Origin of the sequence: Ktedonobacter sp. SOSP1-85 (assembly GCF_016587415.1) — a bacterium.
Taxonomy (GTDB): Bacteria; Chloroflexota; Ktedonobacteria; order Ktedonobacterales; family Ktedonobacteraceae; genus Ktedonobacter.
In genome coordinates this window covers 1945586-2003256 of the sequence record NZ_BNJI01000001.1, presented here as the reverse complement: position 1 = coordinate 2003256, position 57671 = coordinate 1945586, and the positions used below count along the sequence as shown (strand labels likewise).

Sequence of the window (57671 nt, the reverse complement as noted above, 5' to 3'; positions counted from 1 at the left end):
CTCTTCGCGGAGCGCATCTGTCTGGTCAAGCAAGATGTGTTGTTTCTGTTGTCTGACCTTGAGCGCGTCCACTATATGGCGGGTCACAATGCGCTGAAACCAGAGCGGGAAAGCCAGAGGGTCGCGTAACTGATGACGATGCTCAAATGCACGGAGAAATGCCTCCTGTGCACAGTCCTGGGCATCATCAAATGCCAGACCGCTAAGAACTGCTAGGCGCACACATCGGGGATAGTGCAGGTTGAAAAGTGTGTGAGTTGCCTGTTCATCGCCTTGTTGCCATGCGAGAATCAGAGCTGATTCACTATCAGGCATAGTGTTGTTGAATCCTTTCTCTTGGATGCTGTTAAAAGGACTGGAAGGAGGGAAGAAATGTTACACCAAATGAGAACATTTCTCATAGGTTTTGAGAAAGTGATCAAAGTGGCACCGTGAAGCAATTAAGGAAACTGAGAATCCTCAGTCTCCTTAGGCAGAAGATCACCATCAAGGGCAGCATCCCTCGCCAAATACGCCGAAGGGAGCCAAACTCAGCATATGGACATTCAATTTCCAGGTATTCTAGCATCGTGCTTCCGATCAAGAGACAAGATGAGGCTGCCTTAGGGCTGCCTTCTTGGTGTGACACTATGAGAGGTAGGCCTGAGAATATTCTTTGCGCAAAAAAACTTGCCACACCCGATTCGCTGCTGCGGGTGCGGCAAGTTTTTTGCGTGAGGCAGAATCCAGGCAACAAGCCGCTGCCACAAGCAGTGTAGAGCTCAGAGAGCTTCATTGATGGGTATTGATCGCGTGTGGGGAGGTCCGAACTGACAATCGCCTCTTAGCGAGATTGCCCTCTCGATGCGAAATCGACGAAGAGAGAGGGTGGACCCACTTTCCTTTTCTTTCTGATCGCGCTGTTGTCTCCCATCGTACCACCTCTCCATTGCTAATAAAAAGCATGAAGATCGAGCTGGTTTGATGCGAAGAGTGAGCAGCACAACCATTGCCACCAGAGAAACCGCTCTTGAAGCGGCTCGTTTACACCCGAAAGTTGTCAATTTACAGGGAACTCTCTGCCCGTGCTGACGGGAAAACAGGATAAAGAATCGTAAATAGCCTTTTATCGCGTCGATACGAAAAGTTATTCAAACAACAATCAGGGCAAGTTCTATCCGTTTTTTGTGGTAATCTCAAACGAGACAACAAGGAAAAATGTGTAGAATTCGAGCGATTCGCGAAAGGAGACGGCCATGGGTAAGCAGACGTTTCTTGATACGCTGCACGGTGAACGCACACAATGGGATGCACAGGTGGCGCAGGTCGACGAGGAGCGAATGACGCAATCTGGTTTCGCCGGGAAATGGTCGCTAAAGGATGTCATTGCACATATCGCAGTGTATGAAGAATGGACCGCAAATGAGATCCAGCGCGCACGGCGAGGCGAGCAGCCAGAGTGGGACCCGGAGTTGACGGGGGGAAACGACGATGAGCGAAATGCGAGATTATATGAGCAGCAGCGCGGGCGGACGCTCGCCGACACGCTGGCTTTCTCTTGGCGGGCATACCAGCAACTTGTAGAGGCAATACAGGCGCTCTCCAACGAAGACTTCAATAGCACCGATGGATTGGGCGGACGGCTGCATTCGTTTTGGGTGGGACGACCGCTGTGGGAAGGGCTTGTCGGGAATGCGTATCAGCATTATCGAGAGCACTCACCAGATCTGAAAGCGTGGCTGGATGGTCAGGCAGAGGTTGGTAAATAGCGCTCGGTTGAGAACCTCTATCGAGCTTTCACTTCAGTTTTTGGGCGATTCAATCTGTTTTGTCTGAACCGATCTCGCCTGTTTTTGCAGTCTCACCAAGCACCAAAAAGCAGCACGCTGACCATCCGAATTGACAACCATCGAGTATTATAGATCGCCTCCTGGGCGGTTTCTCTGGTGTACAATGGTTGTGCTGCTCAACCTTTGCGCTTTTTACCAATTGCTCTGGATGAGCTCGACGCAAAAAAAACTTGCCGCACTCGTTCGCCGGTTCGCTGCCGGCGGCATGACAATTGCTCTTTTTTTCGTGATCATGACGCCAATTTGGGAAAGGAAAACGATCGTTTTCCTTTCCCAAATTGGCAATTTTACCCAAAAAGAAGCAATGAAATGGCGAAAATGAGATTTTTATCCCCTCCTTGTCCTTAACGAGGATTTTGGGGGAGAAAATGTTGGGAGCCCGTATTGGTGATATCGATTCCATCTTCCTGCTACACTGAATGTAAGGTGACAACAATGCACTGACAACAATGTAGTGAACTCGGCTTCAGTTCACAGGTGGACCAGAATAAGGGGTGTCTGCTGCTCACCTGTCACATCACGCAAGCAGCAGACACCTCAACACCTGTGAACGAACTGAAGATCTGTGATCTTCGCTCTCGCTGCATGTATTCTGACACCCGCGAAAGGAGGTGACAGAGATGCCTCTCTACATGACACGTTTTGCCTACACGCCCGACGCCTTGGCTGCGCTCGTCAAACATCCACAGAACCGTGAGGACGTTCTCCGCGCGCTGATCGAGAAACTTGGAGGACGGTTGATATCTTTCTACTACTCCTTCGGGACGTACGATGGTTTGTTTATCGCTGAGATGCCCGATGAGACCACGGTCACGGCAGCTATCTTCACCGTGGTCTCCCCAGGCCATATCAAAAGCGTTGAGACAACTGTGCTGCTTACGACCGAGCAGACGATGGAGGCGATGCGCAAAGCGGGCACCCAGACCTACCCAGCACCAGGGTAGGCATCCGACCTTGACCATCCGACCTTGGAATCCCACCATATTTCCCCCTCTAGATTCCGCTAAGGGCAGGCGCATCTGGTAATGATCTCAACGCATATTCCGCTAAGCTTGAGATTCAGGTGCTCCAGCCCTGATCTTTTTGATAGACCGAACAAGGTCGCACGAAAGCTCCTAAGTATCGCAACACGGGCTCCCAACATTTTCTCCCCCCGATTTCCCCTCTAAGTAGGGGTTGCTGACAGTTGCAACACATGTTGATTTTTCGTATACTTCAGGTATCGAGGTCAACGCATCGATGGCCCGGCAGCGAATTGTCTCGCGGGGTCAGAACCCAGGAGGAAGCCAGGAGGACGCAGGTGGTCAAAACGCACACGCTCTCGTTCCCCATCCGCGTGCCCGATGGCATGCAAGCTCAGGCCCTGCGGCTCCTCGATGCCAGCCGCCTCGCCATCAACCAGATCATCACCACGCTCTGGCCCCAACTCGATGCCTTTGCTGGCGAGAGGGCTGGTCCTGCCTGGAAGCAGGTCGAGCGCCACCTGCTCACCCGCTCTGGTCACGGCAGCCGGCAAGAGCGCTGCGAGATGGAGCAGGCGGGCCGCATCCTGCGCGCGCAGGCCAGCCGCAAGCGCGTCTTCGAGGCGATCGTACCCCTGCTCTCCGAGGGCTTGATCATCCCCGCCCAAGGCAAGCGGCCCGCCAGAAAAGATCACCGGCAGATCACCGAGCAGGTCAGCACCCTGCGCGCACAGCTGCAGGATGCCGGGGAGGATGCTGAGGCGTTTGTGGCCATGACCAATCTCATGGCACAGGCCTGCAACTGGTACCTGCACACCGGAGCGTTCCCTCGCACCTATGAAGCCCTTCAACCCGTGCCCGTCCTGTCGGTTGGTCACCTGACCTTTGCCGGAGACGACGGCATGAAGGCCGGTCAGACCTATCGGGCACGCATCGAGCTGGCCCCGGGCTGCGATCTCGAGAGCCGGCAAGAGCGACAACTCGCATCGCTCTCGCTGCGACTGCGCACCCCCGATGACCAGGGGAAATGGAGCTGGGGTGCCTGGAGCCAGGCCATCGCGCTGCCCCCTGCCGTCTGCGCGCTCCTCGCGCAAGGGGCTCTCCCCCAGGCGCCGACCTTGAGAGAGATCCGGGGCGACGATGGCAGCCGTGTGGCCGTGCTCGATCTCACCCTGGAGGTATCGGCCAGGTACGTCTCTCCGCTCGAGCAGGAGACGCGCGTGCTGGGCTGGGACTGGGGGGTGCGCTCGCTGATCACGGTCTCGATCCTGCAACCGCCGGAGGAGGGCGACGAGGAGCGGTACCGGCAGGTGAGCCGTCCACTGTTCCTGGATACGGGCGGCATCGATGGCAGGCAGGCGCGCTTGCGAAGGGAGATTGATCGGCTCAAGGCCTGCCGCGATCGCTACGGGCAGCTCGTCAAGGAGGCCCAGGCCGCCCAGCAGGAGCATGGAGCCCCGCTCCCCGCGCATCTTGCGGGCTGGCAGCAGCGCGTCCGGGAGTACGATGCGCGCATCAGCCAGTGCTGGAAGAGCTACGAGCGGAGAAACCGCGAACTGGCGCACCTGGCCTCCAACCTGTTGATCCTACTGGCGCTGCTCTCCGACTGCCGGCTCATCTGCGGAGAAGACCTCAGGACGCTCAAGACGCAGGGGCGTGGCCGTGGGGTGCGGGGACGCTTCCGCAACTGGCGCAACAATAGCACTGTGCGAGGCGAGCTCTGGCGTGTCCTCAAGTACAAGTGCCACCTGTTGGGCATCCGGGCGCGGCAGGTGGAAGCGCGTGGCACGACCCACACCTGTCCTCGCTGTGGTGAGCCGGCCAAGACGTACGCCTCTGCTGCACCAGAGGACCGGAAGAAGGCCGTGGCGTGGGGGCCGATGCTCTGCTGCTCGAACGCCGAGTGCCTGTGGAACGGGGCGAGGGATTACGCGGCGTCGCTCAACATTGCTCGGCTGGGCATGGCCTTTCTCCTCACCTCTCAGCAAACCCGGCGGTACGAGTCGTACCGCATGACCTCTCCGGAGGTCAACTCCTGCTTGTATAGCGGGCAGGAGGCGACGCTGCTGTTGCCGTCGCAGGGGATCACACCCCGCTCGCCTGAGGGCAAACATGTTTACTATGCCGGATGGTCCTACGCCATCGCACTGCGCACCTCTCAGCCCAGAGGGGTGCTCGCCATCCTTTCGACGTCTCAGCTGAGGAAGGACGTGCTCTCGAGTGCGTGAACATCGCATAGTATCCTGTTTTTGCAACGGTAGAGTTAAGGTTGCTGTCACCAACCGCAAAGTAAGCCTATCTCAACCACTAATAAATCAAAAAGGACACGAGTTGTGTCTCGATAACCATTTTCAGTCCGGGTTCTGCTCGCGCTTTCATTCACAGCGGCCACTTTCAAACACCCTCATGCTCGTGCTACGATAGGGCGATACACTTTAACGTCGATACTACCCACACAGCAAGAGGAAATCATGAGTTCATTTTTCGACCCCACTAATACAAAGAACACGGATGGAGACAACACAACAAATCCCCATGTTCCAGGAGAACAATCAAGGCAACCAGGACACTGGCAGAATTTTGCACAGAAGGTACCTGCACAGTTGCTGGCATTGCTAGCGATTATCTCGGTGCAGATGGGGGCGGCGATGGGCAAAGAACTCTTTTCGGTCATCGGACCGCTGGGAACAACCTTCTTGCGCCTGGGTTTTGCGGCAATTCTGCTTCTCATCCTCTGGCGGCCACAGATACGCGGGCTGACGCGGACGCAATATATCAACGTTCTGTTATTCGGCATCGTGCTGGCAGCGATGAATGGAGCATTTTACTCCGCGATCCGCTACATTCCGTTAGGCATCGCAGTGGCACTGGAATTTGTGGGTCCGCTAGGACTGGCCCTCATGCAATCGCGCAGGGTGAAAGATCTCGTCTGGGCAATACTGGCTGTGGTCGGCATCTTCCTACTCGCGCCGATCGGGCAAGGGGCAGTGAACCTGCTGGGGATGGGGCTGGCAATACTGGCTGGTATCTGCTGGGCAGGCTATATATTGTGCAGCGCAAAAGTTGGGCACTCGTTTACGGGCGGACGAGGACTGGCACTGGCTGTGGCCGTGGCAACGATTGCTATTGCGCCGCTTGGAATAAGTAACGGAGGAGTGGCGCTACTCAGTCCGCAGGTACTCTTGACGGGCGTGGGCATCGCTATCTTCTCCAGCGTCATTCCCTTCTCGCTGGAACTAGAGGCGCTCAGGCGGCTTCCCTCGCGCGTCTTCGGTATCCTCATGAGCGTCGAGCCAGCGGTCGCCACCCTCATTGGCTTCTTCGTGCTGCACGAGGCCATAGGACTACGTGAGATACTAGCTATCGTGCTCATCATCTCGGCTTCGGTCGGCGTCTCGCTCGACGCGACGGCACAGCATCAATAATGATCTGATGGAAATTGGTCAAGCTTTGTGTGTAATCTGGGTCGACCTCTATTTGATCGGAAAATTCTCCATTGCCTGTTCATACAACGACTGAATGTTTCTACTTGGCGAAAACTCGGCAAAATTTGCCGATAAAAATGCTTGACAAGAAACTTGGAGTCTGCTATTATTATCCACGTCGAGAGGACGCGAACGAACAAGCGAAATCGAGACGATGAACGAATACCTGGAGCCGTGGTGTAGTGGCCTAACATGTCTGCCTGTCACGCAGAAGATCGCGGGTTCGAATCCCGTCGGTTCCGTAAGAAGAAGAAGCCTTGACACATTGACAAGATCAACCAGTGTCAAGGCTTCTTCGTTTTCGCTCTGGTCAGAAAAAGGGGAATTCTCTGTTGAAACCCGATTCTCTTGCGACTATACTCCTTTATTCGACTGTAGGGATTGTTGCCACCAAAGTAAATGGGAAAGATTCTCTACACGCCAGTATGGTCGGGGGAAGGAGTGCTCCTTCCCCCGACCATACTGGCGTGTATCTATAAGGGACTTCTTTCTTTTTTACAATTCAGCTAGATCAAGAACGCTTAGCTCCTTTACTTAGAACTAATAAGGATGCTAAATCTCACGCCTATGGAAACAAGTCCCACACTTGCAGGTGGAGAGCTAGAAACGTCGCCATGTGCAACATATCCTTAGCGCAAATCTAAACGACCATCTCAACCATTGATGAGTTTACCCAAAGCTTGACGGCTCACACCAAACTGGCTGGCTACCTTGCGTCTAGAAACCCCTGCGGCAATCAAGTCACGCGCTTGTTGCTGTTGCTCAGGAGTCAACTTCCTCGCTGTGGGCGTCAGCTTTTGTCCCTTCGGAGCCAGTTCCACACTCTCGCGAAGCGCCAACCGCCGTATAGTCTCATGAGTCACACCGAAACGACCAGCCACCTCGCGAAATGGCACATCAGACTGTAACAGGGCCAGCGCCTCTTGCTGTTGCTCAGGAGTCAACTTCATACCATTAGACGGCAGCACTATACCTTCTCTCTGTGCCAACCGACGCACTGATTCATGAGATACACCTAATGCCTTGGCAATTTCTCTCAAAGACCTCCCTTGACGCAACATCATAATAGCCTGCTCTTGCTGAGAAAGTGTCAATGCAGGTGGGCGCGACGGTAGCCCGCTAGGGCCTGCCTCAAGGCGAGGAGGCCAGTAGTCTTCTCGCAGCCACAAACCACCATCACGTTGTTCCCACATTCCCGTATGTTCCAAGCCCAAAGCCAATACAGGTAAAACACTGGGGCGAGGTTTTAATCCAGCGATCGCATGCCGCTCTAAATCATAAATGAGGCCCTCGCCATTCAAGAGTGACCAGACAAGGTCACGCCTCTCTTCTGGCAGAGCTTCATCCCAATAATCGGACACCATAGAAAGCGTTTCACCAGCAGAAAGAGCCATATTCTTGAGCTTCTCCACATCTGTCACCAGTGGGACAGGAAGCTCAAAAAGCTCAGCATGGGTAGCTTGCATCTGATCGTTATGCTCTTCTTGCGTTATGTGACCATCAAGAAACAACATATTCAGCCGTTTTCGCCGCTCCTCCAGCTCTGTCCTACGCCTTTGTATCCGTTGCGTCCCTTCATTGTTTTGATTCCCACCATACTGGCAAATCTCAGTAACCATCTCCCGCCAAGCTTCTGGCAATTCTATTCTCTTGAGTATATCGCCGAACTGCATCACGACCAGACTACTCCGCACTGAACGAAAACCTGCTCTCGCAGCAGTACAGGGTAGCTTTCTCTCATGGCTTGTATCGCGGTAATACGGAAGGATACTTTTCCCGGCATTACCAAATGTGACGCGTAACGGACGTAAGCAGGTAGCGCATACAATAATACGGCTGAACTCATGAGGGCGTTTGCGAGCCGCTTTCGTCGGACGGCGATATTGCATATCCTTGACTTCAACCATTCTTTGCCAGAGTTCATAGGGCCAGGCCGCCGGATGTTTGCCTACCACTAGTTCTCCCGACGGAGTTTCAATAGTCCCAAAGCCAGACCCGGGCTTAAGCTCACGCGGGAACCAGGAACGGCGAATAGCAGCTATAGTATCTTTCGTCAAGAACCGCTCGCCGAAGCGTGCAGAGCGTATCACATATCCATCACGCTCCAGTTCGTCAGCGATTGCTCTATCTGACCATCCCTGCGCGACTAGCTCCCCAATACGAACCAGAGCGGGAAACGTCTCAGGATCAATGCGTACCGGTGTACGAGGTGAGCGATATGTTGAAGGTGCGTCATCTCCGCCTTTGGGATAGATAGGGCGAAGATACCCAAAAGGCACACTGCCATTGTGGTATCCATCACGTGCTCGATCTTCTTTACCAGCAATAGTACGCTTGGACAGTTCCCGTGAGTATGCCTCGTTTATCGACATGTCTACGGCAAATGCCACATTAAAACCATCCTGCTGAACCTTATCAATATCCCATAGGCCATCAGCAGTACACCACCAGATACGGGCTCGCCGCAATCGAGTAAGAGAAGCATACCCGACTTCCATACTACGCGCCCAGCGATTAGAATAAGCGCATACAACAACCTGAAACATTCCTTGTTCGGCTTCATTTAATAACTGGGCGAAGACTGGACGTTCTGTAATGAGGTCATCCAGATAATTATTTGCGCTTCTCTCCGGCTCTTCACGCCAGCCAAGCAGTCGCCAACCCTTTTTATCAAAGAGATCCTTGATAAGCCGCTTTTGCGTAGCAAGACTGCTCTCGGGTTGCAGATCAGAGCTATACCGCACATAGCCTATACCTGTAGCTCCTGGCCCTGGCTCTCCAATTTCGTAATAAACACGACCTCGATGAAATTTTTGACGGGGCATTAGGCCACCTCCTTGCGTAACGCACGCAGTTTCTCTCGATGACGCACCTCTATATGTGCAATGACTTTCAACAAATCCACAACTTCTAAAGGCAAAACCTGCGAACCATCGCTTCCTTTACCCAAAGAAAGCTCTTCTAGCAAACCGTCCTCGCGTCCCATTGTTATCTGTTTCTTCTCCTGTTTCTTTTTTCTCTTTGATTGCTGGCTTTTCTGTTGAGTGACGAGTGGTACGCGAGCGATGGATTCGAGGTGCTCCCAGTTCTGGCGCTGTGCATGCTCCGCTCCATGCTCTAAAAGGTAATAAAGACAAAGCGAATACCTTGCTTGTCTGGAAGGGTGGTATTCCCCGAGAACGACACCGATTGGACGCCTGGCTGTGCCAAAAGCAGGATCTTGGCCCTGGCCTGACTTTTGCCTGCAATGGTGACTTTCATTTGCTCCTGTTGTGCCTGGGTAAACTGGTAAACCCATCTGCTTGTTCCGATTGCTTGTATGCTACTGGTTCCTTGTGTCGTGGTGATGACCTGAATATCACCGCTCAGTGCGTAGCCTGCTCCTAGCTGCCTCGTCGCCTGGGCGGTAATGGCCTGAGCTAACAACGTGTGTAGCGCTTGCGTCTGGTAGACAATGCCCGTACACGTCTCGTCAAGGGTTACACGGACCTTTGTTGCCTCTTCTCCTGGTTGGTGATCGGCATTAACCTTCTGCTGACAGTGCAACGGGGTTGCTAATGTCTCGTTGCTCTGTACCTGCGTTTGCAGGGCCGCTTCTGTGCTCTGGTCAAGGCTGGCTCTCAAGCTTGCAGTTGTCGCTTCAAGGTCGTAGTGGGTCACAGTCTGGTAGTCGCGTGCGTCCTGCCCTCCGCTAAAGGCCCCGTTGACTGCGGAGATATTGACGCGACAACAGGGGCCATAGATCGCACCCGCCTTGAGATTGCCTGCTGGCCCTGCAACCGTCGCGTGAGCGCTGACACTCGCCTGTCCAAAGGTGGGATAGTTTGCCGCGCCTATCGTGATGTCTTGATCAGTTGCGACCTGAGTTCCAGAGGCTGTGGTGACAAGGGTCCCTGCTGGTATGGTCTGCACATAGGTCGCGGCATTGAAAAATGTGATAGAGCCATGCGCGCTCTGGGCATCCTGGTGCGCTTTCCCAGTGGTTGCGACAGTTTGTGCCTGACTCATCGTAACGGTAGGTAAGAGCCTTCCTGGTATCTGGCTGTGAGTTGGGTTAATGCTTCCGATTGTTACTGTCAGGCGGGTTACTATTGTGTGTGTAGCTGGCACAAGCGTCACTGTCGTGGTCGCTGTCCAGAGTGGGAACAGGTACAGCAGACAACCAATAAGAATCGCACAGGCACATACCATAACGCTGGTAGAGACAAGCAGGTGCGCGTGCTCCTTTGCCCATGCTCGCAGCTTTCTCCCTCGTGGTTCTGGTTCCTGGTTAATAGGTAGGACACTTTCGACCGTATTGGCTGGCTTCTCTGGCTCTGCTTCCTCTCTCGGGTAAATGTGGATCTCAATGTCATACATGTGGCGTTCGTGGTCGTACTCCTGGTTGGCTTCTATATGTGGGATGTCGTCCATTGTGCGTGTCTGTTGGTCAAGTTCACGCAAAAGATGGTCTAAGCTGTTCTGCATCTGCTTGTCTTGCATGGATTCCCTCCAACAGGTAGGAAAGGGAAGAGCACACCGTGATGAGACTCTTCCCTGAGACATTAGGCGTTGGATATGCTATCCCATGGTGCTTTGCAGGTGTCGAGAGGCCCGGCGCTAAAGGCTGTATAGAAGAGGACCTCTTTGTTGAGCTGGTCGAGCTGGTCAAAGAAGCGTTCTGGGATGGTTCCGCGCCAACGGATGACAATATAGCCATCTCCCGACGTGTTGACTTTGCCATAGGAGACCAACACGGCTTGGATGGGGCGCTCGGCCTGGAATGCGGTTTGAAAGTTCAGGGCAAGAGTGGCTGTGATGGTCTCTCTACAGGAGACAACGACGTATTCATCCTCTCCGCTAAACGTGATGCCCAGAAGATCGTTGACGCGTTCTGTCAACATACGCATGGTTCGACGTGGTCCCCTGGGGTCGCTTTCCTGAGGGCGCGGTGGCTGTTTCGTTTGAATGGGGTACGCTGGTGTGGCAATCACTGTTTGACCTCTTTCATAGGTGTCGAGCTAAACACGTCGTTCTCGTTCTTGAAGGCGATACTCTGCTCTCCGACCATGACGATCATGTCCGGCTTGCCGTCTCCGTCCAGATCTTTGAATATCACCTGTGCAGGAGCCAAGTCTTGCCCGCTTCCTAACAAGGCCATGCCTGTCTTATAAGCGTGCGCTTTGCTTGGGTCGCCTGCTGGCATTTCAATGACGGTAATCTGCCCATGTAAATTGAGCACAATGAAGTGAGATGGAGTCGCGCTCGTATCGTGGTTGTGGCCGACAACGGCGTCGATCTGATACGTACGGGGGCGTCCATAATGCAGGTCGTCTTGCCACGCCTGCAAACCTTGACTTACCATTCCAATTCCAAGCCATCCTCCAACCATCAACACGCCTGCTAGTCCTACATAGGCAGGCCAACGGGGTAGATGAAACTGTCGAGGCGTACCAACGGGCAAGAGGGGCGGCTGCTGGTGCTGCCTTTGCTGTCTGGGTTGGTTGTGAACATACACATTCACCCGGCGCATTGCCTGCGCGTCCGTATTGGCTGGCTGGTAGGTATTTTGACGTACCACACTAGTATGGGTGCGTGCCTCATACAAGGCGTCTTCGTCGATCTGGTCTTGGGTGTCTATGTTCTCTCTCGGTGCTCTGGTAGCGCGATTTTTGTGTATGGGCGGCTGCTCGGTTTCAAGGTTTGGATGATAGCGAGATGGGGGCATTAGCGTTCCCTCCTCTCGTCGCGTGCTGGCTTCGAGGTGTTGGTTTGTTCCTCTCGCTTGCGCATGGCGTATTTATAAAACTCCTCATTCCATCCGCATACATAGCCATAGCGCCAAAGTGCTGGTCGTAAGGTGTCATACATGGCCCATTGCAGGGCGTTCTCTACATCTTGGGCGACGATCTCGCGCTTAGCGAAAGCCAGGGCGAGAAATTCGCATCTTCCCGATTGCACGCCATTATGAAAAGCTGGATCAGCACAGATAAGGATGGTATCAATGCTTGTGCGTTTCGTCTCGTCTGTCGGCCTAGGTGTAGCCTCTGGGTGAAAACCACACGAGGTACCGACGCGCTGTCGAGAGGTGCTTTGCTGATGCACATGCTCATGGATGCGTGAGGTGATTCCCATTCTGTTCTGCTTCATGCGTTTCCTCCTCTGTCCCCCTCTTGTTGCCTGTAAGCAACAAGAGGGAGCATTCCCAGCTAGATATGTTTCCCTGCGATAAGATCGGTTGCTTCTTGCGGAGTGAGAAGACCGTCGTTGACGTAACGGGCAAACTCTGCAATGTTCTCCTGATCTTCGTGACAGGGACATGTGGGAACAAAACAAAAGGGGTTGGTGATGCTGTGAAGTTGGTTGTCGTTGGAAATGACAGGCAGAACGTTATCGCCGTAAGGAGCAGGTACCTCAGAGTGTGTGTCAGATGAAACAGAGAAGTGCTGTTGAAGGGAAGACGTTTCCAGCAAGCCCTTCACCCAGCCAATGACCCAGCCTGTATTCTCGCAGGTCGAATCGGGATACGCGAGCAGGCGATGCACAAGGTGTTCGTAGAGGCTGTGCTCATTGAGCGGGGTTGGCTCGCTCTGATAGGCCTGGTATCCCGCCTGGACGCCACGAAAGAAGGCAAGGTTGGAAGCGGTGACAGGTGCATCCATGACATGCCCTGCATGTACGCCTGTTGAGGTTCGTTGTGACATATCGCATCTTCTCTTTCTTGACTGCGGAGTCTCGATGCGCTATGCTGAGCACAGAGAACTCCGGGACTTTGCAAGGTTTTTGTGTGTTCTCACTCACTGGCTCCCTGTGGACAAGACAGGGAGTCAGTTTTTGTTATCACCTCTTTTCTTGGCGAAGTGCAGATCGAATGCTACTTGCAAAAAGCTGTAGATTAATGTACAAGCTTGCAGGAAATGTCTTCATAATTCACAATACACGTCTATAGTACATGGAAATTTTGGTATAGTCAAGAGTATTTTGGACTAATTATCTTTATTTGGGATTAAAGGTAGTATTTTGGACAAAATGGACAAATTAGCATAACTCGGCATCTGTTGACAAGGTAATGATATATTAGTATGATCTGGTATACAAGGGAAGAAAGGAGGCGAGCGTGTTAGTGGCAAATGATATTCTTGATGCTGACGAAGTGGGCGAAATGCTAAAAATCCATCCACGAACAGTGAAACGGCTCGCTAGTCAAGGCGAATTGCCAGGCTTTAAAGTCGGTGGTCAATGGAGATTCCGACGCGAAGCTATTGATGAATATATTAGAAGGCAGGAGCAGCAACATAATGATCAGAAGAAATGATAATTAGTTTGCTTTGTTTCGAGCTTATCTAACCTATTTGTTTATTGATGAATGCGAGAATGAAAGACCATATTTACGGCTTGTATGCTCTTTCTCGTTTAGATAAATTCTAAGCCTTTTGGACAGCTGTAGCCTGTAGCGTTGCTGGTGGAGATACTGGCATACTACAGGTCTTTTTATTATAGAGAGGTTCTGTGAGGAACAGAGTCGTTTCTCAAACACTCCTGCCTCATGACTAATTAACCATTGACCAGGTTGAGTGGGATTTCCAGAAGGCACAGACATACATCGATGCTGGTGCACCGTTGATATATAACTTACATAGTTCTCGTTCCTTTCTCAAGGAAAGACAGAAGTCAGATAATTGTATTCTTGCAAGATGTACATAATTTGCGTAACATACGCCATCTTCTTGTCCCTGGATAATTCGTATTTAGTTAGAAATGTACATCGCTGCTTCGATGACTACCCACTTTCGCAGCAGGTAAATATCCTAACAGAAGTGTAAAATGTGAGAGGCGTGAATGCGAGGGAAAATGGTGTTAGTGTGCTGACTGTATGATGACAGTTTGGTGCCAATGTTGTGAAACGTCTTTTTAGCTAAGGGAAAAGGCATCGACAGCGTGAGAATATCCGAGTACACTTGTTGTAGCAATGTGTTTGAGCTGAAGGGCCAGAAGAGGAATGGATACAAACGGGGAGCATCCGCTTCGCGAGTTGCGAGATAGCCTGAATATGTCGATTGATGACCTGGCTGCAGCCTCGGGAGTTTCGGCCAGGACAATTCTACGCGCGGAACAGGGCAAGGCCCTTTATCCAGGATCGCGTAAGCTATTGTGTCAGTATTTCAAGCGATCGCCCGAGGAACTGGGTCTCTTGCCCTCATGGCGCTCTCAAAAGCGCGCCTCCGCCAGTGATCAGGTCCTTCTCTCTGGAGTGGATGATATGAAACGTCGTGAGTTGTTACGTGTCCTTAGCCTTGCTGGAAGCGCTCTTCTGTTCTCTGTAGATTGGGAGCAGGTAGGAAATACACTGGCGCATCCGGCTCGTCTTGATACGAAATCGCTTCAGTATCTCGAAGAAGTAAATCAGCACTACTGGCAAGCCTACCGTGCTGCCTCACAGAAAAGCGCTATTCTCAATGATGTGCTCTCCCATCTGAATGCTCTGGCCCAGGCATTGCGCGATGTACAGGGTGCTTCTCAACGGCAGTATCTGTGCGTTCTGGCGAGCAATCTGGCTCAACTCTGTGGGGAGATCTTCTTTGATGCCAGCCTGTATATGGATGCTGCTCAGTGCTATACCTTTGCGGCCAATGCTGCCAGAGAGGCAAACGCCTACGATCTCTGGGCCTGTGCTCTGGTACGACATGCCTTTCTCCCAATCTATGATCGACACTTCCAAGAGGCCCTTCCCTTGCTCCAGGTCGCGGGGCAGATTGCAAAGCGTGGTGATGGCACACTTGTCACCAAATACTGGGTGGCGATGGTCTCAGCCGAAGCTTATGCGGGGCTAGGGGCGTTGGACGATTGCCGCCAGGCCCTTGACTTGGCCGAGGGCGTACGTGATGTAAAGCGCGGCATGAATGGCACCTGGTTGCGATTTGACGGGGAGCGCATCCTTGAGGAGCGTGGTGCATGTCTTGTGAAGCTTGGGCAGGCTGGTCTGGCAGAGCCAGTGCTCCAAGAGGCCCTCTTGCTCCATCCCGCACCCACCAGGCGCAGGGGAATGGTGTTATCAGATCTGGCACTGGCCGCCGTTACGCATGGAGAGATCGAGCGGGCCTGTGCGCTGGGTAGCGAAGTGATACAGATTGCGCAGCTGGGCTCATCTGGCATGCTCAAGAAGAGCCTGTCTCAGTTGCAGATGCAGCTCTCTCCCTTCGCAACGAATAGCAGTGTGAAGGATTTTAGCACACAAATTCAGCTGTTAGCATAAATTGAGAAAGGAGTTCCCTATGGAGAACGTAAAAGAGCAGCACGGTCGTCGCTTCCGTCAGGCCTGGATTGAGGGGGTACAAAGGCATTATCCAGGCACTCCGAAGCCCGGCTATATTTCTCCCTGGGAGGAGATGGCCGGATGGGAGCAGGAAGCCGCAAGTGCAGTTTATAACAAAGCACGTACACTGATTCTCGCTGGACTCCAACATGAGCCAGCAACGCGCCTGGCACCTGAACAGGGAGGGCGCTTCATCGCAGAGGCCTGGAACGTGCAGATGTATCGCCTTTTGGGCAATCCAAAGCCTGGCTACGTTGCAGACTGGGAGGACTTGCCTGAGTGGCAACGCAGGACTGATAGAGACATTTTTGCCGAAATTGAGGCGGCTGTGTTGGATGATGTTGCGCAGGTATAAATGCGTTTCTATGCTTCACATGGAGCGTTGCTTTTATTCTCACGAAGAAAGACTCTCTTCATTAAGAGCATGAAAAAGCAACCGTTTTTTACATCTCAGAGGCAGAGCAATCGGTATAATGCTAAGTCACTTCCATCATAAAATTGCGCCATGCGGGGACCCCTGGCTTGAGCCATGGGGAGGAGCATGGCGCACTCCTTTCTGAATATACTCATACCCATCAGATCGATGCACACACCGCAGATACTTGGGGTGGATATCGACCTTCCCTAGTCGAAAACTAGGCCGATGGCGAATGGCTATTCGTCCTTCAAACGTTCCTTTGGGGGTGATGGCTTTGACCATGTCACCCGTTTGATACCCAAGAAATTTCTTTTTGCGCTCTTTGTGCTGCTTTGGAAAGCCATATTTGTCAGGCACACACATTTGCCTTCTCCCATGCCCTGTGGCTTTCATCCGCAGTGGGACCACTCCTTTGTGAGAAAGCACACCAGGGGTGCTCTTCCCCACACAAGCGGCATCCAACCAATGTGTTTTTGGCAGGCCTCTCGTGGTGCGGTTGTACTTGGTTAATCCACCACTCCCGCATTCGACAGGCAAACCAACAGCTTTGAGTCGTTCGAGCAAAGCAAAGCGTGTGCTATTGACAGCACTGGCATCCTTGAGCGGTTTCTTGACCTGAGCGAGAAGACGCTTGAGCACATCGGGCTTCTTTTTCAAGAACACCTCGATCTCCTGAGTGCCTTTGGCGGTATTGCATGGCTCACATGCCAACGTCAGGTTGCTTATCCTGTTTGTGCCACCATTGGCACGTGGATGGATATGCTCGACTTGAAGTGGAACATCTTGCTTGCCGCAATAGGCGCACGTTCGTTCCCATTTTTCCAGCAAATATTCTCTCACTTCATAGCCTTGCAGCGTCCCTTGCTGATATTCTACGCCTGTTCTATCGGGATTCTCCATCAATTGCATATCAAACTTGACAAGCTCCTGGCTGATGGCCGCGATGGGAGCATAGCGACACAGGCGAGCTACCCACGTCAGGATGTTGGCAAGTCGACTCTCCAACGATGGTGGCAACCACCCCTTCCTTCTTCTTCGATTCTTGAAGCGTGGTTTCCTATACCGTGTTTTGCGATGACGTCGCAGCCGACGAACACCACGCCTACTCTCCAGGCTGTCTTTGACAGCGTCCCCACGATGGGAGAGTTCCGCAGCAAACACAATGGTGCCGTTGGCATCATTCACCAGGGCAATTCCTGTCGTTTTGCTGCCAGGATCGAGCTTGAGGCGCAACGCTTGCACCTCTGGTTGCTCCACGACCCGTTTGAGCACGATGGTAAACGGGTATCTTCGGTACACGGCTGCTTTGCCCTGTGTGAGCAAGAGCCTTGCCCGTGCTGGATGCACCGGATTTAAGGGCTTGTAATAACTGTCAATGACAAAAACGTTGCTCAAGTTGAGCCTCTACTTTCGTAGGTAATGGTTGCTTCGACAATGATAGAGGGCGGTACTTTTCTCTGAGCACTGCATCACACCCCGTTTTGCTGTTTAACCCAGAGATTCGAGAGCTACAGGCTAGCACGCACCCGTAGGTCGGAACTTGAACACTTCCCTCTATCGTAGCCTGATAACCTCCTGCCTCGCGCAGAAGGCCCATAGCTAAGTCTGGACAGGTCCGAGCTTACCGAAGCAAGCCCCTGCCGCAGAGGCATGGGGTACCTGACTACAAGTATCTCTGCACAGCCTAACAGAAAAGCCTTCCTCCTGCGTCTTGCGAGTAGTGGGGAAGGCTTCATTGCAAGCCGAGAGGTAGTTAGGGATTCTGGGGTTTGGGTTTGAGAACAAAAGCGCCAATCAGGCCGAGGATTAAGAGCACAACGCCGACTCCCAGGGTTGTGAGACCATGAGCCTGTCCGGTCACTTTCAGAACAATGCCGACTATGACAGCAAGAATTCCAACAGCTGCAACTACAATGGAGGCAATTTTCATGAGAAATTATCCTTTCATTCTTTGAAATAGGAAAATAGGAAAATGCATCCATGGAAAATAATACATGTATTTTTAAAAAACGTCTACTTGGCCCTTGAGTATGAATGGGCCATAACATATATGGTGCTCGCCTCACAGAAACGTTTGATCATGCTGAACTGAGCATCAATTTGGCCTGGGATGCCTGGTTTGCCTCTCGCCCCAATGCTGCTTCGCGCTCGATCATCATGTTATTGCCAGAGATAGAAAAGATCGCCTATGCACCTGCAGCGCCAGGTCAAACCCTACGCGCAAAAGAGTTAGCTATTCGTGCCCGCGGTTTATCGGGGAGTGTTTGTTTAGATGCGCTGCAAAATAATACTGCCTTGTACCACTACATGCAGGCCCACCGGTTCGTTGAAGAGATTCACGATGAGGATCATGCCATGACATACCTCTGTTTGATTGGCGAGGTCTTGAGGAGGCAGAAAAATCAGTCGCAAGCGTTGAGCCATATGGAGCGTGCAAAAGAGAAAGCGCCTCGTCTATCGAACACGGCGCGGGGTCATATTCTTCAGTTACTTGCGTACGCCTATGGAGAAACGGGGCAGGAAGCCGCCTTCGAGCGCACCATATCCGAGGCACAGACCTTTTAGCTTTTTCTGGCGAAGGGAAGGATATCTCGCAGAAAGAGTTTGTACCATTTGAGGTGTACGAGATCCGCGGGAAGATTAATCGTGATTTAGGCAAGCCATTGAACGCTCTACCCTATCTGGAGCTTACAGAGGCATCCCTGGCGACCGTTGACGCTGCAACTCCCCGGTGGTACTGCTCTGACTAGGTGAGATAGTCACAGGCTAAGTGAAAACACTTCTGCTTTGTCTCGCCTCCCCCAGAAAGGCTAGTGAAGCCGCCCTTCGCTCTATTTGCGAGAGACGACAACATATACTAAGACAGATTGGCTGAATGATTGACGAAATTACCGGAGCGTGAAAAACGATGGTTCGCTGGAATATTACCCAAGAAAATATTTCCCTGCTAGACGATATCCGAAACATTGAAGCAGGCACCTTAGAGCTTTATTGTTATAATGTAGAGAGCGACGATTTCAAACGGGTCATCCGTTTTATGAAGGAGCATGGGCCTCTCCTTCACACATGTATCCTTCACCCTCATGCCTTCTCCAAGGAGATTGCGGATCTAGAGCACGTCGATTTTGCGACCCATTGTCCTCATTTGCAGACCCTTGATATCAAACGGATTACTTTTAACCAATCCGTCTTTGCTCATCCCACGCTTGAAATACTCAGGCTCTGGGGATCAGACTATCGAGGTCCGCAAACCGTTACAATCGGGAATGGTTTGAGTAAGAGAGATGGCCGCCAATTGAAGGAAGTGGGGTTTCTGGATTGCCGGATCTCGACTGACACCCTGACCATTGGCCCTGCTGCTCAACTCAAGGTATTCCAATACTTTCTCGATGAGGATGCTGTTGAACAATGGCCTGACACCTTTGTCTTCAACGCGTGTCCACAGTTAGAAGAGATTACCATTCATGCTTCTGCAACATGGAATATTTTTGTCAAAGGCATTTTGCCACAATGCAAACGTATTTCTCTCGATACGAGAGGATGGGGCTCCTATCGATTTGAGATAGAAGACGCCGATGACCACCATCGGATGATGTATCGCAGGCTTGAGCAGGATGGGAGAGATGACGAAGAGGAGTCGGATGACGAAGAGGAGTAACCATCTTTCCCAGAAGAGAGTGCCTTCTCAGAGAAAAAGAGAAGCATCTCCTTCTATCGAGTGCAAACATGCTCAACTAAAGGAGTCCAAATATGAGCGTTTCTCACTATCGCTATCCTGTGAAATTGATCACGGAGCAACGAAATTTTCTGGAAACGATGACGCAGATGAGCAAGACTCCAGCCAAGCACTATCTGGTTGCCCGTGTTCTTCTGATGAGTGATCAGAGTCACGGAGAGCCCAGTCACACCGATGGACAGATTGCTGAGACCCTCTCCATCAGTCGTCGCACGGTAATCAGCATCAAGCAGCGGTTTGTCCAAGGAAGCCTGGCGGTAGCTCTCGCGGGAAGCTTCCCACGCGAACGCCCCGAACGTCGCTGTCTGGATGGCAAGGGAGAGGCGCAGTTAATCGCATTAGCCTGTAGCAAGGCTCCCGATGGACGGCAACGCTGGACAGTGCGACTCCTGGCTGGTCGGATGGTCCAACTGGAGTGTGCGGAGCACATCAGCCCGGAGACGGTGCGAACCACACTCAAAAAACGAGCTAAAGCCCTGGCTCAAAAAATCCTGGTGCTTCCCAAAGGAAGCGGATGGGAACTTTGTTTATCACATGGAGGATGTCCTCGATGTGTATTGCCAACCCTATGATCCAGCAGCCCCCCAGGATTTGTATGGACGAGATGGGCAAGAATCTTGTCAAGGACAAGTATCCGCCTGAGCCGGCCAAACCCGGCCAGGTCGCCCGCGAAGATTACAGCTATGAGAAAGAAGGCAGTGCCAATCTCTTCATTGCCTATGAGCCACTGGTAGGCAAGCGCTCCCTGAAAGTGACAGAACATCGCACGAAGAAAGACTGGGCGCTGTTCATGCGGGAGGTGCTGGAAGGACACTACCCTGAAGCCTCAAAGGTGGTGGTCGTGATGGACAATCTGAATACGCACACTCCAGCCTCGTTTTATGAAGTGTTTCCACCAGAACAGGCCAAGGCCCTCGTAGATCGGCTGGAGATCCATTACACCCCCAAGCACGCCAGTTGGCTCAATATTGCCGAGATTGAACTCAGTGTATTGGCACGGCAGGGCCTGGCCCACAATATTGCCACCATTGAGGAATTGTGTTGGCAGGTGCAAAGCTGGCAAGACCATCGCAACCAGCAGGTGGGCACGGTCAACTGGCAATTCCGAACGGCTGATGCGCGGATCAAACTCAAGCGACTATATCCTGTGACAAGCTGAGCTAGACAGGGCAGTACGCACTTTTAGAGATAAGCAGAGTGCAAGCATATTGTGATGCTGGCGATGTCACAACGGGAATTGAGCTTGCATGCGCAGGCCTCCTTAAGGCATATCGCTATCGTTCGTCATATCAGATGAATAGAGTGCGCAAACTTCTGAGGACGCTCGAAGGGAAACTTACACGTACCCATCCAAAGGTGCAGGAGTTAAAAAACCTGCTTTACGAAATATATATTCAGGTAGACAAAGAAGCTCTTGATTAATGGTAGCGGAGAGTGGTCTTGATACCTCGCCTAAAAGAGTAAGATACCCTATGACAAAGAATGCAACCGGTGTCCTGGTCACTGTCGATATCGTGATCCCCCGTTTAGCCCCCTCTGGCTCTGGCTGGGAGGTCGTGCTGATTCAAAGGAAAAAGGAGCCTTATCAGGGACTATGGGCGCTTCCTGGTGGGCATCTTACCTCTGAAGACGCCTCATTGGAAGCCGCGGCTCAGCGAGAAGCACAGGAGGAGACCGGGCTTGCGATTCCGCTGGACATGTTCCAGCAAGTGCATACTTTTGAGGACTTTGAAGATCCCCGAGGAAAATATGTCTGTTTGCTCTATGTGCTTTCCAAACCGTTAGACGCAGAAGCCCTTATTGAGGCTGGAGATGATGCTTCTCATGTCCAGTGGTTTTCAGTAGACGATTTGCAGTCTCTTCCCTATCTCGCTTTTAACCATATCAGATTGCTTCGCATGGCTCTTCGGCAGATGTTTACATCATCCTATCACCATGCTCTAGGAATGCAGGCAGTAGATGTTTGTCAGTGCGAGATCAAAAAGGATACCGGCGTAGGATGTCCCAATACAGCCTATTGGCGTTACGAAGGGATTGCTCTCTGTCCGCATCATATGCAGACCTTTGCCGCGAGACCTGAGAGATCATACATTGATGTGCCTTCGTCATCGAATGGCCATGCTAGACACTGAACTATGTATAGCCTGATTTCCAGAAATGAAGTATGCTGTGTCATCCGCTGTTCTCAAGAGGATGATTTTTCTCCTTGCATCTGCCGACGAAGCACATCATAGTTTTTCTTGATCCTACGCGTCGTTGGATGCTCCTCGCCAAGTACTCGCTGGCAGATAGCGAGGGCTTGTAGGAAGAGGGGTTCGGCCTCCTGGAAGCGGCCTTGGGTTCGATACAGCTCAGCCAGATTGTTGTAGCTGGCAGCGGTATGGGGATGCTCCTGACCCAAGATACGCTCGCAAATGGAGAGGGCTTGCAGGAAGAAGGGCTCAGCCTCCTGGAAGTGGCCTTGGGTTTGGTAGAGTACAGCTAGATTGTTGTAGCTGTTAGCGGTAAGAGGATGGTCCAGACCCAAGACGCGCTTGCGAATGTTGAGGGCTTGCAGGAAGAGGGGCCTAGCCAGCTCGTAACGACCTTGGTTGTCGTACAGCTCAGCCAGGTTGTTGTAGTTGGAAGCGGTAAGAGGATGCTCCTGGCCCAAGACGCGCTTGCGAATGCTGAGGGCTTGCAGGAAGAGAGGTTCGGCCTCCTGAAAGCGGCTTTGGGCTTTGTAGAGCCCAGCCAGATTGTTGTAGCTGGAAGCGGTAAGAGGATGCTCCTGGCCCAAGATGTGCTCGCGAATGCTGAGGGCTTGCTGAAAGAGAGGTTCGGCCTCCTGGTAACGGCCTTGGGCTTTGTAGAGCCCAGCCAGATTGTTGCAGCTGGTAGCGATATCGGGATGATTCTGACCCAAGATGCGCTCGCGAATGGAGAGGGCTTGCAGGAAGAGGGGCTCAGCCTCTTGGAAGCGGCCTTGGTCATGGTACAGCAAAGCCAGATTGTTGTAGCTCTGAGCGGTGTCGGGATGCTCCTGACGCCAGATTCGTTCTCGAATGGAGAGGGCTTGCAGGAAGAGGGGTTCGGCCTCCTGAAAGCGACCTTGGGCTTGATAAAGCCCAGCCAGATTGTTGTAGCTGGAAGCGATAAGAGGATGCTCCTGGCCCAAGGTGTGCTCGCGAATGCTGAGGGCTTGCTGAAAGAGGTGCTCAGCCTCCTGGTAACGGCCTTGGTCGCGATAGATACTAGCCAGATTGTTGTAGTTGGAAGCTGTATCAGGGTGCTCCTGGCCCAAGATACGCTCAGCAATGGAGAGGGCTTGCTGAAAGAGGTGCTCAGCCTCCTGGTAACGGCCTTGGTCGCGATAGATACTAGCCAGATTGTTGTAGCTGAGAGCGGTATCGGGATGTTCTTCCCCTTGCACTTGCTTCCTTATTACAAGCGCTCGTTCCAAGTAGGAGACGGCTTCCGTATAGGCGCCGATGTCACGTATGTGAACACCCAAGGAGTTGCAAAGCAGAGCAGCCATGGTATCCTCGCGTGACAAAGCCAGATTGGTGACGAAGCGCAGATGGGGCTCAAGGGCCTGCAAGAGAGTTGGCAGGCCTGTGTTATTCAACAAGTTTGCTTTGGCTTGGACCACTCTTTCGATGGTGGCTTGCATCTCTGGTGCGTTGCTCTCGGGGTGAAGGCGAATGAAGCTTGCTAGTAAGCGATGCAGGCGGTAACTCACCTCCCAGGTACTCTGTGATGTTTCGAGCAGCCCCAATCCTGCCAGGCGCTTGAAGGCACGCACACTGCGATCCTCCAGTACGTCGTCCTCTTCTGGCCCAACAGTTGCACGCAACAGTTCGCGCGGAATAGCGACCCCAGGCGCGAAGTAGGCTGAATGAGCTAGCAGGTTGATGGCGAGGGCATCAACTGGATCATTGGCATCGAGGCGTTCATAGCTGAGGGCAAAGGTACGCGCCACATGCTGAATGTGGCGGGTGGTGTAGGTGTTGCCTTCTGCTTGCAGAGAGGGATGCTGAAGTGGCTGTGTGGTGCTCAAGGCTTTGAGATAGGCGCTGGCACTTCCCAGGCGGCTCTCATGATATGCTTCCAGATAGTTGCCAGCTAGGTGCAGGGCCAGGGGCAAGTCTCCAATGGTTTCGGCAATGGCGTTGCACTCCTCCATGGTCAGGTCAGGCCTATATTTTCCCAGCAACTCGATACTCTCTGCACGCTTCAGGTCACTGAGGGGATGCTGCTGCACATGCAGATCACGAGCCCAGGTGCCTCTTCGGCTGGTCACCAGGATGCGGCAACCGCCCAGAGGTGGGCGCCAGATGGCGAGCAGCGCCTCCTCCTCGCAGTTGTCGAAGACCAGCAGGCGTGGCAGATCGCTCTGCCAGGCAGCAAGGATGTGCCTGACCTGCTCTTCCAGAGGCAGGGTATGCAGGTCCAGGCGCAGCTCCTCCCGCAAAGCAGTGCGACAGGCGGCGATCTCGCTGGGGATGCCAGCGGCATCAGCGAAGTTGAGCCAGAAGACGCCTCCAGCAAAGTAGCCACCATAGCGAAAAATAAATTCGCTGGCTAACTGGGTCTTGCCGATGCCACCCATGCCACTGACCACAATGGTCGCTCGTTCCTTGCTCTTCAAGGCCTGCACAATGTCCTGTAGATCAGCCTGGCGACCCACGAAGAAGGGGTTGCTCTCGAAGACTGGTAGGCGAGAGCACCCAGCGACAGGGGGTCTCGTGGATGCAGGAGGCGTTTCCAGTGGGAGCTGGGCCAACTGCTCACGGGCGGCAGCAAGCACCGCCTGTTCCACCTGGCGAGGCCGCACATCTTCATAGACATTGACCGAGGCGGTGCTGTTATTGTTCGCCTGCGCGATATAGCTTCCTAGCGCCGTCTGTTCCCCCACAGGTGGCTCTTCTCGTGGCTCAGTCATGGCTCACTCCCTACGTCTCTTTCTCTCATGGATCATGAATGGTCACCAAGGCGTGCTGTGTCATCAGCTCTTTTCAAGAGGATGGTTCGTTCCCTTTCATCTGCCGACGAAGTGCATCATAGTTTTTCTTGATCGTGCGCGTCCTTGGATGCTTTTCGCCAAGTACTCGCTGGCAGATAACGAGAGCTTGCCGGTAGAGGGGCTCAGCCTCCTGGAAGCGGCCTTGGGTGTCGTAGAGCCCAGCCAAATTGTTGTAGCTGGCAGCGGTATTGAGATGGTCCTGACCTAAGACGCGCTCAGCAATGGAGAGGGCTTGTTGGTAGAGAGGCTCAGCCTCCTGGAAGCGGCCTTGGTCATGATAGAGTCCAGCCAGATTGTTGTAGCTGAGAGCGGTAGCGGGATGTTCTTGACCCAAGGCGCGTTTGTTAATGGAGAGAGCTTGCCGGTAGAGGGGCTCAGCCAGCTCGTAACGACCTTGGTTGTGGTATAGCAAAGCCAGATTGTTGTAGCTGGCAGCGGTATCGGGATGCTCCTGACCCAAAATGTGCTCGCGAATGGAGAGGGCTTGTTGGTAGAGAGGCTCAGCCTCCTGGAAGTGGCGTTGGTCATGATAGAGTCCAGCCAGATTGTTGTAGCTGGAAGCGGTATAAGGATTCTCTTTGACCCAAGGCGCGTTTGTTAATGGAGAGAGCTTGCCGGTAGAGAGGCTCAGCCAACTCGTAACGACCTTGGTTGTGGTACAGCAAAGCCAGATTGTTGTAGCTGAAAGCGGTATCGGGATGCTCCTGGCCCCAGACGTACTCAGCAATGGAGAGAGCTTGCCGGTAGAGAGGCTCAGCTTCCTGGAAGCGGCCTTGGGTTCGATAAAGCTCAGCTAGATTATTGTAGCTGGTAACAGTATCGGGATGCTCTTCACTTAGCACTTGCTTCCTGATTGCAAGCCCTCGTTCCAGGTAGGAGACTGCGTCCGTATAGGCGCCGATCTCATACAGGTGAGAGCCCAAGGTGTTGCAAAGCGCAGCAGCCATCGCATCCTCCCGCGACAAAGCCTGATTGGTGACGAAGCGCAGATGGGGATCAAGGGGCTGTAAAAGAGTTGGAAGGCCTGTACTATTCAGGAGTCTTGCTTTGTCTTGGACCACCCTCTCGACGGTGGCTTGTACCTCTGGTGCGCTGCTCTCGGAGTGAAGGCGAATGAAGCTTGCGAGTAAACGGTGCAGGCGGTAGCTCACTTCTCCGGCACCCAGTGATGTTTCGAGTACCCCTAACCCTGCCAGGCGCCTGAAGGCTCGGACACTGCGATCCTCCAGCACGTCGTCCTCTTCTGGCCCAACCGTTGCCCGCAGTAGTTCACGAGGGATGGCAACCCCAGGCGCGAAATGAGCTGCATGAGCTAACAGACTGAGAGCGAGGGCATCAACCGAATCATTGGCGTCGAGGCGTTCGTAGCTGAGGGCAAAGGTGCGTGCCACATCCTGAATGTGGCGCGTGGTATAGGTGTTGCCCTCGGCTTGGAGAGAGGGGTGCTGGAGTGGCTGGGTATTGCTCAAGGCTTTGAGATAGGCGCTGACACTTCCCAACCTGCTCTCACGATATGCTTCCAGGTAGTTGCCTGCCAGGTGCAGGGCCAGGGGGAGGTCTCCAACGGCTTCGGCAATGGCGTTGCACTCCTCAGTAGTGAGATCGGGTCGATACTTGCCCAGCAATTCGATGCTTTCTTCACGCTTCAGATCGCTGAGGGGATGCTGATGCACATGCAGGTCGCGAGCCCAGGTGCCTCGTCGGCTGGTCACCAGGATGCGGCAGCCGCCCAGAGGTGGGCGCCAGATGGCGAGCAGCGCCTCCTCCGCGCAGTTGTCGAAGACCAGCAGGCGTGGCAGATCGCTCTGCCAGGCGGCAAGGATGTGCGTGACCTGTTCCTCCAGGGGCAGGGCATGCAGATCCAGGCGCAGCTCCTCCTGCAAAGCAGTGCGACAGGCGGCGATCTCGCTGGGAATGCCAGCGGCATCAGTGAAATTGAGCCAGAAAACGCCACCAGCAAAGTAGCCACCATAGCGAAAGATGACTTCGCTGGCCAACTGGGTCTTGCCGATGCCGCCCATGCCACTGACCACGACTGCTGTGCATTCCTCATCTTTCAAGGCCTGCGCAATGGCCTGCAAATCGGATGCACGACCAACAAAGAAGGGATTGGGTTTGAAGATTGGTAGGTGAGAGCGCTCAGCAAGAGGGGGGCTCGTGGATACAGGAGGCATCTCCAGTGGGAGCTGGGCCAACTGCTCACGTGCAGCAGCAAGCACAGCCTGCTTCACCGGGCGAGGCCGCACATCTTCATAGACATTGACCGATGCAGTGCTGTTATTGTTTGCCTGCGCGATATAGTTGCCCCGTGCTGTCTGTTCCCCCACAGGAGGCTCTTTTTGTGGCTCTACCATCTTCTGCTCTCTACTTGTCCTTGTCTCGCGAATCGTGAATCGTCACTGAGGCGCTGCTCTGCCGGTCGGCCTGGGCAATATAGCTGCCGATGGCCTGCTGAATGTGCTGCTCTCCTCCAGGCAACGTCTTCAGCTGATCGAGTACAGCCTGGGCAGCCTGGCGGATCTCGGGGTCCTCATCGGCCTTTACTTCAGCGAGCATCTCCTTGACCTCTCCCTTTCTGGCCTCTGAGTCAGGCTTCTTCTCCAGCCGCTCCACGGCCTCGGCCACCTCCCCTTTTTCGCCAAACTTTTTCTTGAGCAGGGCCGTCAGGGCCGTATAGCTGTCGACGAGTGCCTTTTTCCCAAGCTCGGTGACGCCTCCACTCAAGGCTCCAATCGCACCAGAGGCAACTGCTGCCAGAATCGCCGTTGTGGTTATGGGTTCCATATTTGTCTCATCCTTCGTAGTTTCTATAAGCTGTTCAAAGCAGCTCTCGTTGTCTCCGCTTCCTCAATCTCTCTAGCTCTGAAGGTTAAGTGCTTGCACATCACCTGATGATCTGCACTCCTAAGCATGCTGGAAAGATCTGGAGGAGGAAACAAACGAACACTTTTGGGGATTGGCTTATTTCACATTATATTATCTTATGAACGTCTTAAATTCAATGTTTTTATGGAATGACTTCCCAAGAGATGAGAACGGTGCCATACAGGAACCATCTGACCATATGATTTCAACGTATCGCGGAGTTGTAGAAAAAGCCAACGAACTTGGATACGATCAATTGTGTGTCCTGCCGGATGAAGAAATTAAGCAAGTCGTTACTTCAATCGGCCTTGCTCGCGACAGATGCACCTATTTCCGATCAGTTCAATCTTTCCTTCAGCAATCCGAACTCACGTTGGAGGCTTTGCATGCGAGCAAGAATGATGTGCTCATTAAACATTTCGCGGCCAATGTGAAAGGAGCGGGATATAAAGTTGCGCAATGTGCCATCCTCTATGCAAAGGGCTATCATTGTGGTATTTTCCCTGTCGATTCAGGAATGAAAGATATGCTTGGCCCTTGTTTGGGGCTTTCCCTTCCCCGTAGACCTATCGCGCATGAAATAATGCGTCAGCACATCGAAGGACTCCTGCAAACACATGCCTCTTCTTATCTCCAACTGGCACGGGAGTTAGGATATGGCACGCTTGCTCTTCCTCACGACAGTGTTCCTGTCTGGTGGGCCCACCTGGTCCTCATTTATTTCAAAACGGCAATTCTGTAATGCACATCACCCCATCTTTGTCCTCTCCGCCTCGATCAAGAAATAGGCTCTTCAATTGGTACGATGTGCGATCGTTCTCACCCACAACCAGGAGATCCAAAGCATGCTCAATCAGCAAGCCATTGAGGGCATCATTTCACAGGGCGTTCGTGTCTTCGATCTGCATCGCTCTCGCTACATTGGCGTTAACAAAACCCATTTGCAGCATATTGGTATTGCTGCCGCTATCAATTTGGTTCGTGTTGTCGCTTGGCGAGAAGGAGAGGTTCCTGTTTCCCACGGGTTGCGCAACGAGATGCCATTTTTCTGCCGGGAGGTCTTCTCAAGCCCGTTCAATGCTCTGGCTTTTTGCTCGCCAAGAGATCGAAACTCCCTCTGCGTTATGAAGGTGGGAGAATTGTGAAGAAAGCCCTCACGCCAAATCACGTCTGAGATAAAACTCGTTGCGCATCCCGTGGGGTGTTTCCACACGCTCTTCTGCCTTTCAACAGCTTTATTATGAGACGTAGAGGAGCTTACAGCAGTATCCAAAAGTTGGAAGAGCCAATTGTAGTTCGTTATTAACACTTTTATAGATGTTTCTCTTTTGTTGCCAAGGAATGAAATGTCTTGCGTTACAACTGCCAATGAGATGTAATGAGCATCCCTGTAGTCTCTTCATATGCGATAATGCCTTCTAATAACCGCAAGGTAGGCAGAAAGGTGGAACGTGGAACAAGGGCTGCAATCTCTTTATTCTCTACATTATAATGGAGACCACCTGGTTCTAGTAGAAGCGCCACCATTTCGCGCCGTTCTTCTGGCGTTGCTACGCTCCATAAGGCGGCCATGCCAGGAAGCCGCTCTCCTGCGACGATTACATCCTCCAGACGTATGCCGTTTACTTCTGGCGCTTCCAGACTCCGCAAGGTAAGGTCTATTGCTGCTATTTCTCCTCCGAACTCTTCATCGTCAATGTATCCCTCGCGGTGCTGTTTCAAGATACGGCCTCGTTTGAGCTTCAAGCGCTCTTTTTCCCGCTCGATGGATGCAGTATCCAAACCAGCCTTTTTCGCCGTCTCCAGTATTTTTTCGCGTACCATATCTCGCCAGTAGAGAGGAAGACGCAAACTCTGTAGCAAGACGCCGAACTGTTGAGCGACCAGATCAGTACGAACCTGAAGATACCCTCCAGCCAGGCATGGGAGCTGACGAGCTTTTGCCATGTCTTTGTAATAGCCGTAATTGACATTGGTGCTGGCTCCTCTGCAACGCAAGTTCAAGCCGCAATGCACGCAGATGATATAACCTGAAAACTCGTATATCCGCTGAGCCTGTTCGCTACGATGAGGAGCTTTATAGTTGACGCGGGTCCCAGTGCGAATACGTTGCCACTCTTCAAAGGTAAAAGCGGCGAGGTGTTGACCAGGAAACCGCTGTCCTTTATAGACGATGGTTCCCCTCGAGTCACCAGGAGCAAATCCAGCATAGAACTCGCAGCGCATCATCGCGTTGATCGTATCAATCGTAAAGAGCCGGGCACCGAAACGTTTACTACCAGTACGATAGCCTGCCGCGTTGACAGCATCAGCAATGTATTCCGCTGTTTTCCCCTGCATCCGAAGCTCACCAATCATGCGCAGGCCGGGAAACTCTTCAGGGTCATGTTCTGGAGGCGACTTCGGACCAGTCCAGCTGTATCCAAAGGGAATGTCTCCATTTGGCAAGCCCTGAGCAGCTCGTTCCCCTTTCCCTTTGCTCGTATGCTTTGCCAGCATATCCGAAAAGTAGGCGGCAAAGGCGGCCAGAATCGTTAATTGCAGTCGCCCTTCAGGAGTGGAATAGTCAATATGTTCGGATAAGGAAAGGAACGCGGTTTGGTGTTCTGCGAGGATACGAAAGCTCTGGAGCGTGACCATTACATTGCGCGACCAGCGGTCGAGGGAGTGAACAATCACGATTTGCACACGCCCGGCCTCAACGTCTTCGAGTAACTTTTTGAAGGCGGGACGGTGAGCAATCTGCTCACCTCTGGCGCTTAGTTCATCGTCTTCATAGATGGTCGGCGATGGCAGGCCAAGTGACTGACATTGCTGCGTGATTCCGCGCATCTGGGCATCGCGACTATAGTTGTCGCTTTGCATCTCACTGGAACGGCGCACATAGCCGGCGACAATCCCTTTGATTGGTATTGGTACACGCTGTGGGGACATCTTTTTCTCCTGTTCTTCTCAGAACTCATTTTTAACAATGTGACACGCTCGTCAGTACTATCTGTTGTCAGTAGGACAGTGTTTGAAGGCCCAGCTACAAGGCTTTTTCGTACATAACCTGATACTCTTCTTGTGGTAAAAGAGTCAGAGGATGTTCGGAATCGCGAGGAAAAAGAAGCATTCGTGCCTCCTGGTCTTTGAGACAACGATAGAGAATGCGAGCTAACAGGTCACAAAATGCGATGGCGTCCAGTGGCATCTCGTCAACTGGTTGCTTTGTTGTGAGCATTAATGCCCTCCTTCTGTTTTTCTCTTCGGTGTGGGCAATACGTCCTTCGGGTGCTTGCCTTGACTGCCCTGAATGCTCCAGAGTTGTGCGTCAGGTAAGTCGAGCTTACCCAAATGCACTGCTTTGCGTTTGACGGGTTGTAAGTCTGTAATGGCCACCTTTTTACCCAGATCCAGATTGCGGAGCACAGGAGAATAGATGTGCTTTAACCGCAGCTTTTCCTTCTTTTCGTCTTTGTCATAGTACTGCTCCAGTGTGCTATCCTGGATGTAGGATTCAAAGTGGACCGGAAGCAACTGTATGCCACCTAGCCAGTAGTACACTGTGCCAAAGTAAAGCGCGTGCAGGTAACGTTCCCAAACCCGCGTATTATAGGGCGTCAAGCCGCTAATATTGTTGTGATAAGGAGTTGTCCACAACACCCAGATGTTTTTTGCGGCATAACAGCGTGTTCGGTGTGCAATCTCAGCTGGGGAGATGGCACTGATTTGCATCTCAATGGCCACCCTCAATCTCCTCTGCCAGAGGAAACTGACATCAGGGCGAACCTCCGTCAGATAGCGCTCCACTTCGAGATGACTGACGGATGGATGAACACGCAGAGCCTCGTAGATCTCATATTTTGCTCGGCGATGTTGCTCACTCTCGCCAGTTCCATACGAGCAGGACGCCTCCGGGTAATGGGCAAAGTGAGGAAGAACGATGGAACCTTTTTTGAGAATCACTTCCTCATCACATTCTGGACAGAAAAAGGGGCCATCTTCTCTGGTGGCTTCCCAGGCCATCACCGTTTCGCCTGGCTCATTGACTGCGCTTAACATGTCCTTTTTACTCCTTTCCCTGGCTGGTTGAGTGAGAACCAACCAGATAGACACTCATCGTGTTACTGCAAGAGATCATCGTCTTGCTCATCTTTGACCACATTCGATGATCCTTTTGATCTCATTGGAGTAGCTATACTCTCTTCATGAGGACCGGTCATAGGTATAAGACTTGATGCATGGTTTGTCGCGAGAGGAACTGAATGGGATGAACCGGATAAAGCTGAATAGCTCACTTGAGCTTGCGGATTTAGCGCAATGGGAACGACACGTACCCGTTGCGCTTTTCCATGCGCGATCATATAGGCTTCACCTACGGGCAATTGCATCACGTCGTTGGGATGGACGTTGAGGACTTCTTTTAAACGGAGAGAGCCTTGCCCAGTTTCTTCCTCTCCAGAGACCTGCGATGACTCTTCGGCAATGATATTTGTCCCTGCGCGAGCAAGAATCTCGTGTGGATGGCTGCACGCGTGCAGGATAATCGTCGTAGCGGAGTCCAGAATACGCTCGGCATTGTGGAGCAATCCCCGGTAGGCGATGCTGCGATCGCTCTGGCCTGATACAAAGACGCTGACTCCGCGAGCGCGCACCCGTTCAAACATATTGGTCAGGTTGGCATCAACCGCACCTAAATCGTCAAAGATGAAGAGCACGCGGCGCTCTTTTGGCTTGCGTTGGCCTGCATAATTGGCAAAATCTTCGACAAAGTAACGAGCCAGGCCAGAAACAATTCCAGAAAGCGCGAGACCATCCAGGGAAATGTAGGCAGCGTCAACGTCGTCATAGGACCAGGTGCCATCGAGTTGTCCATCTAGAGTGCTGAGTAAAGCTGCATAGCGGTTATAGACGCCCAACGGATCTTTCTTCCCAAGGTATTCCAGATAGGTTGCTTCTTCGGCATGCCCAGCATAGAGACCCAGGAGGTATTCATTTGTGAGATTTAAACGGGCCAGGAGTTCTGCACTAGTTTTCACCGGCTTTCCTGGTGCCGTCAGCGCCAGGCGCAAGAGGTTTTCTGCGATGGCGCGATAGTGCGTATCACTAAACTCTTCGACTGCCAGTAAACGGCTCAAGATCGCTTTCGATGTCCCAACCCAGCCGTTATATGGTTCAACAGGAAACAATTTGACGCGCTGAATGCCTGCGTGCTTCATGGCTGCCACAAAGTCAGATCCAGCATCTTCGTCTCCTTTGCCGTCGATCATAATCACCTGCCAGCGAAGGATGCGTGCAATGAGCACAGCCAAGCGCAACAGGAAGGTACTTTTGCCACTCCCGCTGTTCCCAATAACCACGCCATGCTGGCCCAGTTCGTTGATGGGAAAGATGGCGAAGTGCTTTTTCACCCAACTGGGCAAGCCTGCTCCAATGGCCAGACCGATGACAATGTGCTGCTCAATCTGATCTGGTATATCTCCTCGCTTGGCTCGTCGATGCGCACGTTTGCTGGTTGCGGCCAGCGCCTGGGTGCGTTCAGCTTCGGCAGCGAGCAGGCGTTCGCGAGCGCTCTGTGGTGCTAGCAGGTGTGAGAGACAGGCAGCGAGCGGCGCAAAGGGGAGACTTTCTCCCCAGAATGGCCAGATATCTCTCCATAGCCGGGAGACATTCCAGGTCGTCGCCTTTGCCTCGTGAATGATTTCGCGAGACAACGTGAGAAGTTGCTCCTGCACTGCGCTCCAAGGATGAGCCAGGAGGAGAAACCCGCCTGCGCTCAAAGCACCGAGGGCAGCCAGGCTCAGCCAGAGTAGACGCTGCCCAGCCATTTTGCGCGGAAGCCGGCGAGCCAGGAACGCGGCAAAAACACAGGGGAAAACGAGAAAGCCTCCGAGTGCCAGGAGAAGCAATATGGATGGATCGATGCCTCCCTGGCGCTGCACCTGAGATGATTTCATGTATATGTTCCTCCCTCATTATTGCAATTTTTCTTCAACTGAAAGTATTTGCACGCGTTTGCGCTGGTGTTCTGGCAATTGCGCTAGAGCTGCTTCAACGGTTGTCCACGCAGGGCGGGCGACAAAGTACCAGGTTCGATGGTATGTATGAGTTGATTCCTTCAATATTGCCAGGATCCGTTCGCGCTTTTTCAAAGTAAGCTCAACCTCAATTGCAATGGTTTCCCCGTTGGGTTTTTGGAGCAATGCATCAGGGACATGGGGAACCTTCTTTCCAGCCGAAAATGCTGGTTGCTCATAACGAATCAGGCGTTCTGATTTCCATACATCCTCTGGTCGTTGCTGTTCAATATAAAGCCGAGCCTGATTGACATAGTAAAGGTGACGAAGTGATTCGAGTTTAGGCTCGTAATAGCGCAAGTCACCCAGACCGACAAATTCCAGACCCTGGCGTGTCAGCCACAACCAGCCTTTTTTATTTGCCTCAAAGATTTTATAGGCAATAAGGCCACCATCCTTCCAGCGATCTTTCTTTTTCCGCGTGCGTTGCACTGAGAGCATCATCGGATTAGCAAGCTTCTCTGGGTTGGGACTCAGACGTGCCAGAAGACGTTGCACTTGCTCAAATTGCGCGCCTCCCTGTTCGGCGGTCCAGCGGAGACAACGGCGTTCCTCCTCAGTGTAGCGGACACCTGCATCTGGACGCATATGTTGTTCAGTCATATTCCTCCTTATTCTTTGTCTCTTCCCGCACTGTGGCCCGATCACCAGACGCGAGAGAGCAAGGTAAAACATTTTTACATTTTCTGGTTAGTCATGTCGAAAAACCTTGCGTCTGCTCGGTTATCCAACGAACCTTGATAGAATGCTCCCGAGCCAGCTCCCTTCTGAGATGCCTCATCCGCGATCAGCCCCACTGGTAGGGCAAGAGGCAGGTCAAGTGTTGGGATACACGGATAACCCGATCTGTATCCCACCTCTTACTTCACCAGTGGCGCTATGTTCGCGCTAAAATGGTCTTCGTATGTGTGGTTAATCATCCCAATAATTCGCTGCTGATGCAGCCGAGGCTGCTCGCCTTGGTGCATCAGTAGTTACCGTCTGAGGGACGATTTCTGTCTTCTCATGAGGAAGACTGGGTAACGATTGTGTCGTCATTTCCTTGCGAGGGAGCCACAGCTGTTTGTCCTGTCCTTTCAGTGCTGCTGTACGGTCAGCCAGGAGAACTTTAATCAAGTCCGCAACCGAAATGCTCATGTCCTTTGCTTCTCGCTGAAGGTACTTCAACGTTGGGGAGGTACGTGCAAAGGCAATCGTGACATAGACATTCTTTTCTGGATTGCGGGGCATTCTGCTCCTCCTAACGTGACTGTAAATGCCGAGCGAGTTCAGCATAGCCCAGTGCATTTGCCAACTCTGGTTGCTGTGGAACCATCACATGCGGAATAATGCGTGCGATGTCCCGGTAGAAGTAGTAGGCACCTCCACCTACTAGGAGTACTTTCGCTAAATCGGTACCAACTGCGCCAAGTTCTCCGTTGGCCCAGGTCTGACTCAAAAAGGTCGTGATGTCACGCCCTACGCTTCTTAAAGCGTCATCAACCAGATGGTGGATATCGATGGAACTTACCTCCTGACCATTTGTATAGATAAGCGGATAGGGGATGTTCCCAACGGCGGCTCTCAGAATCCCTCGCGTTTCCTGGATGGTCAGAGTTCGGCCGAAGCGTTCTTGGAACCTGCGGTTTAGTATGTCACCAACGAGTTCAACACCAAGCGCTGAACCCTTACACAAAGGTATTAAGGGTATTTGTCCATCAGCAGTATATAAATCAGTAGTCCGGCCTCCTATATCGATGGCTGCTTGTCGTAACATACGGTCGTCTCCAGCAGCGATCATAGCTCCTGCACCTTCCATAATGACTTTTGCCACCTGGACAACAGCTGATCGCTCTCGGCCATTGAGCGTAAAGTGATGCTCCCCCTCTAGCGCTTTGCGCACCTTGAGCCGATTCTGCTCGCTATACGTTTCAATGGGTACTCCCATGACCAGTGATACTTCGAATTCAGCATCGGGAATTGCCGCTCCTAGTACCGTTAGGAGTAAGAGCAGCATGAGTGTGCTCCAGTATCGGTTGATATCTCCGCGAGCCGAGGTGGAAATCTGACTCTGACTTAATGCTAGAGAGCCAACAAAGTACTCTGATACATCGATTTCTGGGCAATTTAAAACATATTCTCCCGATTGGAATATGTCAGACTGAGCCATGTGCATGGTGCGGAACCGCTTCAAATCAGTAGATGAGCCTCTTCCCGCATAGCTTGGTATTGTCAATATCCTCTGTTCTCCGTTTGGTAGAAAGGTAACAAGAGAGGTTTCGCTATTGCCTGGATCAAAACCGACGGGATAGATGTTGCGCAATCTTTTCCTCCTGCCTGGTTACAGGTACGGCACTGTTCCATACCTGCAACGATAATAGTAGATGTGATGAGATAAAGTGCCGTACAGTACCGCACTGTAAAGTCTAGTTAAAAAGTGGTTCTCCCTACGATGACGTCTTGCCTTTGTCTGCTGATCATGTTGCGCCTGATGACGCATTTCAAAACGCACTAGGAGGTTGAGTAAGCGGGTGATCTCAGATGTCAGGGATCGGTTTTCTTCTACTGCCTTTATCGGTCTTACAATCTTTTGAACAGATTTCATGATCTTTCCCTACTCCCCCTGTCCTCTAGAATGAGTCAGGTCGTTCGGACAGCAATGATTAAGTTGTAGGTGAGTGACCTTTGCTGTCTAGTTTAATGCCACCTTTTAGGCTGAACCATGACATGTCAGTGTCATTTTTCAAATGCGTAAAAAATGTCAGTATTGAGAGAAGCTGGAAATCTGGACTTGTACAGGTCTTTATAGTTTTGTACAATGATAACAATCGTTTTACAGCAAAACCTTTGTTCCTTAAATTAGGCAGGCTCTCTATGTTTCGAGGAAAACATCATGCCAGAAGAGTTAATAGGTCAAAAGATTAGGCTAGCTAGGAAAAAAAGGAATTGGTCGCAAGAAACCCTCGCAGAAAAACTTGGTGTCGCGGCACGCACCGTTTTGCGCTGGGAAAAAAAAGATAAATTTCCAAATTATGAGAGCCAACGGGGACTCATAGATATTTTAGGCTTAAAGGAAGAAGACTTTCAGCGAGAGCGTCAGCCGCTATCAGCGGAGAAAAAGCAGGAAAAACCTGTTTCGCCAGCCACAGTATCCGAGCTTGAGCAAATGCTTCCGCCCAAAGAAGATTTTAAACTGTATTGTGGACGCAGAGTCTATAGAAGAGAAGGAAAGTATTCGTCAAAGGGCACCTATGTAACTGTGAATGGACGTCCTTTGAAATATTTTGGCTCTGAAAAACGAAATCCGGAAAAAGAAATCGTGTTCGAATGGGGATATTCTGGTGGTGGTCCATCAAGATTAGCGGAAGCTATCCTTGCAGACTATTTGGGAGAAACCTATCCTGAAAGTGAGTTTGGGAGTTCCTCTAAACTAAACGCCCTCTTATTTGGAGGGCTTTTCAAAGAAGAATTCATTGTAAAGCTTCCTCGCTCACTCTATCGTGAAATGGATGATTACTGGCAAATTGCCTCTACCCAGATTAGGAAGTGGTTTTATTCTCTTGAAGAAGAGGGAGTAACCAGGGCAGCTTTATTGAAGGACATTTACGGATGATAGCATATTATAATGTAAGAAATATGTTATATTCTGTTGGCGACTTTCAAGAGAAGTGGTAAAAATAGAGGTTAGTTCTCCTGGTCATGACACTGCCCCCATCTTTCCAGCTTTCCCAACACTGTTTGTGAGCAGTTTATATTGCTCGCAATAGCAGTGCTGGAAATGCCTCGTCCTAGATGGTCCCAGTCAATTCATTGCTGCTTGTACCTTGGGACTCATCGATGATGAACTTGTGGAGCGAATGGTGTCTGGTACCAGATGTATAGCCCATCCCAGCTAACTATAATCGCTGGATAAGAGCATTTCTCCATAAAATTGGCCACGTTTAGAATGAGTTCAGTAGCCTGTAATCGTTGTAATCGTTGATATTGTTCAGGTGTATTCACGGAATGCTTATAACCATGCTGCTGAGCAATGGCGAGAATCGTTTCTGCAGTAGATGTACCTAAGGCTCCAGGCACTGAAGAGCTTCGCATAGCAAAGTGTCGCCTGGCTTGTCGAGGAATACGAGGTCACCTCGTATTCTCGCCTCACTTCAGCGGAGAGAAGGAGCCTCATTCCCCTTCACCGTTGTCGGGCCGCTTTATGCGGTGGCACTCGACAGGCTCAACAACGATGCTCCGCAGAGTATCTTCGAGGCAGGCTGCCCTTCCTGAGCTTCAGCGTGTGGTTACTGGCCCATTCCCAAGATATACTGAGGTAGTCAGGCACATAGAGCCTAAAAACTCGGGTTGTTTCACGTTAAATGGCTAAATAGGTGAGAAGTTTTTATCGTTTGATAAATTTTTATAGATCTTAAAACCTTTAATTGCTTTATTGACAAAAAACCATTAGATCTCTACAATAAAAAGAGTTGTATACATATTTTTGATTATGTGTTTTAACAATGGCTTTCGTGGTTTGGGTTTTATTTCTCGTGATATGCACGTAGAAAGCATTTGGCAATGATGCCCACACAAACTATGTTTGAGTTTCGCGACCAGCTTATTCAGGACTACGCCTCTTATATCAATAGCTTTATTCAGATACGTGACCAGGATATACAGTCTTCTGTGGAAGGGAAATTGCGGGAAGGGGCACTCTGGCCCGAACCGTTGATCCAGCTCAATCCTCTTTTTGAGCCTGATGAGTAAATCGACGAATTTGTATCCAATGACGTATTGTGCCGAGAGTGCGCACGTATCTTTCGCAAAGGGAAAACCGCATTTAATACGGTTGGATCGGTTCTGCGCCTGCACGAGCACCAGTCGGAGGCTATTCGCGTTGCCCAGCAGAGGGCGAGCTATGTTCTGACCATGGGAACGGGCTCCGGTAGAAAACTGTTCATATTAATTATTTCCAACAATTCTTCAGTTAGGAACACGGATGTCATTACACATTCCCGCATCGGCAGATGAGTTTGGCTTTATCAACGAGTCTGTCAGCGTACATGGTGGCCGTACCATGATGCTTGCAGAGCTTCGCCTCCTACTTGCGGCGTGTCAGCAGGGTGCCAGTTTGAATGAGTACCAGGCCGCGATTATTGAGGAAAACGTTCTCTTAAAGAGAACGGTGGCGACGCGCCGGGCTTCTTTTCTGAAGTTGCGCGTCTTGTATGCCTTGGATACCACTATTGTGCTTTTTCGCTCTCTCAGGGATCTGTGGGATGAAGATGTAGAGGCACAACCCTTACTGGCTCTGCTGAGCGCCGTGGCCAGAGACGCTATTTTAAGAGGCACGGCTGAAAAAATCCTCGCACTCCCCATAGGCGAGTCTATTGAGCCGGAGATGCTGGCCGAGGTGGTAGATGCCTGTTTCCCTCAGCGTTACAACTCCACAACTCTGGCGAGTATTGGACGCAATGCGATCTCTTCCTGGCAACAAGCTGGCTTCTTAAGCGGCAAGCTTAAAAAAGTACGGGTGCAGACGCACTGCCATCCTGCCTCTGTGACGTATGCTCTGCTGCTTGGCCATTTTTCTGGCGCGCGCGGAGAAGCATTATTTCAGACAATCTGGTGCCGATTATTGGATACTCCTATGCATATTTTGCACGAACACGCCATTGTTGCTTCGCAACGTGGTTGGATCGAGTATCGGCATATGGGGAATGTGACCGAGGTTGGTTTTCGCCATCTGTTGAGAAAATGAGAGAAGGAAAGGCAGGCAGTTCGTGAACGAGATCGAAGGATTGGTCAATGCCTACGAACGCTTCGTGCAGCTTCCCTGGGAGCGGACACTGGCTGGACCCGAAAAAGTCTGGTTTGCCATCTATGATCCGGCACAGGAACGTCGTTTACGTCTGCGCATCCCAGAATTTGAGCGGGCGACGAAGGATGCCAAACATTCATGGGTGCATCTTGATTTAACCAACCTTTTTGCACAATGGATGGCAGAACATGAATATCGCGAGGCTTACTTTGAAGAACCAGAAGATATGGAACTCGCTTTGCAGGATTTCGCGGCGTTCGTTTCTCAGCAGATTGTCGCCACGCTCAGTGGGCCTGATGTTGGTACAGATACCGTAGTGGCTATCTCTGGCCTGGCCTCGCTCTTCGGTTTAACATCTGCCTCGGCTCTTTTTGAGACGGTTACTCCATCCATACGCGGGAGAATGCTGGTCTTTTTTCCTGGTCAACATAACGGTCCTAGTTACCGTCTTTTGGATGCTCGTGATGGCTGGAATTATTTGGCCGTACCCATAACTGCTGTAGAGGGAAAGTGAATTTATGCTAAAGAATCGCGATATTTTTCTCGAAAATCCCACCACACATATCATACCCAATAATGGTGTAGCGCAAGTAATTAACCCATCTACGATTGAAGAGTGGAATGTCTTGCACTACGAACTTTCGCACTTTGTATGCGAAGGTGAATATCAGCGTGGCTTGCAGCTTATTCTCTCCACCTATCTCGCAAGTATTCACGAGACAAAACAGCCCGCGATCTGGGTGAGTGGTTTTTATGGCAGCGGCAAATCGCACTTTGTGCGTGTGCTTGAATACCTCTGGCGTGATACAACGTTTCCTGATGGCGCGCACGCACGGGGTCTGGCCAAATTGCCAGATGAGATCGCCGATCTTTTGAAAGAGCTGACGATTGCTGGGCGGCGTGAAGGCGGTTTATGGTCAGCGGCAGGTACATTGGGAGCTGGCGCAGGAAAAAGCGTGCGCCTGGCCTTGCTGGGCATTCTGTTTCGCAGCGCAGATCTCCCAGAGCAGTATGCTCCCGCACGTTTCGTAATCTGGCTGATTCAGCAGGGCTACTATGCAGATGTGAAGGCTGGTGTTGCGAACAAAGGCAGCAATTTTTCCAGAGAACTGCGTAATATGTATGTATCCAATATTCTGGCAGAAAGTTTGCTTGAGGTCTATCCCGCCTTTGCCAATAGCGCGGCTGAAGCTCGTAGCTTGCTCAAAGCGCAATATCCCAACAAGGAAGATATCTCCGATGATGAACTTCTGAGCACAATGCGCGACGTGCTTGAGTTGCAATCAACAACGCCAGGCAAATTACCGTGTACGTTGCTGATCTTTGACGAATTGCAGCAATTTATTGGAGACGATTCGCGGCGGGCTGAACAAGTGCAGCTCGTTGTAGAGACCTGTTCTTCGCGCTTCGGCAACCGCTTGTTGTTCATTGCTACCGGGCAGGCTGCAATTGTGGCGACACCCCAGTTACAAAAACTGCAAGGCCGCTTTACGGTACGTGTGTCACTAACTGATACTGACGTTGAACGCGTAGTACGCGAGGTTGTTTTGCGCAAGCAACCTACACAAGTACCTGCCCTGCAAACGGTCCTGGATGCGGCCAGTGGTGAGATTAACCGCCATCTTGCTGGTACGAGGATTGGGCCGCGACCAACGGATAAACAGCACCTGATCCCAGATTATCCTCTGCTGCCAGCCAGGAGCCGCTTTTGGGAAAGCGTTTTGCGGGCGGTGGATAGTATGGGCATGGCAGGTCAACTGCGCACACAGTTGCGCATCGTCCATGACGCTATTAAAGAGATCGCAAATGAACCTCTCGGCACCGTAGTTGCGGGCGATGTCATCTATAATCAACTGAAAACCGAGATGATCCAGAGTAGCGTCTTGCTGCGCGATGTGGCTACGGCAATTGAGCAGATGGATGATGGCACCGCTGATGGAAAACTACGTTCGCGGCTCAGTGCAATCATTTTTTTGATTAGCAAGCTGCCAACGGAAGGAGTGGCTGCAACAGGGCTGCGGGCAAATGTGGAAACACTTGCCGATCTCCTGGTCGGGGATGTGGCGGATGTGAACGCCAATGCGAAACTGCGCCAGTGCATTCCAACTCTGCTACAAAGTCTGGTTGATTCTGGTCAGCTCATGCGCGTTGGTGAGGAGTATCGTTTACAGACACCCGAGGGAGCTGAATGGGAGCAAGATTATCAGCAACGACGTATCCGTATTTGGTCCAATGATACACGTATTGCTGATGATCGCACTACTCAATTTAAGAGCAGCCTTGACAAAGCGCTGAAAGGCATCAGGCTCACACAGGGCGTGAGTAAGACTCCCCGTCAGCTCGAAGCCTATTTTACTTCTGATGCTCCTGCCGCCAATACTGAGCGTGTCCCGGTATGGATTCGCGATGAATGGTCGGTCTCCGCAAAAACGGTGCGAGCAGATGCGCAAGCTGCCGGTGCTGACAGTCCGATTGTCTTTGTCTTCCTGCCCAGGCAAGAGGCTGATGCGCTCAAAGATGCGCTCGCCAGCTCTGCTGCTGCACAGGAGACAATAGCTTCGCGCCCGGCACCGACCACGAACGAAGGGCAAGAGGCCAAACGTTCGATGGAAACCAAACGCCAGGCGTACCAGGGAGATCGCGATGCACTGATTGCCAATATTGTAAATAATGCTCACGTCTATCAGGGAGGCGGCAACGAGGTGAGCCTGGGCAGCTTGCAAGATTCGGTGAAGAAAGCTGTGGAGGATGCTCTGGTGAGGCTCTTCCCCAAGTTTTCTCTGATCGATCACGCCAGTTGGGGAACCGTCGTCAGATACTGCCGCGAGGGAAATACCGATCCCCTCGCAGTTGTGGGCTATCATGGCGATATCGATAAACATCCAGCCTGCCAGGAGATACGCGCGTTTATTGGCGGCGCTGGCAAAAAAGGCAGAGATATCCATACATATTTTGAGGGTGTGGGCTATGGTTGGCAACGAGATGCAGTCGATGGCGCGTTACTCAGCCTCGTGGCCGGCGGCTTTGTACGCGCTGCGAAAGACGGCCAGGCTGTGCCACTAAAACAGATTATATCGCAACAAATTGGCCTGACAGAGTTCTATAGCGAAGGGGTGACCATTAGCACCTCGCAGCGCATTGGTGTGCGCAACCTGCTGACCAATCTTGGCTTCTCCATCAAGCCAGGCGAGGAGGTCGAGGCCATCCCAGTTCTGCTGAAACATCTGATGGAGCTGGCTGCAAGCGCTGGTGGAGAGGCCCCTCGTCCTGAGCCGCCTACCACAGATGCGATTAAACAGTTGCAGGCATTGAGTGGCAATGCGCTGTTCGTGGCTGTCTACAATGGTCGCGCTGATTTGCTAAACAGTTCTAAGACCTGGACGCAAGCCAGTGCGGAAATTACTCGGCGTTGGCCCCAGTGGTTGATGTTACAACGTTTGCTCGCTCATGCCAGCAGCCTGCCAGTCGCGGCAGAAGTTGAGCCGCAGATAAACGCTATCAAGAGTTCACGCGCCTTGTTACATAATCCCGATCCGGTTTCCCCCCTGTTGCAGAAAGTCACAACCGCCTTGCGTACCGCAGTACAGGATGCGCGCCAACGGCTGATCGAGGCTCAGGAGCGTGAGTTACGGAGTCTGGAGACGTTTCAGGAGTGGCAGAGTCTGGCGGAGGCCGAGCGCCAACGGCTGCTGCAGAAGCATGAGCTTGGTTCTGTGCCCACGCTGAAAATTGGCACTGATGAAGAGCTGCTCGCCACACTGGACACCACATCGATAGCTACCTGGGCATATAAGATAGACGCTCCCAAAGGACGCGTGCAAAGGGTGCGCGAAGAGACGGCGAAATTGCACATACCAGAGGCGCAACACATCACAGTGACTCACGCTACATTGAAGTCAGTCGATGAAGCAGATGCCTACCTTGCAGCGCTCCGCACCGAAATCATGATGCATATTTCAGCCGGAAAACCGGTTATTATCTAACGACGCGAAGGATACCGAACCTATGACCCCACTTACGACTGATCTGCGCGCGATCTTAGAGCGCGCGATCATGAAGGCACGTGAAGCATCTGAGGAGGCAGCCAAAGCGGCTTTGGCAACGCTCGCCGTAATGGAAAGCGACGCATTTGCATCGCTTAGCGCGGACCAGAAACGCCTGCGCATTTCCTTGCGCGCCAGAGCGCGCCAACTTGGCGATGGCGACCTTGCTAAGGGAGAACAGCCTCTGATTGAAGAGGTGGCCTATGAGCAATGGCACTGCAGGCTCTTTGCGCGTTTCCTCGCGGAGAATGGTCTGCTGATGCATCCAGAGGGGGCGCCTGTGACACTGGAAGAATGTAGTGAACTGGCGCTGGAAGAGGGCGAATCCGACGCCTGGCAAGTCGCAGCCCGTTACGCCAGCGCTATGCTTCCTGGTATCTTTCGTGTCGATGATCCCTCTGCTCAGGTACAGTTCTCGCCTGAGGGACGGCATAAACTGGAAGTAATTGTGGCTAATCTCCCTCCGATGCTCTTTCTTGCCGATGATGCCCTGGGCTGGGTCTACCAATTCTGGCAGACGAAAAAGAAGGCTGCCGTGAACAACAGCGAACGCAAACGTGACGGCAACGATATCTCGCCAGTTACCCAGCTCTTCACTGAGCACTACATGGTTCAGTTTCTGCTGGAAAACTCGCTTGGTGCCTGGTGGGCGGCACGCCATCCCACCAGCCCTTTGCTCCAACAGTATCACTACCTGCGTTTCCAGGATGATGGCACGCCTGCCGCTGGCACTTTCCCCGGCTGGCCTGAGCGCGCGGCTGAGGTCACTGTAATGGACCCGTGTTGTGGCTCCGGGCACTTCCTAGTCGCGGCCTTCGAGATGCTCTGCCATATGCGTATGGAGGAGGAGCGTCTCTGTGCCGCCGAGGCCGCTGACGTGGTGCTGCGCGACAATCTTTTCGGCCTCGAACTGGATGCGCGCTGTACCCAGATCGCGGCCTTTGCGCTGGCTCTGGCCGCCTGGAAAATGGGCGGCTATCGCGACCTGCCGCTACCCAATGTCGCTTGTTCTGGTATTGCGGTCGAGGGACAACTGGAGACCTGGACGCAGCTTGCTGGTGATGATGTAAATCTGAGTTATACGCTTGAACGCCAGTACAAGCTCTTCCGCAATGCACCGCACTTGGGCAGCTTGATCGATCCTAACAACGTGCCAGTGAAAGAGCGCATGTTTGCTTCCGACTACGCCCTGGTGGAACCGCATCTCAAGCAAGCGTTAGCCAAAGAGCGCGCCAAAGATGATCCTACCTCCGCAGTCTTTGGTGCTGCGGCTGAAGGCATGGGCAAAGCCGCACGCTTGCTGGCGAAGACGTATACGCTTGTGGCGACGAATGTACCATACCTTCAGGGGGGTAAACAAAATGAGATATTAAAGCGCTTTTGTGACGAACATTATCCAGACGCAAGTGCTGATCTCGCTACTTCGTTCATTGAGCGTTGCCGCATATTTACAGTTCCTTGTGGTTCTTACGCAATTGTTACTCCTCAAAACTGGCTTTTTCTTAACTCTTATAAGAAGATGCGCCTGCGACTGATTAGAGAGCAAACATGGAATCATATTGACCGTTTGGGGACGGGAGCATTTGAGACAATTAGTGGCGAAATTGTTAATATTGCATTGTTAATAATGACAAATCAGTCTCCAACTGAGGAACAAGTTATAACAGGGATGGACGTGTCTACTTCAAAATTCCCTCAAGATAAGGCCTCACAACTTAGGACGTTGAAATTACGCTGTATTGAACAAATGAAGCAAATAGAAAACCCTGATGGAAGGATTTCATTGGCTCAATCAGTAAAAAGTGAATTGCTTGCTCGCTTTGCCTATGGAGTTCACGGCCTTAACACAAAAGACTCTCCGAGATTTATAAAGTGCTTTTGGGAAATTCCATACATAGATAGCAATTGGAAATTTATTCAAAGCACAATAAAAAAGCAGGAATCTTGGGGAGGGATGGAACACATAGTCTATTGGCAAAAAGGTCAAGGTGTTCTTAATGAACTGGGAAAGAAAGGATGGGCGATTCTCGCTGGAGGGCGAGCATGGGGCAAGAAAGGTATTTGTATTAGCCAGATGGGGAAACTTCCTGCTTCACTATATTCAGGAGACATTTTCACTGAAAATGTTGCGGCTATATTACCACAAGATTCCGCCCATCTTCCTGCTATCTGGGCATTCTGCCATTCATCGGAATTTAATGAAGCTGTCAGGCAAATTGATCAGGCAATAAAAGTTACTAGCGCAACACTAGTCAAAGTCCCCTTCGATCTGGAACGCTGGCAGCGAGTCGCCGACGTAGCAGGCCCTTTGCCCGAACCATATTCAAACGACCCGACCCAGTGGCTTTTCAAGGGGCAGCCAGTAGATTCAATGGCTCCTTTGCAGGTTGCAGTAGCGCGTTTGCTGGGTTATCGCTGGCCCCAGCAGGAGACAGACGTTCTCGATACCTGTGCCAGCAATCAGGGTATCGTGTGCTTGCCGTCTGTGGCTGGAGCAGAGCCAGGGGTTGAACAGTTGCGTGCTCTGCTGACTGCAGCCTATGGTGAGGCTTGGACACCAGTACTACAGGAGCGCTTGCTGGCTGATGCTGGGTATAGTGGCAAGAGCCTTGAAGTGTGGCTGCGTGATGGTTTCTTTGAGCAGCATTGCCGCCTATTTCACAATCGTCCCTTTATCTGGCAGGTGTGGGATGGGCGTAAAGATGGTTTTTCAGCTCTCATCAACTATCATCGCCTGGACGCAGCTGGCTTGGATCGTCTGATCTACACCTATCTGGGTAGCTGGATTGCTACACAACGTGATGAACAGAAAGCGGGTGTAGCTGGGGCAGAGGCACGACTGGTGGCGGCTCTCAAATTGCAAGAGAAGCTGATCGCAATCAGCAAGGGCGAAAAGCCATATGATATCTATGTGCGTTGGAAGCCTCTCGATGAACAACCGATTGGCTGGAACCCTGATCTCGATGATGGCGTGCGCCTCAATATCCGCCCCTTTGTAGAGGCAGGTGTGTTGCGTAGTCGTTTCACGATTCATTGGAATAAAGATCGCGGTACCAATCCTGATGGGAGTGAACGTTTGAATGATCTACACAAAACCCTGGCTGAGAAGCATGCTGCTCGCGTAGCAACGATTCAGTGGATTGCAGATTGAGGATATGTCGTAACTATGCAAGGACAGATGTATGAGTGAGCAGATAACATTTCTCGATACTCTGGTTGATGCCATCAAACGTGCTGGTAACTATAACAAAAACGATCAGGAGCCTCCTGTGGCCGTCTTGTGGACTGACAAAGAGCGCCAGTGGGAACCATTGTTGCCATTACTGCGTGTCCATCTTCCACTTTTGACGTTCGGTGCATATGATCCGGCTCTCTGGACTGGCCCTGCATACTGGCTACGCTGTGTCATTGCACGTACTTTGCCTGAATATCAGTTTCCACTACTAGAGGGAACGCCGATTATTTACCTGCCTAGCATTAGTCGGCAAGAGCTACGGGCCAGCGAAGAGACGCCAAAGGAACTGCAACCGTTGGCTGAGCTACAGTATCGCGGCGTAGCGTGGACGCAGCAGAAGAGTGGTCGCGACTGGACCATCACTACGTTTCTGTCCTCTCTGGGCGTTGAAATCGCCGGAGATGCTGCCACCAGAACAGCTTTACGGCGTGCCCTGCTGAAGTTCGCTGGCGAATCCATCGCTCGTTTGCAGAAAGATGCACCCCTGCGGGCCGCATTTTTCGATGCGCTCCTGAACCCGGACGAAGCGCGCAATCTGTTACTCTGGTTGAATGATCCCGCAGGCTATCCCACGCGTTGTAGTGAGGCTGAATGGGCCTCCTTTTGCGATCTCTGCGCGCACAAATATGGTTTTCATCCGGCCAAAGATGGGGCCGTTAGCGCAGCCGGGCTTTTGGGAGAGCACCAGGGTGCCTGGGACATTGTGTGGAAGCGATTTAGTGAAGCGCCACATGCCTATCCCAACCTGCCAGATCTGTTGCGGCGCGCTCGCCCTAAGCAGTTGACACTCTTTAGCAGTAGAGAGTCCTGGCCACAGGATAACGAAGAGGCCGAGCAGAATTTGCGCGAGAAGCTTCTGGGCCAGCGTGATCGACTGCCACAGGAAGTACACGCAACACTGCTTGATCTCGAAAAGGAGCACGCCCCGCGCCGCATGTGGGTCTGGAGCGCATTAGGCCGTTCTTCTCTGGTGAACGCGCTACGCTATCTTATGGTGCTGGCGCGGGAGACAGAGCGTGCCTTTGGCGGTACAACCGTGGCTGAAATTCGCGCGGCTTATACTGAATGGGGTTGGAAAGTGGATGAGGCGGTGATTGACGCATTGGCCTCAGTTGAACACACTGAAGATGCGGCGGCAGTCAAATCGGTAATCACCGCCGTCTATCGGCCCTGGCTGGAAAATGCGGCCACAGTCTTGCAAAAAGCTGTGTATGCTGGCCCTCTGGGCCAGACCTATCCTGTGGCATCGCTGCCTGAGCCAGAGGCCGGTACCTGTATGTTGTTTAGCGATGGGCTGCGCTATGATGTCGGCCAGCGGCTCGTTGCGGGACTCACAGCGCAGTCGTTGACCTGTACTGTTGGCTCTCATCTTGTGCCCCTGCCGGGCATCACTTCTACAGCCAAGCCCGCCATCTCGCCCGTTGCGCACCTGCTGACCGGCAATATCAGCGCGGGCCTGGCTCCAGTGGTCGCGAGCAGTGGTACCAAAGTGACCGTCGATGTCTTGCGCCGTTTATTAGAGCAGACTGGTTATCAGGTGCTAAGAGGCGAAGGCGATTTAGGCGATCCTGCGGGACGGGCCTGGACTGAAATGGGCAACATTGATAGCCACGGTCATCAAAACGAGTGGCGGCTCGCTCATCACCTCAAAGGAGAGGTGACTGCCCTGGAGAGGCGGATTGCAGCCTTGCTCGATTGGGGTTGGAAACGAGTCGTGGTGGTCACAGATCACGGCTGGCTGCTGCTGCCAGGCACCCTGCCCAAAGCCGAGTTACCAGAGCATCTGACGCATGTGCGCAAGGGACGCTGTGCCCAGCTCAAAGAAACAGCGAACAGTAATCAGGAAACAGTGCCCTGGCACTGGAATAGCGATATACGAATTGCACTGGCTCCAAATATCCGCTGCTATGAGGCTGGGAAAGAATACGAACATGGTGGTGTAAGCCCCCAGGAGTGCTTTGTGCCAGTGATTACGGTCTCGCAACCAAAAGGCGCACACTCCCAGCCTGTGACGATTGAAAACGTGACCTGGAAGGGTTTGCGTTGTAAAATGCATGTAACGGGCCTCACTCCCGGGATGAAAGTCGATATGCGTACAAAAGCTGGTGACACCACCACCTCGTTGATTGGCTCGCTTACCGTCCCAGGCGCAGATGGCAGCGTGTCGTTGCTGGTAGAGGATGATGATCGCATGGGAGAACCTGTCCTGATCGTTGTACTCAATAGCGACGGCACAGTAAGTAAACAGATTTCGACCATAGTAGGAGACTAAACAGTGGAACTCGATGCACTTGATCAGCTAGCAGCCACAGCGTTCGATGGCTATATCGTGCGTAAAGATCTGGCGCAGCGTTTTAAAGGGCAATACCCCGTGCCAACTTATGTGGGTGAGTTCCTTCTAGGAAGATATTGTGCTAGCACAGACGATGCAGAAATTGCTGAAGGCCTGGCCGTTGTTGAGCGGCAAATGCGGGAGCGGACGATACGCCCAGGAGAAGAAGAACTCTTCAAGTCTCGCGCCCGAGAACAGGGATCGGTCAAACTGATCGATCTGGTCACTGCGCGCCTGGATGCTGCGACTGACTCCTATCTGATTACTTTGCCAAGTCTGCGTCTCAATGATGTTCGCGTTGATCCAGAGATGGTTGCCTCAAATGAGCGCATGCTCACAGGAGGGTTCTACGCCGAAATTCAGCTTGAGTACGATGCAATAATTGCCCAGGAGAAAGCGGGACGCCCATTTGGCATCACTTCACTGCGTCCCATTCAGCTTTCTAAGCGTGACCTGCTTACCCAGTTGGCGCAAGGGAGAGAACATTTTACGACCTATGAGTGGAAGCAGTTCCTGCTGCGCAGTGTGGGATTTGAGCCGGGGCGTTTATCCGCGCGAGCGCAAGACGTCTTGCTGTTACGCATGGTACCTTTCGTCGAGCGGAACTATAATATCGTCGAACTGGGGCCGCGTGGGACTGGTAAGTCGCATCTTTTCCAGCAAGTCTCTCCCTACTCGCACCTGGTCTCAGGTGGTAAAGCGACCGTTGCTCGTATGTTTGTTAACAATAGCAATGGCCAGCGTGGCCTGGTTTGCCAGTATGATGTTGTGTGCTTTGATGAAGTATCGGGTGTCTCCTTCGATCAGAAGGACGGCATCAATATCATGAAGGGCTATATGGAGTCAGGTGAGTTCAGCCGAGGTCGAGAGAGTATTCGGGCGAGCGGCAGTATTGTGATGGTCGGGAATTTTGATGTTGACGTTGAACATCAGCAGCGGGTTGGTCATCTACTTGGCCCAATGCCGCCAGAAATGCGCAACGATACCGCCTTTATGGACCGCCTCCATGCTTATGTTCCAGGCTGGGATGTTCCCAAACTGGACTCATCACTCTTTACCATCCATTTCGGTCTCGTCAGCGACTTTCTTTCTGAAGCCTGGGCACAACTTCGGGGCGATAATCGTCTCTCTGCCATTCAAGGTCGCGTCAATTATGGAGGTGCTTTGAGTGGTCGCGATACAACAGCAGTCAATCGGACCGTAAACGGCCTGCTGAAGCTACTCTATCCAAACCGGGAGCAGTTAATTAGCGACGAGGATCTGGAATGGGCTGTTCGCTTAGCCATGGAATGTCGGAGGCGTGTAAAAGAGCAACAAAAGCGCATTGGTAGTGCTGAGTTTAGGAATACCCATTTTAGCTATCAAATGGGTAACGATGGTGTTGAACGTTTCGTTGTCACTCCCGAATTGCAGAGTGATAACTCGATTGGTACGGACCCCTTGCCTCCTGGCCAGGTCTGGGCCATTAGCCCCGGTGGGCAGGATGAAGGTGCTGGCCTCTACCGTATCGATGTCAATGAAGGGCCTGGCTCCGGTGTAAAGATTATCAACGTACCCGTCCCTGGGCCTTTCAGAGAGAGCATCAAGTACGGTGAACAAAACCTGCTCACGCGAGCAAGGGATCTGGTAGGAGATCGCGATCCTCGCCAACACGAATTCATTGTGCAACTGCGTGCGTTCGATGCAGCGAAGAGTGGCGCACAATTAGGCCTACCAGCACTACTGGCATTCTGTAGCGTTCTTCTGAACAAGAGCCTAAAAGGCGGACTGATCGCGGTTGGTGGTCTCAATCTCGGTGGCGGACTTGATCCTGTCTATAACGCGGTCAACGTTGCTGAACTGGCTATCGAAAAAGGTGCTACCACGCTCTTGATCCCAATCTCAGCCAGAAGGCAACTGAACGACTTATCAGATGAGATGGCTATGAAGATCAGTGTTCTTTTCTATGCGGATGCCAGGGAGGCGCTTTTGAAGGCGCTTCTGGAGTAAGAAAACATCTGCCGAGTTCTCTAATGATGCCGCTCTGGAAGCCCCTTCTCATGGAGGCACGCCAGGTTATTTGGCAAATTTGACACCGTTTTGCGGATTTCAGCCGAGACAGATAGATGAGCTGTAATGGCATGCGCACGTTATGTGGCAGAACTGGTTCTCAAAAATCGTCTCGATGCGCGTCAGGAGCCAATTGTTGTTTTGTTGAAGTACAGTTTAAAGAAATGTGGAGAGTTTTGCATGAAATTTTTGAGGAATTCTCATTACTATAAATAAATGATCCTACATAAGCACATTTCAAGATATTTTTGTTGACATACACAGAGATCCCCTGCAGAAGATTTGTACGGAAAGCAAGAGAGAAGGAGATGGCATGGCTCAATTAATAGCTGCTGGCCCATTTGCTACGGAGGGAGAGCGTCGCGCTGCCGAGGTGTTAAAACAGCTCCCCAACGATTGGGTAGTAATTTGCAACAAAGTCCTGCCACATGGCGACCGTTCCCATGAAATCGATTTTATCATTCTTGGAAATCGCTGGGTGTTTCTACTGGATGAAAAATCGTGGAAAGGTAAAATCCACGGGAATGATCAGCTCTGGGTAAAAAGCGACGGGTTCTCGCTGCCCAGCCCACTTACCAAGGCGGACTTCGTGGCAAAAATCCTGGCTGGCCATCTGAGTTGGAAGGTTATGCCACTCAAGGAGAACGGGCATTTTGTACGTGGTGGTGTGCTTCTCTCAATCACAGAAAAAATGCCGCAGATCCACGACCCGCGTGCAGCCAATGGCATCTATCTGGCCAGTAACGTCTGTGAACGTCTGCAAACGCTGGATCACCAGGGCGGCAATCCACAGGTGGGCCAGTTGCGAACACACATTCAGAAGGCGCTGATCGATCTTTCGCCGCGTCCCCAGGTTCCGCAGCGCATCAATACCATTCTCATCGAAGACGCTGTCGCCATTCGCCCTGGTGTGCGCCTCTTCAATGGCAAGTTCGAGGGGGGCCAGGATAAGGCCATCCAATTGATGGTGTACGATCTTACCCGCGACCCTGTAAACGCGCAATCGCTCCATGATTTTTATATGCGTGAATGTAATGCCTTGCGCAAACTCGATGGGACAGGTCTGGTGCCAGTAGTGAATGTGCCTTTCAAATGGTCAGAGGATTTTCTTATCGTCCCCATTCTCCCGCCGCGTGGAAAATTCTTAAGCGTCATGCCTCTAGCAGAGACAAGCGAGGAGTTTATTCAGGAATTGTTGCTAGCAGCGGCGTGTTTTGGTGCGCTCGATCAGATTCACGCTCATGGCGTCTTGCACCGGGCGATTGGACCAGGTTCAATCTGTATTCAGCCTTCATTTAAAGTAGTCTTTACCAATTTTTATGCCGCGCGGGTTGACGAAAACTCGATTGCTCCCGCCCTTGATGCGCTGGCTATTGAAGATCCCTATGCCGCGCTCGATCTAGCACTGGGCTATGGCTATGCCACGACGACCACCGATACCTTTAGCCTGGGCCTGGTTTTTCTGGAAAGGCTCACAGGCGTCTCGCTCCCCAACATTCGTGCCAACGTCGAAAGTGATATCGTCTTTCCGCAACAGCCGCGTTGGACGACGTTTCTCTCTGCTGACCTGGCAGAAGAACTCAGCACGCTTTTCAAGCAGGTGCTGACACCCGAAAAAGGCGTCCCACCCCTGACGGCAAAAGAAATGGCAGCGCGTTTGACCGAGCTGGCTCGTCGCATGCGCGTTGAAGTTCAGGGAGACAATGTGACAGGCAAGATCCTCGATAAACGCTATAAAGTTCAGCGTTTGCTTGGGCGCGGGACCACTGCCTGCACCTATTTAGCGACTGATACGGAGTTTGAATCGCTTGGCTGGTTTGCGCTGAAGCAATATATGAGCCCACTGCATGTCTTAGAGCAGGCTGCTGCCGAATTTGCTCTCATGCGCAATATTCAGAGCAAATATCTGCCGCGCATCTTTGATATTTACCCGGCGCAAAATGATGTCCATATAAAAATGGAGTATATCCCCGGCCCTACTTTACAGCAGGTAGAGAATGAGTTTCCCTGGCCTCTGGACCGCTGGTGGTCCTTTGCACAAGACCTGCTCAACGCCGTCGAGGTGCTTGAGCAGAAGCAATTGCTGCACCGGGATATTAAGCCCGCCAATATTATCCTGCACGATGCAGAGAACCATCCTGTGCTGATTGATTTTGGCTTTGCTGTGCGCGAGGGAACGCGGACGAAACTGGCGGGTACCCCGCTTTATCTGCCCCCTGAGACGCTGGCAACCTCCGCCGCCGCCGCTTTCCCTGCCTCGTGTGATCGTTACGCGGTGGGGATGGTGCTCTTTAAGGCGCTCTTCGGGTATCTCCCCTTCACCCAGCTGGGAACTGAACGGCACCCTATCTCATTAGAGCAGATAAGCGAGCCAAGGACCAGGAGGATCGCGGCTGTATTGCTAAAGACCGTCTCAGCCGACCCCGCCGAACGCCCTGTCTCCATTGAACAGACGCGCCAGGAGCTACAAACCGCATTCCTTGCCATTGACGAACCGATACCGCTACCCACGCTGCAAGAGTTGAACAATGCCTGGGTCAACGAGATCCGCAGTCTCTACCGCAATAGCGAGATCGGGAATAAGAATAACCGAGGGCTGGATTCTGATTTTGTCAGGGAGACGTATGTTCCGACGGCCCTGGATGGGCGTTTGCTTCCTAAGCTTTTTGCTCACAAGCCCAAAGTGGTCTTCTTGTGTGGCAATCCAGGCGATGGGAAAACAGCTTTTCTGGAGAAGATCCAGCAGGAGTTGGAGCAGCGGCAAGCCAGGCCGATCAAACAAGATCCCAGTGGTTGGGAGTGGGAGCTGGACGGGCATCGTTATCGAAGCTGCTATGATGCCTCTGAGGCACATGGCCTGCTGAACGCGGACCAACAATTGACCGAGAAACTGAGCGGCCTGGAAGGGCGCGCGCAACCTGCCGCGCCTTTGACGGTCCTGGTCGCGATTAACGATGGCCGCCTGGTAGATTATTTCCAGCGGCACGCGGAGCAGTTTCCCTGGCTCGCAAGGCAGTTGGAAAAGGCTCAAGAGGCGAGCGAGGTTAAGAACTTGGATGTCTGGGTGGTCGATCTGAAAAAGCGCGCTTTTGTAGGCTTGCCAGAAGCGGAAGAGAAATCGGTCTTTCGCAAGGTCTTGCAGCGCCTGGTCGCGCCGGAACGCTGGGAAATCTGCGAGCAGTGTGTTGCTCAGGCCGTCTGCCCCTTGCGCAACAATGCCGCCTCTCTCCGCTTGCCGAGAGTTGCCCAGCGCCTCGAATATCTCTTCTTGCTTTCCCACCTGCGTCGCCAACGCCATACGACCATGCGCGATCTACGCTCAGCTCTGGCCTATCTCATTACTGGCAATAAGAGTTGTGAGCAGGTTCACGAGGCCGTTCGTGGCAGTGATGCCGGAGCCTCATTGGTACAGCTTTCCTACTGGCAATCCGCCTTTGCCCCGCTTGAAGAGAGCGACGAGGCGTTGATGGATCTGGCTCCGTTGGACCCGGCGCGTTTCTCGCATCCCCACCTGGATCGTTTCCTGCACTTTCACCAGGGCCTCCAGGATGCCGAGCAACGTCGTCTGCTCTTCCGTGACAAAAAAGATCTGGAACCACAGCGTTTCCCAGATGAAGCCGCATGGCTGGCTGCCTTTAAACGACGAGCCTATTTTGAGGCTGGCAAAGCTGCCGCGCCAGATGGAGTTCTGCTCCCGAAAGTACGCTGGCTGAATCTCTTGCCCTATCGCTATTCCAGGGACTTTATGCGCCTGCTTGACGAGCGTTTGGAGGAAGAGGAGGGAAAGACTCTCAAAGAAGAGCTGGCCCTGGGTATTCTGCGCTCCGATGGGATTGTCGAGGATGTGCCAGAGGGGATGCTCAGCGTCAAGGTCAGCGCCTCAGAGGAGCAGCAACTGGTCATTCTCAAACAGCTTCCCCTGACAGAGTTTGAATTGCTGGTGGAAGAACCTCATAACACCGATATGATCGAGTGCCTGCCTGAGATCGTACTCTTCCAGCATCGTTCAGGCACGCCGCGCCTGGAGATCACGGTAGATCTTTTCGAGCTCCTCTTGAGAATGGCCGACGGCTTGCAGCCCACCTCGCCAGAGTTCCGTCCGCTGCTGGAAGATCTGCGCCTCTTCAAAGATGTTCTGCTCTTACATGAGACGCGCAATCTGGTGCTGATCGAAAATCAGCAGCGCATGCATCTGATAACGCAGCGCGACCATAAAATCATCCGTACACGCCTGTCATAGAGGGGAAGGCTATTTCATGAAGCTTAAACTACCGAAAAGTATCGTCGGGGTAAAGTTCCCGCGTGTTTGTACTATCGAGTTAAACGGTTTTGATATTGATCTGCTGTTGCCTTCTCTCTTTTTTGCGATTCTCTCTGAAGGTCGAGGCAAGAAGCACGCGAACAACCCCAAGAACATTGCAAAGTTTATTGATAACCTGATTCAGCATGAATCCCTGGAGGGTTTTAATGATCCCGAAGGAAGAAAGGTGCTGGAACGTTTTGTCAGGACTGCTTTAATTACTACTGGTGGCGTTGGTCGTTCTGGAAAGGATGAGCAAATCACCTCGATCATTCCCTATACGCTTCTTGCTCACAAGCCAGGTTTTCCTACTACTAGTAGTCTTATACGAGGTGTTGATACCTTCATTTATCAGCAATTACGTGAACAATTAGGTGATAACAATTTACGGAATTTTGTAAAGATGGTTTTTGGGCGTGGAGTAGTAATTAACCCTCTTCCAGAATTAGGTGGTAAATATGATGGAGAGACCAAATTGGATACGCTTACCCGCCTCTCCATTGCTTTTCTTGATGGGTTTGAAAATACCAGGCCAGGCAGAGAGCGAGAAAAGAATGTTTCTGGTCCCTGTCCCAGGCTGGCGAAGGAATTTGCTACCGATCTTTTACGATATCTCTTTGAATATCACCAGACGATGCCCATCCAGGCTTTCACCCATCACCTGCTCATCCTGATAAATTTTGAATTGTTCAATTATACGCTGAAGCTCGTTCACTCGGTGAATGAACTGGTACAAAATCCAGCGAAGCTGCCTGCCGCTATGGACGAGGATAGGAAAATCTCGCCACCGCAACTGTATCTGGATTTTACCGAAGCTGCTAGTGGGTATAGCCAGGAGATGGCGAAAGCCTGTGTGCGCCGAGATATCGAAACCTATCAGCAGTTTTTAGAGTCCAATCTCTTGCTGCGCCAACTCAATGTCTATGTAGAGAAACTCAAACGCAATCCGCGCAAGAAGGCCGCGCTTGAGAAAGTGCTATCACCAACACTGACTGGTGCTGAGTACTTACAAGGGTTACTCCTGTTACGGCATGACCCGGAAATAAGAAGAGATATTGCTGCTCTGGCAAGTAGCGAGGAAGATGAGATTCGCCAGTTGAATACGCAGGAAGGTGAAGAGGACGACCCGGAGGCACTGAGCTGGTTAGATGCAATGATTGACACTGCTGAAGATGAGGTTGAACGAGCTATAACTTTATTGGTTGAGGCTCAAAGAGGAAATGCTGTAAAAAATATTATTCAATGGTACTGGAGCGCTGGCGGGCTGAAAAAACCGCAGGGGATCTTGCGGGGTGCGCCGACCAACCGCAAATCCTGGCGCTATGCTCCGACGAATGATGTGCTGGCGGCGCTGGTGCAGTTGGCGGCGGTTCGCCTGGGCAAGCCAACGAAGCAGGAGAATGGTGAAAGCGTGCAACCTATTCGTTTGCAGGAGTTTTTGCAGTTTCTAGAGGAGCGCTTTGGTATTCTGGTGGATCGCCCGCCTGCTCCCTTTGAGGGCGCGGAGTATACGGCGGCGGCCCGCGATAATTTGCGAGCCATGCTGCGCCGCTTGCGCCAGATGGGCATTTTCCGCGACCTATCCGACGATTTTACGGTCCAGCGCCTGCATCCCCCGTATGCAGGTCAGGAGTTGAAGGGAGTGAGGGCATAAACGATGGTGGATACATTGCATATAGAGACGCGTCGCGTAGAGTTGCTGGCGCGTGAGATCGTCGCTCACTTAAAAGAGACCGAAATTGGACACTGCGCCAGGGTCGATTATCTGGATCACGCGGCCTCCCTGGGGGTCTGCGCCTATATTCAACATCAACAATTAGCGCCCGATGTGACCTTTCATATTCTCGCTCCCAATGCAGCACAGGCAAAGGCTGACCCACTGTTTATTTTGCCTGATAAAGCCATTGAGTTGCGCAACCGTAAACAGGGACGCCTCTGCCTGTTTGTGCCCTCTGACCTGGTGGACGCGGCCTATAGCTCTATCGCCAATTCATTCGCCCTTACCGATGGACGCGACCTACAAAAGCTGATCTTAAAGCAAGTGCGGGCGAACTTTTCCTCTGAGTTAGCGGCAATTGTGCGCGCCGTCTTTGCCAAATTGCGCGGTTTCGCCGGGATCAGTGAGCAACAACGCCTGGAGTTTGTGCTGGCGCTCTTCGAGAGAACGCAGGCAGAGGATACAGCCTCGCTCGGCCTGGAACTCTGGCGGGTTGGACTGATTGCTGATGGTGGAGAAGATTTTGTCGCCCGCCTGGCAAATAATCGTGACTGTGTGGTAG

The 57671-nt window shown here is 52.2% G+C and carries 48 protein-coding genes and 1 tRNA gene (2 of these 49 running past the window's edge); 27 read left to right on the top strand and 22 right to left on the bottom strand.

Going from position 1 to position 57671, the window contains the following annotated elements:
* Positions 1 to 315 carry the 5' portion of an RNA polymerase sigma factor gene (locus tag KTE_RS08500; protein ID WP_201380219.1) on the bottom strand. 300 nt of this gene lie to the left of the window's left edge, so only the first 315 of its 615 coding nucleotides appear in the window; its start codon is at positions 313 to 315; the stop codon falls past the left edge of the window.
* A gap of 920 nt (positions 316 to 1235) precedes the next feature.
* Between KTE_RS08500 and KTE_RS08495 the strand changes: the two genes are divergently transcribed.
* From KTE_RS08495 to KTE_RS08485, 3 genes are all read left to right on the top strand, one after another.
* Positions 1236 to 1748, top strand: a complete 513-nt coding sequence (locus KTE_RS08495; RefSeq protein ID WP_201380217.1) for a maleylpyruvate isomerase N-terminal domain-containing protein — start codon at positions 1236 to 1238, stop codon at positions 1746 to 1748.
* A gap of 184 nt (positions 1749 to 1932) precedes the next feature.
* The gene (locus tag KTE_RS08490; RefSeq protein ID WP_201380215.1) at positions 1933 to 2151 is read left to right on the top strand and encodes a hypothetical protein; all 219 of its coding nucleotides are present in this window, start codon (positions 1933 to 1935) and stop codon (positions 2149 to 2151) included.
* Between the two features lie 298 nt (positions 2152 to 2449).
* Positions 2450 to 2773, top strand: a complete 324-nt coding sequence (locus KTE_RS08485; RefSeq protein ID WP_201371135.1) for a GYD domain-containing protein — start codon at positions 2450 to 2452, stop codon at positions 2771 to 2773.
* 284 nt (positions 2774 to 3057) lie between these two features.
* On the opposite strand, the gene KTE_RS47440 is transcribed toward KTE_RS08485, so the two are convergent.
* A complete protein-coding gene (locus KTE_RS47440; protein ID WP_236600331.1) occupies positions 3058 to 4356 on the bottom strand; it encodes a hypothetical protein in 1299 nt (432 codons plus the stop codon).
* A 102-nt stretch (positions 4357 to 4458) separates the two neighbouring features.
* Between KTE_RS47440 and KTE_RS47435 the strand changes: the two genes are divergently transcribed.
* The 3 genes from KTE_RS47435 (at position 4459) to KTE_RS08470 (ending at position 6518) form a co-directional block, all read left to right on the top strand.
* Positions 4459 to 5019, top strand: a complete 561-nt coding sequence (locus KTE_RS47435) for a transposase (protein ID WP_236600330.1) — start codon at positions 4459 to 4461, stop codon at positions 5017 to 5019.
* Between the two features lie 243 nt (positions 5020 to 5262).
* The gene (locus tag KTE_RS08475; RefSeq protein ID WP_201371136.1) at positions 5263 to 6216 is read left to right on the top strand and encodes a DMT family transporter; all 954 of its coding nucleotides are present in this window, start codon (positions 5263 to 5265) and stop codon (positions 6214 to 6216) included.
* Between the two features lie 228 nt (positions 6217 to 6444).
* A tRNA-Asp gene (locus KTE_RS08470) sits at positions 6445 to 6518 on the top strand.
* 411 nt (positions 6519 to 6929) lie between these two features.
* Here KTE_RS08470 and KTE_RS08465 read toward each other — a convergent pair.
* The 7 genes from KTE_RS08465 to KTE_RS08435 all read right to left on the bottom strand — a co-directional run bounded on the left by KTE_RS08465 (position 6930) and on the right by KTE_RS08435 (position 12959).
* A complete protein-coding gene (locus KTE_RS08465) occupies positions 6930 to 9101 on the bottom strand; it encodes a helix-turn-helix domain-containing protein (protein WP_201380211.1) in 2172 nt (723 codons plus the stop codon).
* Complete coding sequence (locus tag KTE_RS08460; RefSeq protein WP_201380209.1) at positions 9101 to 9262, bottom strand: hypothetical protein; 162 nt, start codon at positions 9260 to 9262, stop codon at positions 9101 to 9103. Before KTE_RS08460 ends, KTE_RS08465 begins: the two co-directional genes overlap by 1 nt.
* Positions 9263 to 9393: 131 nt before the next feature.
* Complete coding sequence (locus KTE_RS08455; protein WP_201380207.1) at positions 9394 to 10758, bottom strand: baseplate J/gp47 family protein; 1365 nt, start codon at positions 10756 to 10758, stop codon at positions 9394 to 9396.
* A 62-nt stretch (positions 10759 to 10820) separates the two neighbouring features.
* Complete coding sequence (locus tag KTE_RS08450) at positions 10821 to 11249, bottom strand: hypothetical protein (protein ID WP_201380205.1); 429 nt, start codon at positions 11247 to 11249, stop codon at positions 10821 to 10823.
* The gene (locus KTE_RS08445) at positions 11246 to 11983 is read right to left on the bottom strand and encodes a hypothetical protein (RefSeq protein ID WP_201380202.1); all 738 of its coding nucleotides are present in this window, start codon (positions 11981 to 11983) and stop codon (positions 11246 to 11248) included. The genes KTE_RS08450 and KTE_RS08445 overlap by 4 nt, the downstream gene beginning before the upstream one ends.
* Positions 11983 to 12405, bottom strand: a complete 423-nt coding sequence (locus tag KTE_RS08440) for a hypothetical protein (RefSeq protein ID WP_201380200.1) — start codon at positions 12403 to 12405, stop codon at positions 11983 to 11985. The genes KTE_RS08445 and KTE_RS08440 overlap by 1 nt, the downstream gene beginning before the upstream one ends.
* Before the next feature lie 59 nt (positions 12406 to 12464).
* The gene (locus KTE_RS08435) at positions 12465 to 12959 is read right to left on the bottom strand and encodes a hypothetical protein (protein WP_236600329.1); all 495 of its coding nucleotides are present in this window, start codon (positions 12957 to 12959) and stop codon (positions 12465 to 12467) included.
* Between the two features lie 413 nt (positions 12960 to 13372).
* On the opposite strand from KTE_RS08435, the gene KTE_RS08430 reads away from it, so the two are divergent.
* From KTE_RS08430 to KTE_RS08420, 3 genes are all read left to right on the top strand, one after another.
* Complete coding sequence (locus KTE_RS08430) at positions 13373 to 13570, top strand: helix-turn-helix domain-containing protein (RefSeq protein ID WP_236600328.1); 198 nt, start codon at positions 13373 to 13375, stop codon at positions 13568 to 13570.
* 684 nt (positions 13571 to 14254) lie between these two features.
* Positions 14255 to 15508, top strand: a complete 1254-nt coding sequence (locus tag KTE_RS08425) for a helix-turn-helix transcriptional regulator (protein WP_201380198.1) — start codon at positions 14255 to 14257, stop codon at positions 15506 to 15508.
* A 19-nt stretch (positions 15509 to 15527) separates the two neighbouring features.
* Positions 15528 to 15923: a hypothetical protein gene (locus KTE_RS08420; RefSeq protein ID WP_201380196.1), complete on the top strand. Its 396-nt coding sequence runs from the start codon at positions 15528 to 15530 to the stop codon at positions 15921 to 15923.
* A 135-nt stretch (positions 15924 to 16058) separates the two neighbouring features.
* On the opposite strand, the gene iscB is transcribed toward KTE_RS08420, so the two are convergent.
* Both iscB and KTE_RS08410 read right to left on the bottom strand, forming a co-directional pair.
* Positions 16059 to 17381 carry an RNA-guided endonuclease IscB gene (gene iscB, locus KTE_RS08415; protein ID WP_201380194.1) on the bottom strand — a complete coding sequence of 441 codons (1323 nt, stop codon included), beginning with the start codon at positions 17379 to 17381 and terminating at the stop codon, positions 16059 to 16061.
* 358 nt (positions 17382 to 17739) lie between these two features.
* Positions 17740 to 17916, bottom strand: coding sequence for a hypothetical protein (locus tag KTE_RS08410; RefSeq protein WP_201380192.1), 177 nt, complete (start codon positions 17914 to 17916; stop codon positions 17740 to 17742).
* Positions 17917 to 18086: 170 nt separating this feature from the next.
* Here KTE_RS08410 and KTE_RS08405 point away from each other — a divergent pair, with 170 nt between their 5' ends.
* The 5 genes from KTE_RS08405 (at position 18087) to KTE_RS08385 (ending at position 21854) form a co-directional block, all read left to right on the top strand.
* Complete coding sequence (locus KTE_RS08405; protein WP_201380190.1) at positions 18087 to 18551, top strand: tetratricopeptide repeat protein; 465 nt, start codon at positions 18087 to 18089, stop codon at positions 18549 to 18551.
* A gap of 343 nt (positions 18552 to 18894) precedes the next feature.
* Positions 18895 to 19644: a hypothetical protein gene (locus tag KTE_RS08400; protein ID WP_201380188.1), complete on the top strand. Its 750-nt coding sequence runs from the start codon at positions 18895 to 18897 to the stop codon at positions 19642 to 19644.
* Between the two features lie 92 nt (positions 19645 to 19736).
* Complete coding sequence (locus KTE_RS08395) at positions 19737 to 20294, top strand: helix-turn-helix domain-containing protein (protein WP_201380186.1); 558 nt, start codon at positions 19737 to 19739, stop codon at positions 20292 to 20294.
* A complete protein-coding gene (locus KTE_RS08390; protein ID WP_201380184.1) occupies positions 20273 to 20881 on the top strand; it encodes an IS630 family transposase in 609 nt (202 codons plus the stop codon). Before KTE_RS08395 ends, KTE_RS08390 begins: the two co-directional genes overlap by 22 nt.
* A 313-nt stretch (positions 20882 to 21194) precedes the next feature.
* Positions 21195 to 21854 carry an NUDIX hydrolase gene (locus KTE_RS08385; protein WP_201380182.1) on the top strand — a complete coding sequence of 220 codons (660 nt, stop codon included), beginning with the start codon at positions 21195 to 21197 and terminating at the stop codon, positions 21852 to 21854.
* A gap of 53 nt (positions 21855 to 21907) precedes the next feature.
* On the opposite strand, the gene KTE_RS08380 is transcribed toward KTE_RS08385, so the two are convergent.
* The 4 genes from KTE_RS08380 to KTE_RS08365 all read right to left on the bottom strand — a co-directional run bounded on the left by KTE_RS08380 (position 21908) and on the right by KTE_RS08365 (position 27511).
* On the bottom strand, positions 21908 to 24646 hold the full coding sequence (locus KTE_RS08380) for a tetratricopeptide repeat protein (protein WP_201380180.1): 2739 nt from the start codon (positions 24644 to 24646) through the stop codon (positions 21908 to 21910).
* Between the two features lie 73 nt (positions 24647 to 24719).
* Positions 24720 to 25271, bottom strand: a complete 552-nt coding sequence (locus KTE_RS08375) for a tetratricopeptide repeat protein (RefSeq protein WP_236600650.1) — start codon at positions 25269 to 25271, stop codon at positions 24720 to 24722.
* Positions 25252 to 27081, bottom strand: coding sequence for a tetratricopeptide repeat protein (locus KTE_RS08370; RefSeq protein ID WP_201380178.1), 1830 nt, complete (start codon positions 27079 to 27081; stop codon positions 25252 to 25254). Before KTE_RS08370 ends, KTE_RS08375 begins: the two co-directional genes overlap by 20 nt.
* A 10-nt stretch (positions 27082 to 27091) precedes the next feature.
* Complete coding sequence (locus tag KTE_RS08365) at positions 27092 to 27511, bottom strand: hypothetical protein (RefSeq protein ID WP_201380176.1); 420 nt, start codon at positions 27509 to 27511, stop codon at positions 27092 to 27094.
* A gap of 280 nt (positions 27512 to 27791) precedes the next feature.
* Here KTE_RS08365 and KTE_RS08360 point away from each other — a divergent pair, with 280 nt between their 5' ends.
* Entirely contained in the window at positions 27792 to 28334 is a 543-nt protein-coding gene (locus tag KTE_RS08360; protein ID WP_201380174.1) for a hypothetical protein, read from the top strand.
* 103 nt (positions 28335 to 28437) lie between these two features.
* Positions 28438 to 28737, top strand: a complete 300-nt coding sequence (locus KTE_RS08355) for a transposase (protein ID WP_201380172.1) — start codon at positions 28438 to 28440, stop codon at positions 28735 to 28737.
* A 211-nt stretch (positions 28738 to 28948) separates the two neighbouring features.
* Here the strand turns inward: KTE_RS08355 and KTE_RS08350 are convergent, their stop codons facing one another.
* From KTE_RS08350 to KTE_RS08320, 7 genes are all read right to left on the bottom strand, one after another.
* Positions 28949 to 30526 carry a recombinase family protein gene (locus KTE_RS08350; protein WP_201380170.1) on the bottom strand — a complete coding sequence of 526 codons (1578 nt, stop codon included), beginning with the start codon at positions 30524 to 30526 and terminating at the stop codon, positions 28949 to 28951.
* A gap of 94 nt (positions 30527 to 30620) precedes the next feature.
* Positions 30621 to 30815 (bottom strand): hypothetical protein, encoded by a 195-nt coding sequence (locus KTE_RS08345; protein ID WP_201380169.1) that lies wholly within the window; start codon positions 30813 to 30815, stop codon positions 30621 to 30623.
* A complete protein-coding gene (locus KTE_RS08340) occupies positions 30815 to 31636 on the bottom strand; it encodes a competence protein CoiA (RefSeq protein WP_201380168.1) in 822 nt (273 codons plus the stop codon). Before KTE_RS08340 ends, KTE_RS08345 begins: the two co-directional genes overlap by 1 nt.
* 62 nt (positions 31637 to 31698) lie before the next feature.
* Positions 31699 to 33531 carry a hypothetical protein gene (locus KTE_RS08335; protein ID WP_201380167.1) on the bottom strand — a complete coding sequence of 611 codons (1833 nt, stop codon included), beginning with the start codon at positions 33529 to 33531 and terminating at the stop codon, positions 31699 to 31701.
* An 18-nt stretch (positions 33532 to 33549) separates the two neighbouring features.
* Positions 33550 to 34254 carry a hypothetical protein gene (locus KTE_RS08330; protein WP_201380166.1) on the bottom strand — a complete coding sequence of 235 codons (705 nt, stop codon included), beginning with the start codon at positions 34252 to 34254 and terminating at the stop codon, positions 33550 to 33552.
* A 309-nt stretch (positions 34255 to 34563) separates the two neighbouring features.
* Positions 34564 to 34881 carry a hypothetical protein gene (locus tag KTE_RS08325; protein ID WP_201380165.1) on the bottom strand — a complete coding sequence of 106 codons (318 nt, stop codon included), beginning with the start codon at positions 34879 to 34881 and terminating at the stop codon, positions 34564 to 34566.
* 10 nt (positions 34882 to 34891) lie between these two features.
* Positions 34892 to 35953, bottom strand: coding sequence for a ParM/StbA family protein (locus KTE_RS08320; RefSeq protein ID WP_201380164.1), 1062 nt, complete (start codon positions 35951 to 35953; stop codon positions 34892 to 34894).
* Positions 35954 to 36523: 570 nt separating this feature from the next.
* On the opposite strand from KTE_RS08320, the gene KTE_RS08315 reads away from it, so the two are divergent.
* The 11 genes from KTE_RS08315 to KTE_RS08265 all read left to right on the top strand — a co-directional run.
* Positions 36524 to 37243, top strand: coding sequence for a DUF6166 domain-containing protein (locus KTE_RS08315; protein WP_201380162.1), 720 nt, complete (start codon positions 36524 to 36526; stop codon positions 37241 to 37243).
* Between the two features lie 947 nt (positions 37244 to 38190).
* Positions 38191 to 38379 carry a hypothetical protein gene (locus KTE_RS08310; protein WP_201380161.1) on the top strand — a complete coding sequence of 63 codons (189 nt, stop codon included), beginning with the start codon at positions 38191 to 38193 and terminating at the stop codon, positions 38377 to 38379.
* A gap of 232 nt (positions 38380 to 38611) precedes the next feature.
* A complete protein-coding gene (locus KTE_RS08305; RefSeq protein ID WP_201380159.1) occupies positions 38612 to 39373 on the top strand; it encodes a hypothetical protein in 762 nt (253 codons plus the stop codon).
* A 22-nt stretch (positions 39374 to 39395) separates the two neighbouring features.
* Positions 39396 to 39947, top strand: a complete 552-nt coding sequence (locus tag KTE_RS08300) for a hypothetical protein (protein ID WP_201380156.1) — start codon at positions 39396 to 39398, stop codon at positions 39945 to 39947.
* A 4-nt stretch (positions 39948 to 39951) separates the two neighbouring features.
* Positions 39952 to 43416, top strand: a complete 3465-nt coding sequence (brxC, locus tag KTE_RS08295) for a BREX system P-loop protein BrxC (RefSeq protein WP_201380155.1) — start codon at positions 39952 to 39954, stop codon at positions 43414 to 43416.
* 22 nt (positions 43417 to 43438) lie between these two features.
* Positions 43439 to 46627, top strand: coding sequence for a DNA methyltransferase (locus tag KTE_RS08290; protein WP_201380153.1), 3189 nt, complete (start codon positions 43439 to 43441; stop codon positions 46625 to 46627).
* A gap of 31 nt (positions 46628 to 46658) precedes the next feature.
* Positions 46659 to 48983 carry a BREX-1 system phosphatase PglZ type B gene (gene pglZ / locus KTE_RS08285; RefSeq protein WP_201380151.1) on the top strand — a complete coding sequence of 775 codons (2325 nt, stop codon included), beginning with the start codon at positions 46659 to 46661 and terminating at the stop codon, positions 48981 to 48983.
* Positions 48984 to 48986: 3 nt separating this feature from the next.
* A complete protein-coding gene (brxL, locus tag KTE_RS08280; RefSeq protein ID WP_201380149.1) occupies positions 48987 to 51032 on the top strand; it encodes a BREX system Lon protease-like protein BrxL in 2046 nt (681 codons plus the stop codon).
* A 373-nt stretch (positions 51033 to 51405) separates the two neighbouring features.
* Positions 51406 to 55332 carry an NERD domain-containing protein gene (locus KTE_RS08275; protein WP_201380147.1) on the top strand — a complete coding sequence of 1309 codons (3927 nt, stop codon included), beginning with the start codon at positions 51406 to 51408 and terminating at the stop codon, positions 55330 to 55332.
* Between the two features lie 16 nt (positions 55333 to 55348).
* Positions 55349 to 57046, top strand: coding sequence for a hypothetical protein (locus KTE_RS08270; protein WP_201380145.1), 1698 nt, complete (start codon positions 55349 to 55351; stop codon positions 57044 to 57046).
* A gap of 3 nt (positions 57047 to 57049) precedes the next feature.
* Positions 57050 to 57671, top strand: the start of a protein-coding gene (locus KTE_RS08265) for an ATP-binding protein (protein ID WP_201380144.1). It continues 4424 nt past the right edge of the window; only the first 622 of its 5046 coding nucleotides appear in the window; the start codon lies at positions 57050 to 57052; its stop codon lies beyond the right edge, outside the window.

Excerpts from the sequence above, each read along its gene's own strand:
- KTE_RS08455 (WP_201380207.1), bottom strand. The coding sequence starts at position 10,758 with ATGCAAGACAAGCAGATGCAGAACAGCTTAGACCATCTTTTGCGTGAA.
- KTE_RS08365 (WP_201380176.1), bottom strand. The coding sequence starts at position 27,511 with ATGGAACCCATAACCACAACGGCGATTCTGGCAGCAGTTGCCTCTGGT.
- KTE_RS08310 (WP_201380161.1), top strand. The coding sequence starts at position 38,191 with ATGATGCCCACACAAACTATGTTTGAGTTTCGCGACCAGCTTATTCAG.
- KTE_RS08435 (WP_236600329.1), bottom strand. The coding sequence starts at position 12,959 with ATGTCACAACGAACCTCAACAGGCGTACATGCAGGGCATGTCATGGAT.
- KTE_RS08445 (WP_201380202.1), bottom strand. The coding sequence starts at position 11,983 with ATGCCCCCATCTCGCTATCATCCAAACCTTGAAACCGAGCAGCCGCCC.
- KTE_RS08330 (WP_201380166.1), bottom strand. The coding sequence starts at position 34,254 with ATGACTGAACAACATATGCGTCCAGATGCAGGTGTCCGCTACACTGAG.
- KTE_RS08385 (WP_201380182.1), top strand. The coding sequence starts at position 21,195 with ATGACAAAGAATGCAACCGGTGTCCTGGTCACTGTCGATATCGTGATC.
- KTE_RS08465 (WP_201380211.1), bottom strand. The coding sequence starts at position 9,101 with ATGCCCCGTCAAAAATTTCATCGAGGTCGTGTTTATTACGAAATTGGA.
- KTE_RS08390 (WP_201380184.1), top strand. The coding sequence starts at position 20,273 with ATGTGTATTGCCAACCCTATGATCCAGCAGCCCCCCAGGATTTGTATG.
- KTE_RS08290 (WP_201380153.1), top strand. The coding sequence starts at position 43,439 with ATGACCCCACTTACGACTGATCTGCGCGCGATCTTAGAGCGCGCGATC.
- KTE_RS08425 (WP_201380198.1), top strand. The coding sequence starts at position 14,255 with ATGGATACAAACGGGGAGCATCCGCTTCGCGAGTTGCGAGATAGCCTG.
- KTE_RS08325 (WP_201380165.1), bottom strand. The coding sequence starts at position 34,881 with ATGCCCCGCAATCCAGAAAAGAATGTCTATGTCACGATTGCCTTTGCA.
- KTE_RS08305 (WP_201380159.1), top strand. The coding sequence starts at position 38,612 with ATGTCATTACACATTCCCGCATCGGCAGATGAGTTTGGCTTTATCAAC.
- KTE_RS08360 (WP_201380174.1), top strand. The coding sequence starts at position 27,792 with ATGATTTCAACGTATCGCGGAGTTGTAGAAAAAGCCAACGAACTTGGA.
- KTE_RS08275 (WP_201380147.1), top strand. The coding sequence starts at position 51,406 with ATGGCTCAATTAATAGCTGCTGGCCCATTTGCTACGGAGGGAGAGCGT.
- KTE_RS08400 (WP_201380188.1), top strand. The coding sequence starts at position 18,895 with ATGGTTCGCTGGAATATTACCCAAGAAAATATTTCCCTGCTAGACGAT.
- KTE_RS08420 (WP_201380196.1), top strand. The coding sequence starts at position 15,528 with ATGGAGAACGTAAAAGAGCAGCACGGTCGTCGCTTCCGTCAGGCCTGG.
- KTE_RS08350 (WP_201380170.1), bottom strand. The coding sequence starts at position 30,526 with ATGTCCCCACAGCGTGTACCAATACCAATCAAAGGGATTGTCGCCGGC.
- KTE_RS08340 (WP_201380168.1), bottom strand. The coding sequence starts at position 31,636 with ATGTTAAGCGCAGTCAATGAGCCAGGCGAAACGGTGATGGCCTGGGAA.
- KTE_RS08410 (WP_201380192.1), bottom strand. The coding sequence starts at position 17,916 with ATGAAAATTGCCTCCATTGTAGTTGCAGCTGTTGGAATTCTTGCTGTC.
- KTE_RS08495 (WP_201380217.1), top strand. The coding sequence starts at position 1,236 with ATGGGTAAGCAGACGTTTCTTGATACGCTGCACGGTGAACGCACACAA.
- KTE_RS08270 (WP_201380145.1), top strand. The coding sequence starts at position 55,349 with ATGAAGCTTAAACTACCGAAAAGTATCGTCGGGGTAAAGTTCCCGCGT.
- KTE_RS08395 (WP_201380186.1), top strand. The coding sequence starts at position 19,737 with ATGAGCGTTTCTCACTATCGCTATCCTGTGAAATTGATCACGGAGCAA.
- brxC (WP_201380155.1), top strand. The coding sequence starts at position 39,952 with ATGCTAAAGAATCGCGATATTTTTCTCGAAAATCCCACCACACATATC.
- KTE_RS08335 (WP_201380167.1), bottom strand. The coding sequence starts at position 33,531 with ATGAAATCATCTCAGGTGCAGCGCCAGGGAGGCATCGATCCATCCATA.
- KTE_RS08475 (WP_201371136.1), top strand. The coding sequence starts at position 5,263 with ATGAGTTCATTTTTCGACCCCACTAATACAAAGAACACGGATGGAGAC.
- KTE_RS08380 (WP_201380180.1), bottom strand. The coding sequence starts at position 24,646 with ATGACTGAGCCACGAGAAGAGCCACCTGTGGGGGAACAGACGGCGCTA.
- KTE_RS08315 (WP_201380162.1), top strand. The coding sequence starts at position 36,524 with ATGCCAGAAGAGTTAATAGGTCAAAAGATTAGGCTAGCTAGGAAAAAA.
- KTE_RS08345 (WP_201380169.1), bottom strand. The coding sequence starts at position 30,815 with ATGCTCACAACAAAGCAACCAGTTGACGAGATGCCACTGGACGCCATC.
- KTE_RS08460 (WP_201380209.1), bottom strand. The coding sequence starts at position 9,262 with ATGGGACGCGAGGACGGTTTGCTAGAAGAGCTTTCTTTGGGTAAAGGA.
- KTE_RS08370 (WP_201380178.1), bottom strand. The coding sequence starts at position 27,081 with ATGGTAGAGCCACAAAAAGAGCCTCCTGTGGGGGAACAGACAGCACGG.
- KTE_RS08355 (WP_201380172.1), top strand. The coding sequence starts at position 28,438 with ATGCTCAATCAGCAAGCCATTGAGGGCATCATTTCACAGGGCGTTCGT.
- KTE_RS08485 (WP_201371135.1), top strand. The coding sequence starts at position 2,450 with ATGCCTCTCTACATGACACGTTTTGCCTACACGCCCGACGCCTTGGCT.
- KTE_RS08440 (WP_201380200.1), bottom strand. The coding sequence starts at position 12,405 with ATGAAGCAGAACAGAATGGGAATCACCTCACGCATCCATGAGCATGTG.
- pglZ (WP_201380151.1), top strand. The coding sequence starts at position 46,659 with ATGAGTGAGCAGATAACATTTCTCGATACTCTGGTTGATGCCATCAAA.
- KTE_RS08490 (WP_201380215.1), top strand. The coding sequence starts at position 1,933 with ATGGTTGTGCTGCTCAACCTTTGCGCTTTTTACCAATTGCTCTGGATG.